This is a genomic window from Plantactinospora sp. GCM10030261 (assembly GCF_042666615.1).
Taxonomy (GTDB): Bacteria; Actinomycetota; Actinomycetes; order Mycobacteriales; family Micromonosporaceae; genus KBS50.
In genome coordinates, this window is the sequence record NZ_JBHTDD010000024.1 from 1 (window position 1) to 55,379 (window position 55,379).

At 71.9% G+C, this 55,379-nt stretch carries 54 protein-coding genes and 1 tRNA gene (1 of these 55 running past the window's edge); 33 read left to right on the forward strand and 22 right to left on the reverse strand.

Annotated features, from left to right (window positions below; genetic code table 11):
• The 4 genes from ACFQUZ_RS24180 to ACFQUZ_RS24195 form a co-directional block, all read left to right on the forward strand.
• Positions 1 to 1,102 (forward strand): RecB family exonuclease (locus ACFQUZ_RS24180; RefSeq protein WP_377446109.1); only part of this gene is annotated, 1,102 nt, incomplete at its 5' end.
• Positions 1,099 to 4,611 carry an ATP-dependent helicase gene (locus tag ACFQUZ_RS24185; protein WP_377446110.1) on the forward strand — a complete coding sequence of 1,171 codons (3,513 nt, stop codon included), beginning with the start codon at positions 1,099 to 1,101 and terminating at the stop codon, positions 4,609 to 4,611. The genes ACFQUZ_RS24180 and ACFQUZ_RS24185, both read left to right, overlap by 4 nt.
• Positions 4,612 to 4,917: 306 nt before the next feature.
• A complete protein-coding gene (locus ACFQUZ_RS24190) occupies positions 4,918 to 5,121 on the forward strand; it encodes a cold-shock protein (protein WP_377446112.1) in 204 nt (67 codons plus the stop codon).
• Between the two features lie 190 nt (positions 5,122 to 5,311).
• Complete coding sequence (locus tag ACFQUZ_RS24195; protein ID WP_377446113.1) at positions 5,312 to 6,709, forward strand: DEAD/DEAH box helicase; 1,398 nt, start codon at positions 5,312 to 5,314, stop codon at positions 6,707 to 6,709.
• A 3-nt stretch (positions 6,710 to 6,712) separates the two neighbouring features.
• Here the strand turns inward: ACFQUZ_RS24195 and ACFQUZ_RS24200 are convergent, their stop codons facing one another.
• Positions 6,713 to 7,120 carry a pilus assembly protein CpaE gene (locus ACFQUZ_RS24200; protein WP_377446114.1) on the reverse strand — a complete coding sequence of 136 codons (408 nt, stop codon included), beginning with the start codon at positions 7,118 to 7,120 and terminating at the stop codon, positions 6,713 to 6,715.
• Between the two features lie 217 nt (positions 7,121 to 7,337).
• Here ACFQUZ_RS24200 and ACFQUZ_RS24205 point away from each other — a divergent pair, with 217 nt between their 5' ends.
• Genes ACFQUZ_RS24205 through nudC form a run of 5 tightly spaced genes read left to right on the forward strand, consistent with a single transcriptional unit; the run spans position 7,338 to position 12,143 of the window.
• Complete coding sequence (locus ACFQUZ_RS24205) at positions 7,338 to 7,526, forward strand: hypothetical protein (protein WP_377446115.1); 189 nt, start codon at positions 7,338 to 7,340, stop codon at positions 7,524 to 7,526.
• 42 nt (positions 7,527 to 7,568) lie between these two features.
• Positions 7,569 to 8,489 (forward strand): hypothetical protein, encoded by a 921-nt coding sequence (locus tag ACFQUZ_RS24210; RefSeq protein WP_377446116.1) that lies wholly within the window; start codon positions 7,569 to 7,571, stop codon positions 8,487 to 8,489.
• Positions 8,490 to 8,527: 38 nt separating this feature from the next.
• Positions 8,528 to 9,838, forward strand: coding sequence for a M16 family metallopeptidase (locus tag ACFQUZ_RS24215; protein ID WP_377446117.1), 1,311 nt, complete (start codon positions 8,528 to 8,530; stop codon positions 9,836 to 9,838).
• Positions 9,835 to 11,157, forward strand: coding sequence for a M16 family metallopeptidase (locus ACFQUZ_RS24220; protein WP_377446118.1), 1,323 nt, complete (start codon positions 9,835 to 9,837; stop codon positions 11,155 to 11,157). Before ACFQUZ_RS24215 ends, ACFQUZ_RS24220 begins: the two co-directional genes overlap by 4 nt.
• A complete protein-coding gene (nudC, locus tag ACFQUZ_RS24225; protein ID WP_377446253.1) occupies positions 11,157 to 12,143 on the forward strand; it encodes an NAD(+) diphosphatase in 987 nt (328 codons plus the stop codon). The genes ACFQUZ_RS24220 and nudC overlap by 1 nt, the downstream gene beginning before the upstream one ends.
• A 116-nt stretch (positions 12,144 to 12,259) precedes the next feature.
• Here nudC and ACFQUZ_RS24230 read toward each other — a convergent pair whose 3' ends face one another.
• From ACFQUZ_RS24230 to ACFQUZ_RS24245, 4 genes are all read right to left on the reverse strand, one after another.
• The gene (locus ACFQUZ_RS24230) at positions 12,260 to 12,541 is read right to left on the reverse strand and encodes a hypothetical protein (RefSeq protein WP_377446119.1); all 282 of its coding nucleotides are present in this window, start codon (positions 12,539 to 12,541) and stop codon (positions 12,260 to 12,262) included.
• Between the two features lie 323 nt (positions 12,542 to 12,864).
• Positions 12,865 to 13,110 carry a DUF397 domain-containing protein gene (locus ACFQUZ_RS24235; RefSeq protein ID WP_377446120.1) on the reverse strand — a complete coding sequence of 82 codons (246 nt, stop codon included), beginning with the start codon at positions 13,108 to 13,110 and terminating at the stop codon, positions 12,865 to 12,867.
• 76 nt (positions 13,111 to 13,186) lie between these two features.
• Positions 13,187 to 14,146 carry a helix-turn-helix domain-containing protein gene (locus ACFQUZ_RS24240; RefSeq protein ID WP_377446122.1) on the reverse strand — a complete coding sequence of 320 codons (960 nt, stop codon included), beginning with the start codon at positions 14,144 to 14,146 and terminating at the stop codon, positions 13,187 to 13,189.
• A gap of 254 nt (positions 14,147 to 14,400) precedes the next feature.
• On the reverse strand, positions 14,401 to 14,643 hold the full coding sequence (locus ACFQUZ_RS24245; protein ID WP_377446124.1) for a mycoredoxin: 243 nt from the start codon (positions 14,641 to 14,643) through the stop codon (positions 14,401 to 14,403).
• Positions 14,644 to 14,719: 76 nt separating this feature from the next.
• Here ACFQUZ_RS24245 and ACFQUZ_RS24250 point away from each other — a divergent pair, with 76 nt between their 5' ends.
• The 3 genes from ACFQUZ_RS24250 (at position 14,720) to ACFQUZ_RS24260 (ending at position 17,837) form a co-directional block, all read left to right on the forward strand.
• Positions 14,720 to 16,963, forward strand: a complete 2,244-nt coding sequence (locus ACFQUZ_RS24250; protein ID WP_377446126.1) for an ATP-dependent DNA helicase UvrD2 — start codon at positions 14,720 to 14,722, stop codon at positions 16,961 to 16,963.
• Positions 16,964 to 17,097: 134 nt separating this feature from the next.
• Positions 17,098 to 17,346, forward strand: coding sequence for a hypothetical protein (locus ACFQUZ_RS24255; RefSeq protein ID WP_377446255.1), 249 nt, complete (start codon positions 17,098 to 17,100; stop codon positions 17,344 to 17,346).
• Positions 17,347 to 17,471: 125 nt separating this feature from the next.
• Positions 17,472 to 17,837, forward strand: a complete 366-nt coding sequence (locus ACFQUZ_RS24260) for a WhiB family transcriptional regulator (protein ID WP_377446128.1) — start codon at positions 17,472 to 17,474, stop codon at positions 17,835 to 17,837.
• 316 nt (positions 17,838 to 18,153) lie between these two features.
• Here the strand turns inward: ACFQUZ_RS24260 and ACFQUZ_RS24265 are convergent, their stop codons facing one another.
• From ACFQUZ_RS24265 to ACFQUZ_RS24275, 3 genes are all read right to left on the reverse strand, one after another.
• On the reverse strand, positions 18,154 to 19,509 hold the full coding sequence (locus tag ACFQUZ_RS24265; protein ID WP_377446129.1) for an ABC1 kinase family protein: 1,356 nt from the start codon (positions 19,507 to 19,509) through the stop codon (positions 18,154 to 18,156).
• Positions 19,510 to 19,513: 4 nt separating this feature from the next.
• The gene (locus ACFQUZ_RS24270) at positions 19,514 to 20,617 is read right to left on the reverse strand and encodes a hypothetical protein (protein WP_377446130.1); all 1,104 of its coding nucleotides are present in this window, start codon (positions 20,615 to 20,617) and stop codon (positions 19,514 to 19,516) included.
• Between the two features lie 395 nt (positions 20,618 to 21,012).
• Positions 21,013 to 21,180, reverse strand: coding sequence for a DUF5679 domain-containing protein (locus ACFQUZ_RS24275; RefSeq protein ID WP_199736319.1), 168 nt, complete (start codon positions 21,178 to 21,180; stop codon positions 21,013 to 21,015).
• A gap of 579 nt (positions 21,181 to 21,759) precedes the next feature.
• On the opposite strand from ACFQUZ_RS24275, the gene ACFQUZ_RS24280 reads away from it, so the two are divergent.
• Positions 21,760 to 22,290 carry a M48 family metallopeptidase gene (locus ACFQUZ_RS24280; RefSeq protein ID WP_377446132.1) on the forward strand — a complete coding sequence of 177 codons (531 nt, stop codon included), beginning with the start codon at positions 21,760 to 21,762 and terminating at the stop codon, positions 22,288 to 22,290.
• 101 nt (positions 22,291 to 22,391) lie between these two features.
• Positions 22,392 to 22,997 (forward strand): hypothetical protein, encoded by a 606-nt coding sequence (locus ACFQUZ_RS24285; protein ID WP_377446134.1) that lies wholly within the window; start codon positions 22,392 to 22,394, stop codon positions 22,995 to 22,997.
• Positions 22,998 to 23,137: 140 nt separating this feature from the next.
• Here the strand turns inward: ACFQUZ_RS24285 and ACFQUZ_RS24290 are convergent, their stop codons facing one another.
• Together ACFQUZ_RS24290 and ACFQUZ_RS24295 are read right to left on the reverse strand one after the other, a co-directional pair.
• On the reverse strand, positions 23,138 to 23,536 hold the full coding sequence (locus tag ACFQUZ_RS24290; protein WP_377446136.1) for a hypothetical protein: 399 nt from the start codon (positions 23,534 to 23,536) through the stop codon (positions 23,138 to 23,140).
• Between the two features lie 219 nt (positions 23,537 to 23,755).
• Entirely contained in the window at positions 23,756 to 25,177 is a 1,422-nt protein-coding gene (locus tag ACFQUZ_RS24295) for a zinc-dependent metalloprotease (RefSeq protein WP_377446138.1), read from the reverse strand.
• A 109-nt stretch (positions 25,178 to 25,286) separates the two neighbouring features.
• On the opposite strand from ACFQUZ_RS24295, the gene ACFQUZ_RS24300 reads away from it, so the two are divergent.
• The 4 genes from ACFQUZ_RS24300 to ACFQUZ_RS24315 all read left to right on the forward strand — a co-directional run bounded on the left by ACFQUZ_RS24300 (position 25,287) and on the right by ACFQUZ_RS24315 (position 30,363).
• Positions 25,287 to 26,330: a PDZ domain-containing protein gene (locus ACFQUZ_RS24300; protein WP_377446140.1), complete on the forward strand. Its 1,044-nt coding sequence runs from the start codon at positions 25,287 to 25,289 to the stop codon at positions 26,328 to 26,330.
• A 133-nt stretch (positions 26,331 to 26,463) separates the two neighbouring features.
• Positions 26,464 to 29,436 (forward strand): UPF0182 family protein, encoded by a 2,973-nt coding sequence (locus ACFQUZ_RS24305; RefSeq protein WP_377446142.1) that lies wholly within the window; start codon positions 26,464 to 26,466, stop codon positions 29,434 to 29,436.
• A 455-nt stretch (positions 29,437 to 29,891) separates the two neighbouring features.
• A tRNA-Met gene (locus ACFQUZ_RS24310) sits at positions 29,892 to 29,965 on the forward strand.
• A gap of 152 nt (positions 29,966 to 30,117) precedes the next feature.
• Complete coding sequence (locus ACFQUZ_RS24315; RefSeq protein ID WP_377446144.1) at positions 30,118 to 30,363, forward strand: hypothetical protein; 246 nt, start codon at positions 30,118 to 30,120, stop codon at positions 30,361 to 30,363.
• Here the strand turns inward: ACFQUZ_RS24315 and ACFQUZ_RS24320 are convergent, their stop codons facing one another.
• A complete protein-coding gene (locus ACFQUZ_RS24320; protein ID WP_377446146.1) occupies positions 30,364 to 31,668 on the reverse strand; it encodes an ABC transporter substrate-binding protein in 1,305 nt (434 codons plus the stop codon). It abuts the gene before it with no gap.
• 130 nt (positions 31,669 to 31,798) lie between these two features.
• Between ACFQUZ_RS24320 and ACFQUZ_RS24325 the strand changes: the two genes are divergently transcribed.
• Positions 31,799 to 32,632, forward strand: coding sequence for a phosphoribosylaminoimidazolesuccinocarboxamide synthase (locus ACFQUZ_RS24325; RefSeq protein ID WP_377446148.1), 834 nt, complete (start codon positions 31,799 to 31,801; stop codon positions 32,630 to 32,632).
• A 1-nt stretch (position 32,633) separates the two neighbouring features.
• Here the strand turns inward: ACFQUZ_RS24325 and glpK are convergent, their stop codons facing one another.
• Entirely contained in the window at positions 32,634 to 34,121 is a 1,488-nt protein-coding gene (gene glpK / locus ACFQUZ_RS24330) for a glycerol kinase GlpK (protein WP_377446150.1), read from the reverse strand.
• A gap of 41 nt (positions 34,122 to 34,162) precedes the next feature.
• On the opposite strand from glpK, the gene ACFQUZ_RS24335 reads away from it, so the two are divergent.
• Positions 34,163 to 35,101, forward strand: coding sequence for a ribose-phosphate diphosphokinase (locus ACFQUZ_RS24335; protein ID WP_377446152.1), 939 nt, complete (start codon positions 34,163 to 34,165; stop codon positions 35,099 to 35,101).
• A gap of 45 nt (positions 35,102 to 35,146) precedes the next feature.
• Here the strand turns inward: ACFQUZ_RS24335 and ACFQUZ_RS24340 are convergent, their stop codons facing one another.
• On the reverse strand, positions 35,147 to 35,602 hold the full coding sequence (locus ACFQUZ_RS24340; RefSeq protein ID WP_377446154.1) for an ATP-binding protein: 456 nt from the start codon (positions 35,600 to 35,602) through the stop codon (positions 35,147 to 35,149).
• Positions 35,603 to 35,712: 110 nt separating this feature from the next.
• Between ACFQUZ_RS24340 and macS the strand changes: the two genes are divergently transcribed.
• Positions 35,713 to 36,864, forward strand: coding sequence for a MacS family sensor histidine kinase (macS, locus tag ACFQUZ_RS24345; RefSeq protein ID WP_377446156.1), 1,152 nt, complete (start codon positions 35,713 to 35,715; stop codon positions 36,862 to 36,864).
• Between the two features lie 107 nt (positions 36,865 to 36,971).
• A complete protein-coding gene (locus tag ACFQUZ_RS24350) occupies positions 36,972 to 37,637 on the forward strand; it encodes a response regulator (RefSeq protein WP_377446158.1) in 666 nt (221 codons plus the stop codon).
• A gap of 27 nt (positions 37,638 to 37,664) precedes the next feature.
• On the opposite strand, the gene ACFQUZ_RS24355 is transcribed toward ACFQUZ_RS24350, so the two are convergent.
• Complete coding sequence (locus ACFQUZ_RS24355) at positions 37,665 to 38,243, reverse strand: DUF5709 domain-containing protein (RefSeq protein ID WP_377446160.1); 579 nt, start codon at positions 38,241 to 38,243, stop codon at positions 37,665 to 37,667.
• 271 nt (positions 38,244 to 38,514) lie between these two features.
• Between ACFQUZ_RS24355 and ACFQUZ_RS24360 the strand changes: the two genes are divergently transcribed.
• The gene (locus ACFQUZ_RS24360) at positions 38,515 to 39,654 is read left to right on the forward strand and encodes a SigB/SigF/SigG family RNA polymerase sigma factor (RefSeq protein ID WP_377446162.1); all 1,140 of its coding nucleotides are present in this window, start codon (positions 38,515 to 38,517) and stop codon (positions 39,652 to 39,654) included.
• A gap of 21 nt (positions 39,655 to 39,675) precedes the next feature.
• On the opposite strand, the gene ACFQUZ_RS24365 is transcribed toward ACFQUZ_RS24360, so the two are convergent.
• Positions 39,676 to 40,356, reverse strand: a complete 681-nt coding sequence (locus ACFQUZ_RS24365) for an ATP-binding protein (RefSeq protein ID WP_377446164.1) — start codon at positions 40,354 to 40,356, stop codon at positions 39,676 to 39,678.
• Between the two features lie 285 nt (positions 40,357 to 40,641).
• On the opposite strand from ACFQUZ_RS24365, the gene ACFQUZ_RS24370 reads away from it, so the two are divergent.
• Together ACFQUZ_RS24370 and ACFQUZ_RS24375 are read left to right on the forward strand one after the other, a co-directional pair.
• Positions 40,642 to 42,336 (forward strand): ANTAR domain-containing protein, encoded by a 1,695-nt coding sequence (locus ACFQUZ_RS24370; protein WP_377446166.1) that lies wholly within the window; start codon positions 40,642 to 40,644, stop codon positions 42,334 to 42,336.
• Positions 42,337 to 42,445: 109 nt separating this feature from the next.
• Positions 42,446 to 43,696, forward strand: coding sequence for a glycosyltransferase (locus ACFQUZ_RS24375; protein ID WP_377446168.1), 1,251 nt, complete (start codon positions 42,446 to 42,448; stop codon positions 43,694 to 43,696).
• A 9-nt stretch (positions 43,697 to 43,705) separates the two neighbouring features.
• Here ACFQUZ_RS24375 and ACFQUZ_RS24380 read toward each other — a convergent pair whose 3' ends face one another.
• The 4 genes from ACFQUZ_RS24380 to aroA all read right to left on the reverse strand — a co-directional run bounded on the left by ACFQUZ_RS24380 (position 43,706) and on the right by aroA (position 47,963).
• Positions 43,706 to 44,572, reverse strand: a complete 867-nt coding sequence (locus tag ACFQUZ_RS24380) for a hypothetical protein (RefSeq protein WP_377446257.1) — start codon at positions 44,570 to 44,572, stop codon at positions 43,706 to 43,708.
• A 187-nt stretch (positions 44,573 to 44,759) separates the two neighbouring features.
• Positions 44,760 to 45,569 (reverse strand): histidinol-phosphatase, encoded by an 810-nt coding sequence (gene hisN / locus ACFQUZ_RS24385; protein WP_377446170.1) that lies wholly within the window; start codon positions 45,567 to 45,569, stop codon positions 44,760 to 44,762.
• Positions 45,570 to 45,592: 23 nt separating this feature from the next.
• Positions 45,593 to 46,543: a ribosome small subunit-dependent GTPase A gene (rsgA, locus tag ACFQUZ_RS24390; RefSeq protein ID WP_377446258.1), complete on the reverse strand. Its 951-nt coding sequence runs from the start codon at positions 46,541 to 46,543 to the stop codon at positions 45,593 to 45,595.
• 88 nt (positions 46,544 to 46,631) lie between these two features.
• On the reverse strand, positions 46,632 to 47,963 hold the full coding sequence (gene aroA / locus ACFQUZ_RS24395; RefSeq protein WP_377446172.1) for a 3-phosphoshikimate 1-carboxyvinyltransferase: 1,332 nt from the start codon (positions 47,961 to 47,963) through the stop codon (positions 46,632 to 46,634).
• A gap of 93 nt (positions 47,964 to 48,056) precedes the next feature.
• Here aroA and ACFQUZ_RS24400 point away from each other — a divergent pair, with 93 nt between their 5' ends.
• The 5 genes from ACFQUZ_RS24400 to rsrA all read left to right on the forward strand — a co-directional run bounded on the left by ACFQUZ_RS24400 (position 48,057) and on the right by rsrA (position 51,724).
• Entirely contained in the window at positions 48,057 to 48,800 is a 744-nt protein-coding gene (locus tag ACFQUZ_RS24400; RefSeq protein ID WP_377446173.1) for an SOS response-associated peptidase, read from the forward strand.
• 315 nt (positions 48,801 to 49,115) lie between these two features.
• Entirely contained in the window at positions 49,116 to 49,511 is a 396-nt protein-coding gene (locus ACFQUZ_RS24405; RefSeq protein WP_377446175.1) for a WhiB family transcriptional regulator, read from the forward strand.
• A 119-nt stretch (positions 49,512 to 49,630) separates the two neighbouring features.
• The gene (locus ACFQUZ_RS24410) at positions 49,631 to 50,200 is read left to right on the forward strand and encodes an alpha/beta family hydrolase (protein WP_377446259.1); all 570 of its coding nucleotides are present in this window, start codon (positions 49,631 to 49,633) and stop codon (positions 50,198 to 50,200) included.
• Positions 50,201 to 50,550: 350 nt separating this feature from the next.
• Positions 50,551 to 51,438 carry a sigma-70 family RNA polymerase sigma factor gene (locus ACFQUZ_RS24415; protein WP_377446176.1) on the forward strand — a complete coding sequence of 296 codons (888 nt, stop codon included), beginning with the start codon at positions 50,551 to 50,553 and terminating at the stop codon, positions 51,436 to 51,438.
• Between the two features lies 1 nt (position 51,439).
• On the forward strand, positions 51,440 to 51,724 hold the full coding sequence (rsrA, locus tag ACFQUZ_RS24420; protein WP_377446178.1) for a mycothiol system anti-sigma-R factor: 285 nt from the start codon (positions 51,440 to 51,442) through the stop codon (positions 51,722 to 51,724).
• A gap of 81 nt (positions 51,725 to 51,805) precedes the next feature.
• On the opposite strand, the gene ACFQUZ_RS24425 is transcribed toward rsrA, so the two are convergent.
• Positions 51,806 to 51,880: a 50S ribosomal protein bL37 gene (locus tag ACFQUZ_RS24425; protein WP_370461611.1), complete on the reverse strand. Its 75-nt coding sequence runs from the start codon at positions 51,878 to 51,880 to the stop codon at positions 51,806 to 51,808.
• Between the two features lie 150 nt (positions 51,881 to 52,030).
• Between ACFQUZ_RS24425 and ACFQUZ_RS24430 the strand changes: the two genes are divergently transcribed.
• Together ACFQUZ_RS24430 and ACFQUZ_RS24435 are read left to right on the forward strand one after the other, a co-directional pair.
• On the forward strand, positions 52,031 to 52,252 hold the full coding sequence (locus tag ACFQUZ_RS24430; RefSeq protein ID WP_377446180.1) for a biotin/lipoyl-binding carrier protein: 222 nt from the start codon (positions 52,031 to 52,033) through the stop codon (positions 52,250 to 52,252).
• On the forward strand, positions 52,249 to 52,770 hold the full coding sequence (locus ACFQUZ_RS24435) for a GNAT family N-acetyltransferase (RefSeq protein WP_377446182.1): 522 nt from the start codon (positions 52,249 to 52,251) through the stop codon (positions 52,768 to 52,770). The genes ACFQUZ_RS24430 and ACFQUZ_RS24435 overlap by 4 nt, the downstream gene beginning before the upstream one ends.
• Positions 52,771 to 52,779: 9 nt before the next feature.
• On the opposite strand, the gene ACFQUZ_RS24440 is transcribed toward ACFQUZ_RS24435, so the two are convergent.
• Positions 52,780 to 53,340 (reverse strand): TetR/AcrR family transcriptional regulator, encoded by a 561-nt coding sequence (locus tag ACFQUZ_RS24440; protein WP_377446184.1) that lies wholly within the window; start codon positions 53,338 to 53,340, stop codon positions 52,780 to 52,782.
• Between the two features lie 121 nt (positions 53,341 to 53,461).
• Here ACFQUZ_RS24440 and ACFQUZ_RS24445 point away from each other — a divergent pair, with 121 nt between their 5' ends.
• Positions 53,462 to 55,060: an MDR family MFS transporter gene (locus tag ACFQUZ_RS24445; RefSeq protein WP_377446185.1), complete on the forward strand. Its 1,599-nt coding sequence runs from the start codon at positions 53,462 to 53,464 to the stop codon at positions 55,058 to 55,060.
• Between the two features lie 6 nt (positions 55,061 to 55,066).
• Here the strand turns inward: ACFQUZ_RS24445 and ACFQUZ_RS24450 are convergent, their stop codons facing one another.
• On the reverse strand, positions 55,067 to 55,379 hold the 3' end of the coding sequence (locus tag ACFQUZ_RS24450) for a tetratricopeptide repeat protein (protein ID WP_377446262.1). 1,571 nt of this gene lie beyond the right edge of the window; the window shows 313 of its 1,884 coding nt (coding positions 1,572-1,884); its start codon lies beyond the right edge, outside the window — the gene reads right to left on this strand; it ends in the stop codon at positions 55,067 to 55,069.

A 55,379-nucleotide genomic window follows, 5' to 3' on the forward strand; every position in this document is an offset into this window, starting at 1 on the left:
AGGGCAGATGGTCGTGATTGGAGATCAAAACGCGACCATCTGCCTTAGATCGGCGGAGGGGGCGACGGGGGCGGAGGGGGCGGAGGGGGCGGGGGAGCATGGGCTGCCGGTTGGGCGGCTGCCACGAGCATTGACGCTGCCGGCGCTGGTCGCCGAGCTGCGTACCGCCGTCACCGACCCGGCTGCGGCACCGGCCCGGCGGCGCGCCGCGGCGGCCGAGCTGGCCCGACTGGCCGCGGCGGGGGTGCCCGGCGCCCACCCGGACGAGTGGTGGGGGCTGCGGCCCCTCTCCGACGACCGACCGCTGGTCGACGAGGGTGAGCCCGTGAAGGTCACCCCGTCGGCGATGGAGAGCGTGCTCCGGTGCAGCCTGCGCTGGCTGCTCGAACGGCACGGTGGCCGGGCGCCGGCCACCGCGGCCCAGGGGGTCGGCAATCTGGTGCACGCGGCGGCGATGCTCGCCGAGGACGCCACGGTGGACCGGGAGCAGCTCATCGAGTACGTGGCCGCCCGGTTCGACGCCATCGAGCTGGCCGCCCGGTGGATGGCCGGCCCGGAACGCGATCGCGCCGAGGCGATGGTGGACAAGCTGCTGCGCTGGCTGGCCGACAACCCGCGCCGGTTGCTGGCGATCGAGCAGGAGTTCGCCGTCCGGCTGGACGACCCGGTCCGGCCGATCGAGTTGACCGGGCGGGTGGATCGGCTGGAGGTGGACGCCGATGGCCGGCTCGTGGTGGTGGACCTGAAGACCGGCCGGTCCACCGCCGTCGCCGCGGCCGACCTCGCGGAACATCCGCAGCTCGCCGGCTATCAGGCCGCGGTCGAGGCGGGCGCGTTCGCCGAGCACGGTGAGACGTCCGGCGGGGCGGCGTTGGTGCAGCTCGGCACCTCCACCAAGGACGCCAGGGAGCAGAACCAACCGGCCGACGGACCCGAGGCCGGCTGGGCGCGGGACCTGGTGCGGCGCACGGCGGAGACCATGGCGGCGGCGACGTTCGCGGCGGTAGCCAACTCGAAGTGCCGGGTCTGCCCGGTGCGGGTGAGCTGCCCGGTGTCCGGTCAGGGCCGGCAGGTTGTCGAGCCACCGGGCGGCACGGAATGACCCAGCCCTCCCTGTTCGCCGGGGCGCCGCCCCAGCGGACGGCCGACGCCGGCCCCCGGTACACCCCGGTGGAGCTGGCCCGCCTGCTCCGGCTGCACGCGCCCACCCGGGAGCAGGCCGCGATCGTGGCCGCGCCGGTGGAGCCGCTGCTGGTGGTGGCCGGCGCCGGTTCCGGAAAGACCGAGACGATGGCCGCCCGGGTGGTCTGGTTGGTGGCCAATGGGTACGCCCGACCGGAGCAGATCCTCGGGCTGACCTTCACCCGCAAGGCGGCCGGCGAGCTGGCGCACCGGGTGCGGACCCGACTCGGTCAGCTCGTCCGGCGGCTCGGCCGGGACTACCGCGACCCACCCGGCGATCTGCTCAGCGGCGAGCCGACGGTGGCCACCTACCACTCGTACGCGGCCCGGATCGTCACCGAGCACGGCCTGCGCTCCGGGTACGAGCCGGCCACCCGGCTGCTCACCGAGGCGGCGCGGTGGCAGATCGTCGACTGGTTGGTGCGCACCTACGACGGGGACATGTCCGGCGTGGACCGGACCCCGGCAACCGTCACCGACGCGGTGCTGGCGCTCGCCGCGGAGCTGGCCGAGCACCTCGTCGAGCCCGGCGACCTGGCGGCCTGGACCGGTCGGTTCTTCGCCGAGGTGCAGTCCCGGCCCGGCCGGGTCTACGCCGACGTGCGCAAGGTGCTCACCATCCAGCAGGTCCGGCTCCGGCTGCTGCCCCTCGTCCGGGCGTTCCAGCAGCGTAAGGACGACTTCGAGGCGATGGACTTCGGTGACCAGTTGGCCCGTGCCGCCCGGGTCTCCCGCGACCATCCGGAGGTCGGTGAGATCGAACGTGAGCGGTACCGGGTGGTGTTGCTCGACGAGTACCAGGACACCAGCCACGCCCAGGTGGTCCTGCTGCGCTCGCTGTTCGGCGGCGGCCATCCGGTGACCGCGGTCGGCGACCCGTGCCAGTCCATCTACGGCTGGCGGGGTGCCAGCGCGGGCACCCTGGACCGGTTTCCCGGCGACTTCACCAGGGCCGACGGCGAACCGGCCCGGACCCTCACCCTCACCACGAGCTGGCGCAACCGGCCGGAGATCCTCGCTGTCGCGAACGCCCTGTCCACCCCGCTGCGCGCCGCCGGGGCGCAGGTGGCCGAGCTGGTCCCCGCGTTCAGCGTGGCCGATCCGATTCCGGGCCGCACCGCCCGGGGCAACTCGCCCACCACGGTGAACTGCGCGCTGCTGCCGACGTACGCGGACGAGGCCGGCTGGATCGCGGACAGCGTGCTGGCGGCCTGGCGGGGGGCGGCCCGCAGCACCGCGCTGCCCGAGCAGATCCCGATGGACCGGCGTCCGACCACCGCGGTGCTGGTGCGGGTACGCAGCCAGATCCCGGCGATCGAGGCGGCGTTGCGCTCCCGGGGGCTGCCGGTCGAGGTGGTCGGCCTGGGCGGGTTGCTGGACACTCCCGAGGTGCGTGACGTGGTGTGCACGCTGCGGGTGCTGGCCGACCCGACCGACGGGGCCGCCCTGCTGCGGCTGCTCACCGGGGCCCGGTGGCGGATCGGGCCGCGCGACCTGGTGGCGTTGCACCGGCGGGCGCGGGCCATCGCCCGGGCACGTCGCGAACTGCCCCGGTTGGCCGGCGGTGGCGACGAGGCCGGAGCCGTCGACCCGGAGATCGTGACAGACCACCTCGACGAGGCCACCCTGGTCGAGGCGCTCGCCGACCTGGGGCCGGCGCAGCTCTACTCGGCCGAGGGATATGCCCGCCTGCGCGCGTACGGCCGGGAGTTGGCCCTGCTGCGGCAGCGGATGGACCAGGCGCTGCCCGATCTCGTAGCGGACATCGAGCGGACCACGGGGTTGGACGTCGAGGTGGCGGTGCGGGCTGGGCTGGGCGGGTCCGGCGGGGACGCCGGTCTCGCCCGCGGCCACCTGGACGCGCTCGGCGACGTGGCGGCCCGGTTCACCGCCGACTCGGCGGGCGCGCCGCTGTCGGCGTTCCTCGCCTTCCTGGCCGCCGCCGAGGACGAGGAGCGCGGGTTGACCCCGGGCGAGGTGGAGGTCGTCGAGGGGGCGGTGCAGGTGCTCACCGCGCACGCCGCCAAGGGGCTGGAATGGGACGTGGTGGCGGTGGCCGGACTGAGTCGGGGGGTGTGGCCGGGCGCCGTCCGCGGCTCCGACCACTACCTGTACGGGCTGGGTGTGCTCCCGTTCCCGTTGCGTGGGGACGCCGCGGGGCTGCCCGCGTTCCCGGTGGACGAGGCGGCCGACCAGAAGGGTGTCGCGGCGGCGCTGTCGTCGTTCACCGAGCAGTGGTGGGCGCATGACGAACGGGAGGAGCGGCGGCTGGCGTACGTGGCGGTCACCCGACCGCGGCGGTTGCTGCTCTGCTCGGGCTACTGGTGGGGGGACGGAACGAAGAAGCCCCGGGGCCCGTCGCGCTTCCTCACCGAGATCCGGGACCAGTGTCTGGCCGGCGCTGGCACGGTGGACGAGTGGGCGGTCGAGCCAGCACCCGACGCGACAAACCCGACGGCCCAGGTGATCGCCACGGCGGAATGGCCGGCGGACCCGCTGGGCGCCCGGCGGCCGGCGGTGGCCGAGGCGGCGGCGCTGGTCCGCCGCTTCCTGGCCGACCCGGTGAGCGGTTCCGCCGAGGGCGTCACCGGGGACGACGCCGCCCCGGCCGCCGCCACCCGGGACGCCGGCGCGGCGGATGCCGTTACCCCGGCCGCCACCCCAGCGACCGCCGTCACCCGGGACGCCGGCAAAGAGGATGCCGCCACCCGGGAGGCCGTCAGCGAGGACGCCGTCGCGGCGGCCCGCTGGCGGCGCGAGGCCGCGTTGTTGCTCGCCGAGCGGGAGCGTACGGTCCGCCGGGACGGACCGGTCGAGGTGGTGCTGCCGGAGCAACTGACCGTTTCCCAGCTCGTCACGCTGCACCGGGACCCGCAGGAACTGGCCCGGACGCTGCGCCGCCCGATGCCCTCCCGGCCGGACCCGCACGCCCGCCGGGGGACCGCCTTCCACGCCTGGCTGGAGCAGCGGTTCGGAGTGGGCCGGTTGCTGGACGTGGACGAGCTGCCGGGCTCGGCCGACGAGGGCGCCGCGCCGGACGACGAGCTGCGCGAGTTGCAGGAGCGCTTCCTGGCCAGCGAGTGGGCGGACCGGGTGCCGTTCGAGGTGGAGGTGCCGTTCGCCACGGTGGTGGCCGGGTTGGTGCTGCGGGGGCGGATGGACGCGGTGTTCACCGCCCCGGGCGGCCGGTTCGAAGTGATCGACTGGAAGACCGGGCGACGGCCCGTCGGTGCGGCCGGTCGGGCCGCGGCGGTGCAGTTGGCCGCGTACCGGCTGGCTTGGGCGGAGCTGGCGGGCCTGCCGGTGGACGAGGTGCGGGCGGGGTTCCACTACGTGCGGGAGGGGGTCACCGTGCGTCCGGCCGACCTGTTGGATGCCGCCGGTCTGGCCGCATTGATCACCGGCCTGCCGGTGGCGGAGCCGCGCTGACATGGTCCGGTCGGGGGCCGCTGTGCTGAGGATCAGCCACTCGGCCTGCGGCGTCGCCAGAACGTGCTAGGCTCGTCCCGTTGCAGTTTTGGTTCCCAGAAGCTCAGTTCTGGTCGTTGTGTCAGTTCCGCTTCTCACAAGCTCAGTTGGCGTCTGGTGCGACCATGGCCCAGGCGCCATTCGCAGTGTCCGGCGTTTCCGGGCGGGGTTACCAACGCGACGACGATCCGCGCGCATTTCGGCGGCGGACGACTCATCCGGCCCGCACCTCGCGGGTCGATCGTTGGCGTCAAGGAGACGTAGACAATGGCAGTTGGCACGGTGAAGTGGTTCAACGCGGACAAGGGCTTCGGCTTCATCACCCCGGACGGTGGCGGCGCTGACGTGTTCGCCCACTTCTCGGCGATCCAGTCCTCCGGTTACCGCAGCCTGGACGAGAACCAGCGCGTGGAGTTCGAGATCACCCAGGGCCAGAAGGGCCCGCAGGCGGAGAACATCCGCCCCCTCTGAGTAGTTCACCCATCGCGCCCAGCGGCGTGGTGGGGCGCCGGCCCGCGTGGCGACACGCGGGCCGGCGCCACCCAGATCACAGGTTCGTGCTTGCGACGACCGGTCCGTTCGATGGCCTACGGCCCCGGACCGGCACCAGCGCCCATGGCGCCTTCCTCGACACGTGCCGCATCGAGGAAGGCCATCCGTCATGACTGCGCGTGCCGTCACGGCATCGTCCGTGCCCCCCATCACATCTTTCGCCGACGCCCCGCTCGCGCGGGGCCTGTCCGCCGCGTTGGCGGCGAACGGCATCACCGACCCGTTCCCCATCCAGTCCGCCACCCTGGGCGACCTGCTGAACGGACGCGACGTCCTGGGCCGCGGTCGCACGGGTTCGGGTAAGACCCTCGCCTTCGGCCTGCCGTTGCTGTCCCGCACCGCAGGCCGCCGGGCCCGTCCCCGGTCCCCCCTGGCCCTCGTACTGGTGCCGACCCGCGAGTTGGCGCAGCAGGTGACAGCGGCATTGGCGCCGTACGCCGGGGCGGTCGGTCTGCGTTGCGCCACCGTCGTGGGCGGGTTGTCGCTGGTCCGGCAGGCCGAGGCGTTGCGGGTCGGCGCCGAGGTGGTCATCGCCACCCCCGGCAGGCTGCACGACCTGATCGAGCGGGGCGACTGCCGGCTCGACCAGGTCGCGGTCACGGTGCTCGACGAGGCCGACCAGATGGCCGACATGGGCTTCCTGCCCCAGGTGACGAAGCTGCTGGAGCAGGTCCGGGCCGACGGCCAGCGGATGCTGTTCTCCGCCACCCTGGACCGCGGGGTGGACCGGCTGGTCCGCCGGTTCCTGACCGACCCGGTGTCGCACTCGGTGGATCCGGGAACCGCCACCGTCACCGAGATGACCCATCACCTGCTGCACGTCGATGCTGTCGACAAGGTGGACACCGCGGCCGAGATCGGGGCGCGGGACGGCCGCGTGATCATGTTCATGGGTACGAAGCACCGAGCCGACCGGTTGGCCCGACAACTGCTGTCCCGGGGCGTCCGGGCGGCGGCCCTGCACGGCGGCAAGTCACAACCCCAACGCACCCGGATCCTGGAGCAGTTCCGCTCCGGTCAGGTGACCGCCCTGATCGCCACCGACGTGGCGGCCCGGGGCATCCACGTCGACGGGCTGGATCTGGTGGTGAACGTGGACCCGCCGAACGAGGCGAAGGACTACCTGCACCGTGGTGGCCGCACCGCGCGGGCCGGTGAGTCCGGCACGGTGGTGACGCTGGTGCTGCCCGAGCAGCGGGCCGAGGCGGCCCGGTTGATGACGGCGGCCGGGATCCGGCCGGCGTCGGCCCGGGTGCGCCCGGGTGATCGGGCTCTGGCCCAGGTGACCGGAGCGCGGACGCCGTCCGGCGTACCGGTCAGCCCGGCTCAGGGTGGTGCGGGTAACAACGGTGCCGGTCGCGGTGGCGCGGGTCGCGGTGGCGGGGGTCATGGTGGCGCGGGTCGCGGAGGCGCGGGTAACAGCGGTGCGGTCGGTCATGGCGGTTCCGGTCACGGTGGTTCCGGCGGAGCCAGGCGCCGGCGTCCGCGGCGGCCGGCTCGGGCCTGACGGTCAACGCGTACCAGCCTCGATCAGCCGGAGCAGCGCCTCGCCGTAGGCCTGCTCCGGCTCGGCGGCGGACACCGAGGCGGGGCCGTCCGGGAGCACCAGCTCGATCCGGTAGCCCTCGCCGGCGCGTTCCAGGCGGTGGAACGTCCCGCCGAGCAAATCCCGTAGCTGGTCCTCTCGCGGCAGCCAGAGCGCCTCGTCCTGCTCGATGTCGTCGAGGGCCCATTCGGTGGTGCCGTTGAAACCGAGCACCGGCCCGTCCGGCATCTGGTGCACCTCGATGGTCATGTCGCTGAGCACGAACGTCTGATCGTCGAGATCGCGGTCCGGGATCACGAAGCGATCCCCGGCCGCTGGTCGCCAGGCCAGGCCGGCGGCCCGCAACCGAGCGGCCAACTCAACGGAGATCACCGGTCCATGGTGCCACCCGCCGAACCGGCGGGGGGTCGGTAGCCGCGCGGCCGGTTTGGAGGGGTCGGCAGCCGCGCGGCCGGTGCGGGCCGGGCCGAATCGACCCGGGCGAGGTTGCGTCCGATGGGCGACTGCCGGCGCGGACCACTTCCGCAATCCTGTCCATCTGGGAGGGTCCAGCGCCGCGCGGGGGAGCGTCGGGCCACGGGAGAGGGCGGTGGTGGACGTGCGAGGTGACCCGGAAGCGCTCCGGGAGATCGGAATGGTGCTGGCGGTCGCGTTGGCCGGAGTCCTGCTCGCCGGGATCGCCGCCTTCACACCCTGGTACGAGCAACCGCGGACGGCGGTGGTTGACCTGCGATCCGCCGACACCAGTCCGGCAGCGGAGCCGGTCACCGCCGGGTGAGTGGACCCCACACGCCATCGCGAATGGTGTTCACTGGAGCTGATGAGCAGTGCCCCGCCCCCCGACGCCGGACCGGCACGTCCGGCCGGTGACCGGTGGCCGGCGGGACCGGTCACCAGGTTGGGGACCGCCGCGTCGGCGGCCGGGACAGCCGGCAGCCCCGCGCCGGGCGACCGTTTCCCGACACCTGGCGGGCCGTCGGGCGGCGCGGGAGCGCGCCGACCGATCTGGTGGTTCGCCGGCGCGGCGGGGGCGATCCTGATCGTCGGGCTGGTCCTGGTGCTGGTGAACGGTCTGGGCGAGGGTGTGGGGCGACCATCCCGGAAGGGTCCACCCGCCGACAGCCGCCCGCCGTTGGCCCGGGCCTGCCCTCCGCCGACCGCCCCGCCCGCGTCCGCGGAACCCGAACCGGCGCCGACCGCCGTACCGGCGCCACCCACGGGAGCCCGCACCGTGGACGAGGAGGCCGGGATCTCGTACGCCGCCTTCGGCGCCCCCTGGGAGTCGTGGTCAACGGTGTGGCGGGCGGGTACGTTGCGGGTGCCGTACAAGGTGGGTCAGCACTTCGTCACCGAAGCCGCGTACAACGGGGTCAGCGACTACCACGCGTCGATCCTCTCCGCGGCGGTCCCGGCGGCCGACAACGACGCGCTCGCGCTGAATCTCGAATGCGTCGGCCGGCGGGTGGCGGCCGATGTCCGGACCGAGTACTACCCGCAGCCGAACACCGTGGAGATGGTCCGGGACGGGGAGCGGACACTGGGTGGCCGGCGGGCCTGGGTGAGCGTGTTCCGGCTGCGCTTCAGCCAGCCGGGCCTGCGCGCCACCGACGAACTGGCGGCCGTGGCCTGTATAGATGTGGGCCGCCCGACAGCCGCGGTGCTGTACGTGTCGATCCCCGGCACGCACCGGCACCTCGACTGGGTGGTCGACGCGGCGCTGGACTCGGTCCGGCCCGTCTGACGGGTCCGAACGCGGGCCGGACGCGCTAGGGTCTTGACGTGGCGACCCGGAGATCGACTATCCCAGCGACGAAGTATCCGGTCGAGCGGTTCACCCTCGACAACGGCCTACGGGTCGTGCTCAATCCGGACCGCAGCGCGCCGGTGGTCGGGGTGGCGGTGGTGTACGACGTGGGTATCCGGTCGGAACCCGAGGGGCGCACCGGTTTCGCGCATCTCTTCGAGCACCTGATGTTCCAGGGCTCGGAGAATCTCGAGAAGCTCGCACATTTCCGGCACGTCCAGGGCGCCGGTGGGACATTCAACGGCTCCACCCACCTGGACTACACCGACTACTTCGAGACCCTGCCGTCCAACGCGCTGGAGCGGGCGCTGTTCCTCGAGGCGGATCGGATGCGCGGACCTCGGCTCACCGAGGAGAACCTGCGTAACCAGGTGGACGTGGTCAAGGAGGAGATCCGGGTCAACGTGCTGAACCGGCCGTACGGTGGTTTCCCCTGGCTGAAGCTGCCGCCGGTCATGTTCGACACCTTCCCGAACGCGCACGACGGGTACGGTTCGTTCGCCGACCTGGAGAGCGCCACCGTGGCCGACGCCGAGGACTTCTTCGCCCGGTACTACGCGTGTGGCAACGCGGTCCTGTCGATCTCCGGGGACCTGGACGTGACCGAGGCGACCGAGCTGGTGCGCCGGCACTTCGCGGACGTGCCGGCCCGCCCGGCGCCTGAGCGTCCCGACTTCGCCGAGCCGGACCTGACCGGTGAGCGGCGCGAGTCGTACACCGATCCGCAGGCGCCGCTGCCGGCGGTGGCCAGCGCGTGGCGGGTACCCGACCCGATCACCGACTTCGCCAACTACCTCCCGTACGTGGTGCTGGCCGAGGTGCTCACCGACGGAGACGCGTCCCGCCTGGTCCAGCGGCTCGTGCTGCGCGACCGGACCGTCACCGCGGTGAGTGGCTACCTCGGGTTCATGGGTGACCCGTTCGACGTACGCGATCCCACCGCGCTGTTGTTGCAGGCTCACCTGCCGCCGGGGGGTTCGGTCGACAAGGTGCTGCGCACCTTCGACGAGGAACTTGACAGGTTGGCCAGCGACGGGCTGGCCGAGGACGAGTTGGGGCGGGTCCAGGCGCGGATGGCCACCCACCTGCTCCGGGAGACCGACGCGGTGCTCGGGCGGGCGCTCACCATGGCGGTCCTGGAACAGCAACGGGGCGAGCCAGGGCTACTCAACGAGTTGCCCTCGCGGATCGGCGCCGTGACTGCCGACCAGGTGCGGGCGGCCGCCGCCACCCTTCGGCCTGAACGTCGGGCCTCGATCGATGTCATCGCCGGAGGTGCGAAGTGACCCGGACGCTGCCGGCGCTCGGCCCGACCCGCCCGCTCACGCTTCCCGACGAGGCCGAGCGGACCCTGGACAACGGACTGACGGTGCTCGCGCTGCACCGCCCCGCCGTGCCGCTGGTGGAGGTGCGGCTGTGGGTCCCGTTCGGCGGCGCGCACCTGGCCCGCGCGGTGCTGCTGTCCCAGACACTGCTCTCCGGCACTGGCGAACGGTCCAACGTGGAACTCGCCGCCGAGTTGCAGACGGTCGGCGGCGGCCTCTCCGCCGGCATAGATCCCGACCGCCTGATGGTCTCCGGTAACGGGTTGGTGACCGGCCTGGACCGGATCCTGGATCTGATGGCCGAGGTGCTCGGCGGCGCGGCGTACCCGGCTGACGAGGCGGCCACCGAGCGGGACCGGCTGATCGACCGGATCCAGCTGGCCGGCAGCCAGCCGGCACACCTGGCCCGGGTGGCGCTGCTCAAGCGGATGTACGGCAGTCACCCGTACGCGGTGCAGACGCCGGACGCCGACGACGTCCGGGCGGTGCGGCCGGACGACCTGCGGGCGCTGCACGCGCAGCGGGTGCAGCCGGCCGGGGCGGTCCTGGTGCTGGTCGGCGACGTGCCGCCGGAACGGGCGCTGGACGCCGCGGAGCGGGCCCTCGGGGGCTGGTCCGGCGCCGGCGCGTCGGTGGAACTGCCGCCCACACCACCGCTGGAACCGGGTCCGGTGCTGCTGGTGGACCGGCCCGGCTCGGTGCAGTCGTCGCTGCGGATGGCGCTGCCGGCGGTGCCCCGAACCCACCCCGACCATGCCGCCCTGCAACTGGCGAACCTCATCTTCGGCGGCTACTTCTCGTCCCGGTGGGTGGAGAACATCCGCGAGGACAAGGGCTACACCTACGGCCCCCATTCGCTGGTGGACCATTCGGTGGCCGGGTCCGCGCTCGTCGTCTCGGCCGAGGTGGCCACTGCCGTGACGGGGCCGGCGCTGCTGGAGACGGTCTACGAACTCGGCCGGCTGGCCTCGCTGCCGCCGGACGAGGACGAGCTGGCACAGGCCCGCCAGTATGCCCTCGGCACACTCCAGCTGGGCGTTTCGACCCAGGCCGGCCTGGCCGCCCTGGCGAGTGCGTACGCCGGAGCCGGCCTGCGGCTGCCGTTCCTCGCCGAGCACGCCGCCCGCTTGGCCAAGGCCACCCGGGAGGACGTCGCCGCCGCGGCCGCCGCGTACCTCGCGCCGGCCCGGGCGGTGACCGTGGTGCTGGGTGACGCCGAGCTGATCGCCGACCAGGTGGGTGTGCTGTCGCCGACCGTCCGCGAGGCCGCACCGTCGTGATCGGGTCGGCGGCGCCGTGGTCGGGGCCGCCGCTGGCCCGGGCGACGGTGGACCGGGCGGCGTACCGGCGTCGGGACCCGCGCTGGCTCGCGGCGGCCTGGCAGCGCGGCCGGGTGCTGCTTGTGGATCTCGCCGGGGGCGGCCGGGTGCTGGTGACCGCCGACGGTGGTCGTCCGGAGCTGCTGCTGCTGGCCGCCGCCGAGGTCGGCGAGCATGACCCAGCCGACCGGTTGTTCCTCGGTGTGGAGGAGCGCGGCACCCCGTTGTTCGCCCTGGTCGCCGGGCTGCCCGAGCGGTCCGGCGCGGAGCGGACCGACCTGCGGCGGATCGGTCATCTGCTTTCCAGCCGGGATGCGGGGCTGCTCACCACGGCCGTGGCGCTGGCCAACTGGCACGCCTCGCACACCTTCTCGGCTCGTACCGGTCGGCCCACCGTCGCCGACGAGGGCGGGTGGTCGCGCGTCGCGGCCGACGGTGACCACATGTGGCCGCGTACCGACCCGGCGATGATCGTCCTGGTGCACGACGGCGTGGCCGGGCCCGGCGGGCACTGCCTGCTCGGGCACAACGTGGCCTGGGGAGCCTCCGCGGAGTCCCGCCGTTTCTCATGCCTCGCGGGGTTCGTCGAGCCGGGCGAGTCGGCCGAGGCGGCGGTGGCCCGCGAGGTCGGCGAGGAGGTGGGCCTGGCGGTCAGCGGCATCGCGTACGGGGGCAGCCAGTCCTGGCCATTTCCCGGTTCCCTGATGCTGGGCTTCTTCGCCCTGGCGGATCCCACGATGCCGATCCGGCTGGATCCCACCGAGATCGCCGCGGCCCGGTGGTTCGTCCGGACCGAGATCGAGGCGGCGTTGGCGGGGCGGATGGTCGACACCGGTGACGGGTCCCGGCTGAAGCTGCCCCCGCCGTCGTCCATCGCGCTGTACCTGATCGAGCGCTGGCTCGCTGGCAAGGAAGGGCCCAGTACCAACGCCGCTGCGGGTTGGTAAGGGCCCTTCTTGCCGTGACCGCCGTTGCCGCGGCGGTCGCGGTCCGGGGATCCGAGGACCGTTGCCGCCGGCGTGGCAGGTGCTGACGGGGGACACGCCGGTCCGGCAACGGTGGCTCAACCGGGCCCGGCGTTGGCCAGTCGGTCCGAACGTCGGGGCGGTTCGGGTTCCCCGAGGGGGACGACCTTTACCCGCTGCCGTCCCGCCCGGACCGCACCGACCGAGGCGAGCGCGCGGGCAAGTCCCAGCGCCGCCTCCCGGTCGTCGGCCCGCACCGTCTGGCGGCGAGGCTCGGGGCTGGTGCGTTCGTCACGGATGAGCTGGCCGTTGGCCAAGGCGGCGGCGAGGTCATCGGCCGCCGCGGCGCGGATGTCCGTCCGTACGATCAGAAACCGCATGGGTGTCTCCGGAGAAACCGGGGGAGTAACTCGTGGAACTTCCACGAACCCCGCGGACAATCGTCACGCAGTCACCAGCGGTGAGCAAGTGAAACACCTCGATCACCTGCGTTGATACCCGTTCGGGTGATGTTCTGGGGGTCGGCGCTGGCTCTCGGCCGCGTCCTCGACCGTCTATGCGGTGACCGTGACCGTGACCGTGCCCGTGAACGGGCGTGACCGTGCCCGTGAACGGGCGTGACCGTGCCCGTGAATGGGCGTGACCGTGCCCGTGAACGGGCCGCCGGTCCAGGTGAGGACCGGCGGCCCGTTCACGCCCGCGGTCAGTTCAGGTCGAACTCACCGTTCTTGGTGCCGGCGATGAAGTCCAGCCACTGGGTACGGCCGAACACGAGGACCGGTCCACCGCGGTCCTTGCTGTCTCGGAGGGCGACCGGGTCGGTGCCGCCGCCCAGCGGAGCGACCTCCACGCAGTTGGAGGTCTGGCTGCGGGTGCTGGTCCGCCACGGGGCGTGCGTCAACGGGTCGTCCCCATGCGCGGGCGGCATCGGCGTCCGGACATTGTTCATTGCTTACTCCTGTTTGTTCCGCATGCTGTACCGGGGCGAGTGGCGGTCCCGCCGACCCCCTCCGGACACCACGAACTCACGGCTCTGTGAGCCGTCCGGCGTGTGGGGTGCGTTGGGTCGGCGGCATGGCGGCGCCCCGTATCGCTGATGCGGCGGGTGATCCGCCGGATGCCTGTTCCGCCGCGTCGGCGAGCCACGTCAGTGTGGACTCCTCCGACAGTGCCGCTTCCTCCAACCACTCGAACATCACCTTATAGCCATGTAGCTCATTTTTCTCGGAAATCATCAGGTTTCGGGAGAGTCCTTCTATCGCTGCGGTTTCTCCATCGCGCGGATCGGCGAACCGGTACAGCGAGAACCCGGTGTGTGGCAGGTAGAACCCGCGCAGCTTGGTGTGCCGGCGCAGCATCCGGATCGTCACATGCCGCAGGCCGGCCATCTTGATCAGATGATTGAGCTGGGCCTGGATCACCTCGGGCGGACCCGCCGGCCCGCTCAGCGCGTCCTCCTCCAGGATGGCCGTGTAGCTGGGCGGCTCGTACGCCGTACCCTCCAGGATGGACTGGCGCTCCACCCTGGCCTCGACCTCGGTGTCCGGGTCCTGGATGTCGTCCTTCTCGCGGTCATGCGGATCGGACAGCGGCAGCGATGACACGAAGCGCACCCGGGCGTACTCCCGGGTCTGCAGCAGGCCCGGGATGATCACGGGGCTGTACTCGCGGATCTCCGAGCAGCCGGCCTCCAGTTCGGCATACTTCCGCTGGCGGGGCGTCAGATTGGGAAACTGCCGGAGCCAGTTCCGCATGTCGCCGGCGCCCTTGGTGATCTCCATGATGTCGCGGCGAACGATCTCGGACACTTCGTAAATGTCCAATAGATCGAGGATGTCCCGTACCTCGGGACGGCTCTTGCCGTTCTCCAACCGGGACAGCTTGGACGCGGACGCCCAACCGGCCCGCTCGATAACCTGATCGCCGGTGAGCCCGGCGAGTTCCCGATACTTGCGCAACTCGGTGCCGAGGAGCCGGCGCCGCATTATCGGGCTGTGTGGGTGAGGCATGGGATCTCTCTTCCGATCGATCGTGTCGAACCCCCGGCGTCCGTTCGGGTTGATCACCCAACGGAACGCGTTCCCCACGGTAAGTATGCGGCCGGCGGATACGTGACATCTGAGCGCCGCGTCCGCGTGTCCTGCCGAAAGAAGTCTTCAAAACCGAACCGCCACCGACCCGGACGGGTCGGTGGCGGTGGCGGTGTGGACTCCAGTCACGGTCCGAACGGTCGGCTCCGTCAACCGGCGAGGGTGGACAGCCGTTCCTTCACCTGCGTGATGGACGGGTTGGTCAGTGCGGTCCCGTCGGCGAACTGAATCGTCGGCACCGTCTGGTTGCCGCCGTTGACGCTCATCACGTACTCGGCCGCGGCCGGATCGCGCTCGATGTCGACCACCCGGTAGCCGATGCCCTCGCGGTCGAACTGCGACTTCAGTCGGTGGCAGTAACCGCACCAGGTCGTCGAGTACATGGTGAGCATGATCAGGTCCTCCGGTGTCGGGCTTCGGACAGGCTATTCGCTGCAACGCTCGCCGGGGCTGCCATGATTCCTAGCTGTGGCGGTTGACTCAGCAGTGGCACGGGTGCTGGCGGGCCTGGATCCAGAGCAGCGTACGGCGGTCACCGCGCCGGCCGGGCCGGTCTGCGTCCTGGCTGGCGCGGGGACGGGCAAGACCCGGGCAATCACCCACCGGATCGCCTATCGGGCACTGTCCGGCGAGATCGCCGGTCGGCATGTGCTCGCCGTCACGTTTACCGCCCGGGCCGCTGCCGAGATGCGCGCCCGGCTGACCGGCCTCGGTGTGGCCGGGGTTCAGGCCCGGACCTTCCACGCCGCCGCGCTGCGCCAGGTGCGCTACTTCGCGCCGCGGCTGCTCGCGGGCCGGGCGATGCCGGAACTGCTGGACAGTAAGGTGCGGCTGGTCACACTTGCCGCGGGTCGGGCCGGGTTGCGGGCCGACCGGACCGCCGCCCGGGACCTGGCCGGGGAAATCGAGTGGGCGAAGTCCTCGCTTATCGAGCCCGCCGAGTACGCGGTGGCCGCGGCCAAGGCGGCCCGGGACACCCCGTACGAGCCGGCCAAGGTGGGTGAGGTCTTCACCGCCTACGAGCAGCTCAAGCGCGGAAACGGGGTGATCGACTTCGAGGACATGCTGCGCGCGGCGGTGTGGGGGATCGAGGAGCACCCCGACGTGGCCGAGCAGATCAGGGCGCAGTACCGGCACTTCGTGGTGGACGAGTACCAGGACGTCAACCCGCTCCAGCAGCGGCTGCTGGAGGCCTGGCTGGGCGGGCGGGACGACGTCACGGTCGTGGGCGACGCCAGCCAGACGATCTATTCGTTCACCGGGGCCACCTCCGGCTATTTGGTTGACTTCGGGCGAACCTTCCGGGACGCGGTGCTGGTCCGACTGGTCCGCGACTACCGGTCCACGCCGCAGGTGGTCGGCCTGGCCAACGCCGTGATCCAGCAGGCTCGGGGGACCGAGGCGCGGCTGCGCCTGAAGCTACTCGGGCAGCGACCCCCGGGGCCTGAGCCGGACGTCCGGATCTTCACGGACGAGCCGGCCGAGGCCGCCGCCGTCGCCGCCCGGTGCCGGCAGCTGATCGAGACAGGCACGCCGGCGCGGGAGATCGCGGTGCTGTTCCGCACCAACGCCCAGTCCGAGGCGTACGAGAAGGCGCTGGCCGAGGCCGAGGTCCCGTACGTCGTCCAGGGAGCCGAACGGTTCTTCGAGCGGGCCGAGATCCGGCAGGCGATGGTGGCGCTACGGTCCGCGGTGCGGGCCACCCCGGCGGACACGCCACTGGTCACGGCGGTCGTCGAGGCGCTCGCCGCGGTGGGCTGGGCACCGGACGCTCCGCCACCCGGCGGCGCGGCACGGGAGCGTTGGGAGGCGCTGGCCGCCCTGGTCAAGCTCGCCGAGGAGGTCGCCGCGGGCGCGGGACCGGTCGACGCGGCGGTCGCGGGCGGCTCCGGCTCCGATGCCCGCGCCGCACCAACTCGTCCTTCGACGGCCGACCCCGGCTCCGGAACCGACCCCGGCTCCGGAACCGAGGCCGGCGGATCCGCCCTGGCCGACTTCTGCGCCGAGTTGCAGCATCGGGCGACCCAGCAGCACGCTCCGACGGTCGAGGGCGTGACGCTCGCCTCATTCCACTCGGCGAAGGGACTCGAGTGGGACGCGGTCTTCCTGGTCGGCCTCGCCGATGGGACCCTGCCCACGTCGTACGCCCGGACGCCGGACCAGATCGAGGAGGAGCGCCGGCTGCTCTACGTCGGAGTGACCCGGGCCCGGGAGTGGTTGTGGCTGTCCTACGCGGCGGCCCGCTCACCCGGTGGTCGCCTTCGCCGGCCGTGCCGGTTCCTGCCCCAACTGGACCGGTCCGGCGGCGAGCGAAGGGGGGCGGCCGGGAGCGCCGGACGAGGCGGTGAGCGGCGGCGGACCCAGGTGGTCTCCTGCCGGATCTGCGGCGCCACCCTGCTCGCCGGCACCGACCGCAAGCTGGGCCGGTGTGCCACCTGCCCGTCCGACCTGGACGAGGAGCTGTACCAGCGGTTGCGCGAGTGGCGCAGCCGGGTGGCGGCGGAGCAGCACGTGCCCGCGTACGTGGTGTTCACCGACGCCACGTTGACCGCGCTGGCCGAGCGGCGTCCGGAACGCTCCGAGGAGTTGCTGGCGATCGCCGGCATCGGGCCGCGCAAGATCGGCCTTTACGGCGGCGCGGTGATCGCTCTGGTGGGTGGCGCATCGGTCGAAGAGCTGACACCGAAAAAAACTTTCCCAGAAGAGCCGTAAATTCGTTTGCCCTCGCCGGCAGGGCAGGCATAGCCTCATGGCACACCTCACCGCGCGGCGTCATTCGCGCTGCGTGCGAGGGGTGTCGGGCCACGTTGACGACGAGCGAAGGACAGGAGGTGGCCCCCGTGAAGATGTATCTCCACACCGAACCGGTGGCGCTGCCCGCTGCCCTCGTTCCGGGGTCGGCTGCCGGGATCATCCCGGCCGCTGGCGTCCCGTCGGCTCCGCAGGCGCACCAGGTCTCCGCTCGGCGTGAGCGGCTCCTGGTCGACCCGGCCAGCGGAGTGCAAGGGACCAATGGGTTCGCGGCTCTGGACGTCCCGGCCAGCAAGCAGGGCACGGATGTCCGCGGTGTTCCACCTCGAGGTAGACCGGTCTAGATCAGACCTCCGGCTCACCTCGAGGCCGCGGAACCCGCATACCGGGATCCGCGGCCTCAGTTTTTTGCACGGCACGAACGTGACAAACGATCTACGAGATCGACCGAAAGAGAGGTGACCGGGCGATGAGTCTGGCGTTGGCCCCCCTCGACCACGAGATCGAGCTGGAGGCGAACCTGCCCTGCCGGAAGTTCGACCCCGACCTGTGGTTCTCCGACTCGCCCGCCGAGCTGGAACTCGCCAAGTCGCTCTGCGGGGACTGCCCGCTGCGGCAGGAGTGCCTGACCGGTGCGGTCGAGCGGGCCGAGCCGTGGGGCGTCTGGGGTGGCGAGATCTTCGAGCGCGGCGCGGTGGTTCCGCGTAAGCGGCCCCGTGGCCGTCCGCGTAAGGAGGACGTCGCCCGCGACGCCGCCCTGCGGGTCGAGACCGAGGCGCGGCTGGCGGCCACTCAGGTCGTCGCGTCGCGGAACAGCGTCCGGCTGGCGGCCTGACATGCATCCGATCAGCATCCCGACCGGCGGTACGCCGGTCCCGACCCCCGAAATGATCAACGTGAACGCGAATCGAACCGGAGAAACCGCGATGCATCTCATCCACGAAGCGTTGTCCCGAGCACGAATGCGACGGCCTCAGGCCGGTCGTACCACGAGCACTGAGGCAATTCGATCCGCCCGCACCATCGCCATGGAGGCCCGCCGGGCCGCCGCTCGCGAACTGGGCAACAACTACTGATCTGGCACTAGACCGAACGAAGGGTCCCTCGTCGACGCGGAGCGTCGACGAGGGACCCTTCGTTCGCTCCATGGATCACCCGACCGGAGCGAAGCCGGGCAGCCAGCGTTCGAGGATCGCCCGGTACGGCGCCCGGGCCTCCAGCTGACAGAGCACGCCGATCGACCCGAGGGTGACGCGGTGGATCAAGAGGTACGACGGAGGCAGGTTGAGCTGGCGTCCCAACTGATGGGCGGGAGACTTCGGATTCGCCAGCCGGGCCGCCTCCCGGCGCAGCCAGGCGCGGGTGAACTGGAACTCGTCCGCCTGGAGCGGATCCATCAGCGGCAGCAGGAAATCGAGCACCGCCTGGGCGTCGATCGGCTCGGTCGGTCTGATGAATCCCTCGGCGCGCAGACCCTCCACCACGGCGTCCGCGTCCCGGTCCAGGGCCAGTCGCGCGAGCCGGCCGATCGGCTCAGGGGTGCCCTCGGGGAGCCGGGCGACCGCGCCGAAGTCCAGGACGCCCAACCGGCCGTCCCGCAGCAGCCGGAAGTTGCCCGGGTGGGGGTCGGCATGCAGCAGGTGGGCCCGCATCGGCGCGGAAAGGTGCAGCGTCGCCATCAGCTCGCCGGCACGGTCCCGTTGTTCGGTCGAACCGCTGGCGATGATCTCGGCGAGGGGAGTGCCCTCCACCCAGCCGGTCACCAGCACCCGCGGTGCCGCGGCCAGTACCTCGGGCACGAAAATGTCCGGATCGTCGGCGTAGGCGGCGGCGAACGCTCGCTGCGACTCCGCCTCCAGCCCGTAGTCCAGCTCCTCGGTGATCCGCTCACGCAGCTCGGCGAGCAGCGGCTTGATGTCCAGCCCCGGCTGTACGACCCGGAACATCGCGCCGAGACGGGAGAGTTGCTTGAGGTCGGCGAGAAGGGCGTCTCCGGCCCCCGGGTACTGCACCTTGACGGCCACCGGCCGCGCCGCCCGCCGGCCGCGCCGCCCGCTCGCGCCGATCGCCGGGCCGTGCCAGACCGCCCGGTGCACCTGGCCGATGCTGGCGGCGGCGGCGGGGGTGTCGTCGAACTCCACGAAGTGGCTCCGCCAGTCGGAACCGAGCTGTTCCGCCAGGACCCGGTGCACGCTGCCGACCGGCAGCGGCGGGGCGGCCTCCTGGAGCTTCGTCAACGCCTGCCGGTAGGGCGCCGCCATCTCCTCGGGCAACGCCGCCTCGAAGATCGACAGCGCCTGCCCGAACTTCATGGCTCCGCCCTTGAGCTGGCCCAGCACGCTGAACAACTGCTCGGCGGTGCGCTGCTGGATCTCGGCGGAGACGACCTCTGACGCCAGGCCGGTGACTCGCTTGCCCATGCCCAGGACGGTGCGTCCGGCGAAGCCGAGGGGCAGGGCGGCGAGTTTGGCGGTCCGGGACACCGCCCGGCGCGGGATGTCGGTCACCAGATCATTGTGACCGACCGGGCCGACCGGCGACTGCCATGCCGGTGCTCCGGGCCGGACCGGACCGCCCGCGCCGGCAGCCGCACCGTGGATGCGGTGGCCAGGCTCGATGCCGGATCCGACCTGGGGCGGGGATCTCCGCGGCGCCGCCCACCGTTTCCGGGGTGCCACCGTCCACATGCCGCAGGATCTCCGCGGCGGCGTAGCCGGTGGCCGCCAGCAGCGTGGGGGTGGCGCACGGCTGCATCCCCGGGACCATCAGCTGGGCGGCCAGGCCGGGCCAGCCGGGATCGCGGTCCTGCCGGTGCAGTTCGCGACAATTGAGGCAGGGGGTGCCGATGGCGGGCACGAACGGGCCGACCACCGCGACCCCGTCACGTAACTCCAGCATCAGGTGTGGCTGGCGGCGCTGGGCATACCCGGCGGCGACGAGCGGAGCGGGACGATCCATCCCGACCTGCACGACAAGGGTCGCCCGGCCGCCGCGGGCCGACCTCACCTGAGTGCCCGGGGCGGTCCGGGCGAGGGCGTCGGCCACCGCCTCGGTCCGTTGCCGGCCGGTGTCGTCCGGCAGGAGGCCGGTGCCGGGGGTTTCGGTCGGCTGCACCCGACCGGACAGGTCCAGTGTGATACCGCCCACACCGGCCTGGGCGACGGCGATGGCGACCGGTGCGGCGAGCCGGCCGGGTCCGGTGATCACGATCCGGGCAACCGATCGGCGGCGCAGGATCCGGGCCGGATTCGTCGCCGGATCGGCGCCGTGCAACGCGAGTGCCACCGCCTCGCCGATGAGCCGTCGTCGGACGGGCTCCGGCAGTTGGGTCGGCAGCAGGGCCTGTCCACCGACCAGCAGGCCGGCGGCACGCAGTCGGTCCAGCAGCACCCGACCGTCCTCCCGGGGCACGCCCAACTGGACGGCCCGGTCGAGCACGGCGCGCTCGCTGTGTGTGCCGTCGAGCAGGTCGAGCAACCGGACAAGGAGTGGGTTGGTGACCTCAAGCAGGATCGCCCGGGCGGGGTCCAGACCCAGTTGCAGCGTGTGCCGATCCCGCCAGAGCCGGGCCAGGCCGGGCAGCAGGGTGGGACGCAGGAGCGGAGCATGCGACATGAGTGACAGGGTGTCACCGTTGCCCGACGCTCCGCCGATCGTTATCCACAGGCTCGGTCGGATGGGCCGCGGGTTATCCACAGGTGCGATCTGGTTGTCCACAGGCGGAACGCGCGATGGGCGGTCCGGGGACTACCTGGCGTGTCGGCCGCGTCCGGTCCTGGCCGTCGGCGTGGTGCCGCGAGATCGGGCCCGGTCTTGTCCGTCGGCCCGGTCCCGCGAGATCGGGCGCGGTCCGGTCGCCGACCTGAGCGCTCTCCGCGACGCCGGGCGGCCGCACCGGGCCCGCGGTCGCACCCGGCGCTGTCCGCCGGCTGGACGCGGGCCGCTGGGGACGGATGCGGGGAGGCGGCCGTCCGGCCGCCTCCCCGCATGACTGGTTCTCCGGATTCCGGTCAGACCTTCGCCTTGCCCAGGATCCGGTTGACTGTTGTGCCACAGACCGGGCACTTGCCCTTGGCCATGTTCATGCCCGTCTTCGAGACCTCCACGTTGCCCTCGAAGTCGCGCTTCTCCTTGCACTTGACGCAGTACCCGTTGTAGGTCTGGGCCTTGTCGGCCACGGCGCTCCTCCTAGTCTTGATCGCCGGAACGATGCCCGGCGCTCCCACAGTCGATCCGTGCGGGGCGACCGTTGGGATATTTCCGCGGTCATCCGAGTGACCACTGGTCCGCGGACCCTACCCGGGTGGGGGCGGTTCCATGTCTGCGAATCGTGAACACTGTGAGTTAGTTGACGGTCAGAGTGTGCATGCCGGAATAGGTCGGATAAGTCAGTTTCGGAGTGACACGCCGGATGAAGCACCCCAGAGGCCACGGATCGCGGCCCCGGTGTCGCCCGAACGGAGAAGATCGCTTACGGTGTTCGGACTGGAGGGGCGGCGGGTCGGGACGTACGGCACTGATCCGCCCGGCATGATCCGGACGGCCGGCAGCCGACTCCGCCCGGGACGGCCGGCAGCCGACCCGCCCGGCGAGGTCGATGCGCCGGCACGGCAGCGACGCGACCAAATTTTTTCAGGACAGATCCCCGTGAACCGGAACTTTCTTGACCGGTGTCATCAATCTGACTCTTGCGGGGTGCTGGCCCGTACCCATTAGCGTGCCTTCGTGGAACCAATCCGGGGCTGCGCGGGTCGGTAATGGCCGCGGTCCGTAAACCCGTCGTCGAGGTCCGGCGCAGTCAGCGCCGGCGCCGGACGGTGTCCGCCTATCGGGACGGCGAGCGGGTGGTCGTGTTGATCCCCGACCAGTTCTCCCGAGCCGAGGAGTCGGAGTGGGTGGACCGCATGCTCGCCAGGCTCGCCGCCCGCGAGGAGCGACTCGCCTGCTCCGACGATGATCTGCTGGTGCGCGCCCGTCGACTGATCGATCGCTACCTCAACGAGCACGGCGGGGCCGCCGTGCCGGCCAGTGTCCGCTGGGTCACCAACCAGAACGGTCGCTGGGGCTCGTGCACGCCGGCCGATCGCACCATCCGCATCTCCCACCGGATCCAGGACATGCCGGACTGGGTGATCGACTATGTGCTGCTGCACGAGCTGGCGCACCTCGTGGTGCCGAGTCACAACTCCAGGTTCTGGGCGCTCGTCGGCCGCTATCCGAAGGCAGAGCGGGCGCGGGGCTATCTCGAGGGAATCGCCGCCGCGAGCGCCACCGACCTCGCCGGCTGACCGCAGCGAGCCAGGACACCCTTGCCGGCACCGTGCGGTAACAGGCGTGCGTCAGGGCCCTCGGTGGGACGGCGGCGGGGCCCGTCGTAGGGTCGACGGCGATGGTACGCAGACTCGTGGTGGCCCTGTTGAATTCCGTCGACTGGGCGCCGCCCAGCATCGACCCGCGTCGGTGGCGTGCCGCGCTCGCCGAGGATGTCGTCGACCTGCTCGCCCTGCTCGTCGAGGCGGAGCCGGCCATCGCCGCGACTCCGGCCGACCGGTCCCTGGCCGAGTCGGTCGCCTGGCCGGGGACCCGGATCTACGAGGTGCCCGACGGATCGGTCGCCGGCACCCTCGCCGCCGTCACCGGGGACGGCTACGACCAGGTCGCGGTCATCGCGGCGGACGTGCCGGACCTGCCGGGTCTCGTCCTCGGCAAGTTGCTGCGCCCGCTGTCCAGCCGCCCGGTCGCCATCGCACCGGCCGGACCGGACCGGCCGGGCCTGCTCGGGATCGCGGTACGGCTGCCCGCTCCGGCCTGGCTGCCGACGGTGGACCTGGACCGCGCCCTACCGTCGCAGCTCCGGGCTGCGGCGCCGCGACCCGGTCAGGTGGCGGTGACGCCTGGCTGGCGCCGGCTGCGTACCACCGCCGACCTGGGCACCCTCGACCCCGCCGTGCCGGGCTGGGAGCGTACCCGCGCGCTACTCGCCGGCACAGGCTAGCCGTGCCCACAGGCCGTCCGAGGCCCGAAACCGTTGTTGCCCGTGGGCAAGAGGCCGGGGCGTCCGCGTGGACGAAGCGGCAGTTTATGACGGACATCGAGGGCACCATGCGGCCAGGGGGCTCGGAGATACCACTCGTCCTACAGTTGGTCCCCCCTGCGGGCTGGTTCCGGAGGATGTATCCCGCCACCGTCCTTCACGTCCCGCTCGCAGGTGGGCCGGTCGAAGGACTGGTCATTGGGGATAAGTAGCACTCCGGCAACCTGCTCAGGATGCTCGACGACGAGCCACTCGTCGAACTGCTCGGGCCACCCTCCGGATGAATAGACCGTTTGACACCCCAAGGCCACACGGTTCCTGTCGACCGCGCAAACATCCACAGCTGGGCGAGACACCTCGTCGGCGCCGTCGAAGCGGTAGTGGACGTGGACCCGGTCATCTTCGGTGGGCACCTGCGGGTGGGGCTCAAGGCGCCAGTCAACGACCTCGGCGGTGACGCCGAGAAGCTGCCCAGAGGTGTTCTCGACCTCCACCTTCACGCCTGCCTCCCCGCGCTCCGCCGTCGTATCGGTGCAGCCCCAGAGGGAGGAGCAGCCGGACAGGGCAAGGATCACCAGAGCCAACGGGGCACCGGCCCGTAGCCGTGCGGGCAGCACGAAGGTGACCTCCAATCGGAGCAGGTCGAACGGCGCAGTCGGAACCTGGCGTCCGTCGTCGCGGCACCGAGACTCAGGAGACAGCGTGGCGGGGAGCGCGCCCTACCGCCGGTCCGGTCCGCGGTCGTCGGGGTTCCCGTCCGACCGCCGGTCCGCCGAACCGCCGGGCTCGTCCGGTCCGCGGTCGCCGTCCGTCCGGTCCACCGGACCCTGGGGCTCGTCCGGTCCGCGTTCGCCGTCCGTCCGGTCCACCGGTCCGCCGGTGACATTTCCGGGCGTGGTCTCGGTTGGCGCGTCCTCGGCCGGGCCGAAATCGAAGTCGCTCAGGTCGCCGAGGTCGAGCTGCGCCCGGGCGAAGGACTGCGGGTCGGCGAAGTCGTCGCTGCCGGGCAACAGGTCGGGATGCCCCCACAGGGCGTCCCGGCCGTCGCTGCCCCGGTGCTCGGTGAGCGCCGCCCACAGCGCGGCAGCCTCACGCAGCCGTCGGGGCCGCAGCTCCAGTCCGACCAGGGCGGCGAACGTCTGCTCGGCCGGCCCGCCGGCCGCCCGACGGCGGCGGAAGGCCTCGCCGAGGCGTACCGCGTTGGGGAGCCGGTCGCCCACGGCGTTGTCCACCACGTGGCAGACCCAGCCCTCGATCAGCGCGAGCGCGGTCTCCAGCCGGGCCAGTGCCGCCTGCTGGGCGGGCGTGTCGGCCGGGGTGAAGATCCCCTCCAGGGCGATGGTCTGCATCGACTCGGGGTTGGTCGGGTCGACGCGGCTCATCGCCTCCTCGATCGCCTCCCGGTCCACCGAGATGCCGGAGGCGTATGCCTCGACGGCAGCCAGCACGTGCCCGCGCAGCCACGGCACGTGGCCGAACAGGCGCTGGTGGGCAGCCTCTCGCAGGGCGACGTAGAGGCGGACCTCGTCCTCGGGTAGCTCCAGGCCGGATCCGTACGCCCGGATGTTGGCCGGGATGAGCGCGGCCGTACCGGCCGGGCCGAGTGGCAGTCCGATGTCGCCGGCCGAGAGCACCTCGCTGGCGAGCGAGCCCAGCGCCTGCCCGAGTTGCCCGCCGAACAGGGCGCCGCCGAGCGTGGTGATCATCGACTGCATCGGTCCGAGCTGGGCCCGTGCCTCCGGCGGCACCAGGTCACCCATCGCGCCGACCATGCGGGCCGCGACCGGGTCGCAGAGCTTGCGCCAGACGTCGAGCGTCCGATAGATCCATTCGTTCCGGTTCCAGGCGGCCGACGTCGAGATCCCCGACGGGAGCGCGGAGACCGGCTCCAACCACAGGTCGGCCAGTCGCATGGCCTCCTCGACGGCGTGCCGCTCGAACGGGGTGGGCGCCGGGTCCCCGGCCGAGGTGAGCTGGCTGGCCGCCACCTGACGGGCCAGATCCCAGTTCACCGGCCCACCGCCGCCCGGTGCGGCGAGCAGCTGGTGCAACTGGGTCATGAACTGCTGCATCTGCTGCGGATCATTGGGGTCGGGGGGCTGACCACCTGGAAGCGCGAAGCCGAACGGAATATCAGGCACGCCCCCAACGGTACGCGTGCCGGCCACCGGCATGCTCGCACCGGCGTTGCGCTCAGCGCGAAGTCGGGACCGGACAACCGGACCCACAGCGCTCGGTACGCTCAGCGGCATGAGACGTCGCGGTGTCACGGTCCTCCTCGGCGCGGTGATCACCGCTTTGCTCAGCGTCGGTGTGCTCACCGCGCCGATCCCGTACGTGGTGCTCGGGCCCGGACCAACGGTGAACACTCTCGGTTCCGCCGACGACAAGCAGGTGATCGAGGTCGACGGCCGGCAGACCTCCACCTCCGCCGGGCAACTCCGGCTGACCACCGTCGGAGTGCAACCGGAGGTGAAGCTGCTCGGCGCGGTCGCCGGCTGGTTCTCGCCGGACGAGGCGGTGGTGCCACGAGAGTTGATCTATCCGCCGGGGCAGAGCCGGGAGCAGGTCGACGAGCGCAACAAGGAGGACTTCGTGGCCTCCCAGAGCAGCGCCGAGACGGCCGCGCTGCGGGAACTCGGCTACCCGGTCCAGGTCGTGGTGAAGGCGGTGACACCGGGCGGGCCGTCCGCCGACCAGCTTCGACCGGGTGACCAGATCACCGCGGTGGACGGGCAGCCGGTGTCGACCGCCAGAGGGCTCACCGAGCTGATCCGGGCGAAGCCGGCGGGCACCCGGTTCGTGATCAACTATCTGCGTGGCGACGGCACCGGATCCGCGACCGGTTCGGGTGCCCCGCGGACGGCCGAGGTGACCACCCGGGCGGAGCCGGGCGAGCCGCCCCGGATCGGTGTGGAGATCGAGCAGAAGCAGCCGCACCCGTTCCAACTGAAGATCAACCTGGCGGACATCGGCGGACCGAGTGCCGGGCTGATGTTCGCCCTCGGCATCATCGACAAGCTGGAGCCGGAGGATCTGACCGGCGGTCAGGTCATCGCCGGCACCGGCACCATCGACGACGAGGGCAAGGTCGGCCCGATCGGCGGGATCCCGCAGAAACTCGTGGGTGCCAAGCGGGCCGGGGCGAAGGTGTTCCTGGTGCCGGCCGACAACTGCGCCGAGGCCACGGCGAACCCCCAGTCGGGGCTGGCGCTACTCAGGATCGGAACCCTGGACGAGGCGTTGGACGCGCTGGAGACCCTGCGCGCGGGCGGTCAGCCCACCCGGTGCTGATCTTCATGTCGCCGTCGGTCGAGGCGTCACCGCCCGCATTCAGAAACACCCCGTACGCTAGGTGGCCAGCAGATCGCCAGAACCGAGCGGGCGGAGCCGACACGTGGTAATGCGAAGCACCCCCCTTCCCAGAATGAGCCGGCGCGGCCGCGTCACGGTCGGCGTCCTGCTGGGGGTTTTCCTGCTCTTCACCCTGCTGGGGTGGGGAGTCAACGCGTGGACCGACTGGCTCTGGTTCGACGAGGTCGACTTCACCCAGGTCTTCACCGGTGTGCTGGTCACCCGGCTGGTGCTGTTCGCGGTGGTCGGTGTCGGGATGGCACTCATCCTCGGCGGCAACCTCTGGCTGGCGTACCGGCTCCGGCCGGCGCTGCGGCCGCACTCGCCGGAACAGGCGGCGCTGGAGCGCTACCGGATGCTGCTCGGTCCCCGGATCCTGCGGTGGATCGCGGCGGTGGCGGTACTTGTCGGCATTTTCGCCGGACTCTCCGCGCAGAACCGGTGGGGCCAGTGGATGTTGTTCCGCAATGGCGGGAACTTCGGCGTGACGGACCCGGAGTTCGGCATCGACATCGGGTTCTACGTCTTCCAGTTGCCGTTCTGGCGGTACCTGCTCGGCGTCGGGTTCACCGTCGTGGTGCTGTCGGTGCTCGGTTCGCTGGCGATGCACTACATCTTCGGCGGGGTTCGGCTGCAGGGCGTCGGTGACCGGATGACAAATGGCGCCCGGGCCCACCTGACCAGCCTGGTCGCGGCGTTCGTCCTGCTCAAAGCAGTCGCGTACGTGCTGGACCGGCGGACCATGCTGCTGGAGTACAACGAGAGCGCCAAGCTCTACGGAGCCGGCTTCGCCGACATCAACGCACTGCTACCGGCCAAGGAGATACTGGCCTACATCTCGATCGTGGTGGCCATCGCGATCATCGTCTTCTCCAACGCGATGATGCGCAACCTGGTCTGGCCAGGGATCTCGCTCGCCCTGCTGGGCCTCGCCGCGGTGGCCATCGGCGGCATCTACCCATGGTCGGTGCAGACGTTCGAGGTGAAGCCGAGCGCCAAGGTCAAGGAGGCGCCGTACATCGAGCGGAGCATCGAGGCGACCCGGGCGGCGTTCGGGTTGACCGAGACCCAGGTGACTCCGTACGGGGCCGGTAACCTCGTGCCACCGGCCAGCCTGGCCACCGACACCGCGGTGGTGCCGAACATCCGGCTCCTCGACCCGCAACTCGTCTCCGAGACCTACACGCAGCGGCAGCAGGTCCGCCGGTTCTACGACTTCGGGCCGAAACTGGATGTCGACCGGTACTCGGTGCAGGACAAGACCCAGGACTACGTGGTCGGCGTCCGCGAGATCAGCTACCGGCAGCTCAGCGACCAGCAGAACAACTGGATCAACCGGCACACGGTATTCACCCACGGGTACGGGCTGGTGGCCGCGCCGGCCAACCAGGTGGCCTGCGGCGGTCAGCCGTACTTCGTGAGCGGCTTCCTCGGCGAGCGCGAGCAGCTCTGCTCCTCTGCCACCGAGCAGATCGTCGCCGAGCAACCCCGGATCTACTACGGCGAGCGGATGGGGCCGGACGACTACGCCGTCGTCGGCCAGGCCACCGCCGACCGCGATGTCGAGTTCGACCGGCCGATCGGCGGCGACTCCGAGCAGAACTACACGTACGACGGCGCGGGCGGGGTGTCGATCGGCTCGTTCGGCCGCCAGCTGCTCTACGCGATCAAGGAGCAGGAGGCCAACTTCCTGCTCTCCGAGGCGGTAAACGACAACTCGAAGCTGCTCTACGTCCGCAACCCGCGGGACCGGGTGGAGAAGGTGGCGCCGTTCCTCACCCTGGACGGCGACCCGTACCCGGCGGTGATCGGCGGGCGGATCCAGTGGATCATCGACGGCTACACCACCGCGGCGACCTACCCGTACGCCGAACGGATCAACCTGCAGACCGAGACCACGGACGAGTTGACCAACCAGGGGACGTTCCAGCTGGCCCGGGAGAACGTCAACTACATGCGGAACTCGGTGAAAGCAACCGTCGACGCGTACGACGGCACCGTCAAGTTGTACGAGTTCGACGAGCAGGATCCCGTGCTGCGGGCCTGGAACAAGGCGTTCGGCGGCGACCTGGTGATCCCCAAGGCGGAGATCCCGGACGACCTGGCGGCCCACCTCCGCTATCCGGCCGACCTGTTCAAGGTGCAGCGCAACCTGCTCACCCGATTCCACGTCACGGACCCGGGGGAGTTCTACTCCGAGCAGGATTTCTGGCAGGTGCCGAACGTGCCGGACAACCCGGACGGCGGGCGCAAGATGCCGCCGTACTACCTCTACACCAAGCTGCCCGAGCAGGACGCGCCGCGGTTCCAGCTCACCTCGGCGGTAACGCCGAACGGTCGGCAGAACCTGGCCGCGCTCATCTCCGGCTCGTACGTGGACGGGCAGCCCAGGTTGGAGATGCTGGAGCTGCCGGACGAGACCCGGATCTCGGGTCCGGTCCAGGTGCACCAGCAGATGACAAGCAACGGGACGATCCGGCAGCAACTGGCCACCCTGACCGCGGACCAGAAGGCCGAGGTGCAGTACGGCAACCTGCTGTCGTTGCCGTTCGGTGACGGGATGCTCTACGTCGAACCGGTGTACGTGAAGAGCAACCAGCAGAACGCCCCGCCGCTGCTGCAGAAGATCCTGGTGTCGTACGGCGACGGCGGCACGTATGTGGCGCTGGCGAACTCGCTCGCCGAGGGTATCGAGCAACTCGTCAAGCAGGGCTCGGACGCGTCCGGCACCGCCAACCCACCGTCAGAGGACCCGCCGCCGTCCGACGACCCGCCCCCGGCCGGCGGGCAGTCGCCGCCACCGGCGCTCACCGGTGAGTTGGCCGCGGCGGCGCAGAAGGTGCAGGACGCGATCACCGAGGTGAAGGCCGCGCAGACGTCCGGCGACTTCGAGCGCTACGGCCGGGCGTTGAAGGCCCTGGACCAGGCGATGAACGAGTTCGCCAGCCTGTCCCGCAATGCCGCTACCCCGGGCGCCGCCCCGTCCGGCTCACCGAGCCCGGGTGGCACCCCGTCTGGTAGCGCGCCGCCGACACCCAGCGGCTGACCGGATCACGACGCCACCCGACGCCCGCGTCAGACAGGAGGTACCGCGAACAGGACGGTGGCCGACGCACGACTGCCGCGGCCACCTGGCGGGTCGGGGCGCGATGTAGTCCCGGCAGTCCTGTTCGCGGAACCTCGACCCGACGGCGCCCGGTGCGACCCCGCGCGGGCGCCGTCGTGTTGACGGGGCACGCCTGGCGGTCAGGCCATGCGGTCGGTCTCCCTGTTCGCAGAGGCCCCCTCGCGCCCGTGCCCGTGCCCGCACCGTGCCAGCGTCGGCGCCCGCGCCAAGATCAAAACGGTTTCGGAGATATTGGGGTGTCGCGGCCGATTCAACCCCGCAACCTCCCCGACCTTGTGTTCGTCGGTAGGCGGGGTGGGCGGGGTGCGGGTTCCTGGCGGCGCCCACCCCGTTTTGCGGGCCTGCCCACCGATGCGCTACTGTTTACAAGTCGCCGCGGGGTGGAGCAGCTCGGTAGCTCGCTGGGCTCATAACCCAGAGGTCGCAGGTTCAAATCCTGTCCCCGCTACTACGACGAAACGCCCCCGAGAGAACTCGGGGGCGTTTCGCTTGCCAAGGCCGCCACCATGGCCGGCGCCCAGGCGCGCCCCCGGCGCCATGTCCTGCGTCATGCGGCCCGGCGGGCGGCCGGATGTTGCTTCGCTGCGGCAGGATGTGTGCATGAATCTTCTGCGTACGACATGGGCCCGGCTCGGTGCGCTGGCGACCGCGGTGTTCGTCGCCGTCCTGATCCCGTCGGCCGCCTGGGCTGCCTCCGACACCGGCTCCATGGTGATCGAGGCCGCGCGGCGCCGGCGGGGGACCGGGTTCGGCCTCATCGGCCTGCTGTGCTGCCTCGTGGTGGTGGGCGGGATAGTGCTGGCGGTGCTGCTCATCATGCGTGGCCGTCGCGGCGGCCGCCGCTGATCAGCCCGCCAGGGCGGCGTTGGCGCGCCGGACGAAGTCCTCGGCCGCGGTGCGGCTGGTGCGCCGGCCGGACTGGACATCCTCGGCCGCCTCGACCAGGAGCGCCCGGATCCGGTCGTGCCCACGCGGCGGGGGTGGCGGTGCCGGCCCGAACCGCCGGCTCATGTCGGTCTCGAACTCGGCGGCCAGCTTGGCGCCCGGCTCGGTGAGCGCCGGTCCGACCAGCCGTCGAACGTCCAGGTTGGCGCTCAGCCCCCGGTCGTTGCCCAGAATCCGCCCGGCGTCGGGGTCGTTGGTGAGAAAGTTGATCACGTCGGCCACGGTTTCCGGGTGCCGGGTGCCCCGGTAGCCCGCCCAGTACATGGACGCGCGTGCCCACTGGGCCTCCGGGTCGCCCGGGTAGGCCGCGATGCCGAGCGTGTCCCGGCTCTGCCGCTGGAGTTCCGGGAGTTGGTGTGACCAGACGAAGGACGTGGCCGCCCGGCCGGTCACCACGAGTTGCCGTCGGAGGTCGTCCGAGTGGGCGCCCTGCACCACGGCCGCTGACGGGGTCGCTCGGCTGGCCCGGGCACGCTGCCACAGCTCGAACCACCGGGCCACCTCTGTCGCGGTGCAGGCCAGGCGGGGTCCCTGGTACAGCTCCCGGCCACTGGCACGCAACCACACCCAGAAGGCCCGGATGTCCGCCGACGCGTCCATGGTGCCGGCCACCCGGCCGCCGCCGCTGTCGGTCACTCGTCGCGCCCAGTCCAGGAAATCGTCGTACGACATGCCGGTGAACGGCTCGGGCAGCCCGAGCCGGCGCAGCAGGTCGCGGTTGTAGACGATCGCCGGGGTGTTCTCCGCCGCCGCGACGGCCATCAGCCGGCCCGCCACGGTGCCGTACTGCACCAGACCCGGTGACAGTCGGCTCAGGTCGAGCCGCCGGCTGTCGACCGAGCTGGTGAGATCCAGGACGATGTCCCGCTGCGCGTACTCGGTCAGGTAACTGTCGTCGAGCTGGAACAGATCCGGTGGGTTTCCGCCGCCGGCCTGGGTGGCGAGCCGTTCGTAGTAGCCGCCGGGGCCCTGCCAGGTGACCCGGAAGGTGACCTCCGGGTGGCGTTGCGTGTAGACCTGCAACGCCCGCTCGGTCCGGGTGGCCCGTTCCTGCCCGCCCCACCAGAAGACGGAGAGCTGGACCGGCCCGTCCGCGGACGCTGAGCCGGCGTCGTCGCGGCAGGCGGCGATCCCGCCGGTCAGCAGCAGGACGACGGCCAGCCAGGCGGCGCGGCGGAGACCCGCCACGATGGTGCGAGGGAACACCGGATCTCCTGTCCTCGCCGACTCCTCGCGGCGGCCGGGACCATTTACACAGGGTGGCGGGGGATGTGTCAACGTGGGACGGCGGGCGGGGGCGCGACCGGCGGGTCGGCCCCATGATGTACTGACGATCGTGGAACGTGTGTATACCGGGAAGGTGCGCGATCTCTACGCCGACGGTGACGACCTGATCCTGGTCGCCTCGGACCGGATCTCGGTCTATGACCAGGTGCTGCCGACACCGATCCCCGACAAGGGGAAGTTGCTCACCGCTCTCTCCCTCTGGTGGTTCGAGCAGCTCACCGACATCGTGCCCAACCATGTCGTGTCGGCCACCGAGGTGCCCGCGGAGTTCGCCGGCCGGGCTATCCGGGTCAGGCGGCTGGAGATGGTGCCGATCGAGTGCATTGCCCGCGGCTATCTGACCGGCTCAGGGCTCAAGGAGTACCAGGCCAGCGGCGCGATCTCCGGCGTGCAGCTGCCGCCCGGCCTGGTCGACTCGTCGATCCTGCCGGAGCCGATCTTCACCCCGACCACCAAGGCCGCCGTCGGCGAGCATGACGAGTTCATCACGTACGACGACGTGGTGGCCAAGGTCGGCGCGGAGACCGCCGAGCGGCTGCGCGAGATCACCCTGGCCGTGTACCGGCGGGGGGCCGAGCTGGCCGCCGACCGGGGCGTCATCATCGCCGACACCAAGGTCGAGTTGGGTTGGACCACGGACGGCGTGCTGACCCTCGGCGACGAGGTGCTCACCTCGGACTCGTCCCGGTTCTGGCCGGCCGAGTCCTACCAGCCGGGCCGGGGCCAGTTCTCCCTCGACAAGCAGTACGTCCGGGACTGGGTGGCGAGCACCGGCTGGGATCGGAAGTCGCCGGCCCCGGAGTTGCCACCGGAGATCGTCGACGTCACGCGGGCCCGGTACGTGGACGTGTACGAGAAGCTGACCGGCCGCACCTGGGGATAGGTCAGTCCGCCCAGTCCAGGGTGCGCCGCACGGCCTTGTGCCAGTTGGCCAGCTCGCGGTCGCGGTGTGCCGGATCCATCGCCGGCAGCCACTGCGCGTCCTCGCGCCACTGCCGGCGCAGTGTCGCCAGATCGGGCCAGAAGCCCACGGCGAGCCCGGCCGCGTACGCGGCGCCCAGGCAGGTGGTCTCGGTGATCGTGGGACGTACCACCGGCACGTCCAGCACGTCGGCGAGGAACTGCATGAGCAGCTCGTTCTCGGTCATGCCGCCGTCCACCCGCAGCCGGCGCAGCGCCACGTCCGAGTCGGCGTCCATCGCGTCGACCACCTCACGGGTCTGCCACGCGCTGGCCTCCAGCACCGCCCGGGCCAGGTGGCCCTTGGTGATGTAGCCGGTGAGACCGGCGATCACGCCCCGCGCGTCGCTGCGCCAGTGCGGGGCGAACAACCCGGAGAAGGCCGGCACGATGTAGCAGCCGCCGTTGTCCTCGACCGTACGGGCCAGTTCCTCGACCTCCGGCGCGGACGAGATCAGACCGAGGTTGTCGCGCAGCCACTGCACCAGCGAACCGGTGACCGCAATGGCGCCTTCCAGGGCGTACGCCGGCGGCTCGGCGCCGATCCGGTAGCCGACCGTGGTGAGCAGGCCGTGCCGCGACTCCACCGGGGTGGCGCCGGTGTTGAGCAGCAGGAAGCTGCCGGTGCCGTAGGTGCATTTGCCCTCGCCGGGCTGGAAGCAGGTCTGCCCGAACAGCGCGGCCTGCTGGTCGCCCAGGGCGCTGGCCACCGGTGTCCCGGCCAGCACGCCGCCCTCGGCGGTGCCGTAGATCTCGGCCGACGAGCGGATCTCCGGCAGCATCGCCGCGGGGATTTCCAGCGCGTCCAGCAGTTCCGGATCCCAGCGCAGCGTGCGCAGGTCCATCAGCAGGGTGCGGCTGGCGTTTGTCACGTCGGTGACGTGCCGGCCGGTCAGCTTCCAGATCAGCCAGGAGTCGACGGTGCCGAACAGCACCTCACCGCGTTCCGCCCGGTCGCGCAGGCCGTCGACGTTGTCCAGCAGCCAGCGCAGCTTCGGCCCGGCGAAGTAGGTGGCCAGCGGGAGCCCGGTCCGGGACCGGAACCAGTCCTCGCCGTACGCCTCGTCGAGCCGGCGCAGCAGCGGACCGGTCCGGGTGTCCTGCCACACGATGGCGTTGTGCACCGGTCGGCCGGTCGCCCGGTCCCACACCACTGTGGTCTCCCGCTGGTTGGTGATGCCGATCGCGGCGACCCGGTCGGAGTCGACTCCGGCGTCCGCGAGCGCGTCCCGGAGCACCACCTGGACGTTCGTCCAGATCTCCTCCGCGTCGTGTTCCACCCAGCCGGGTCGGGGGAAGATCTGCCGGTGTTCCCGGCGGGCCACCGTGACGATGGTCCCGTCCGAGTCGAAGACGATGCACCGGGACGAGGTGGTGCCCTGGTCGATGGCCGCGACGTACCGCTCGGTCATCGGAGCACCGTACCGTCCGATCCGCCTCCTATCATGTCTGCGTGCCAGAGATCGCCGTGTTCAGCGGGTCCGCCCATCCCGACCTCGCCGCTGAGATGTGTGCCCAGCTCGGTGTCCCGTTGCAGCCGGTCCGCGTCTCTCGGTTCGCCAACGACTGTCTTGAGGTGCAGTTGCAGGGCAACTGCCGGGAACGGGACGTGTTCCTGATCCAGCCGCTCTCACCCCCGGTGCAGGAGCATCTGGTCGAGCTGCTGCTGATGATCGATGCTGCCCGGGGAGCGTCGGCTCGGCGGATCACCGTGGTGCTGCCGCACTACGCGTACGCCCGGTCCGACAAGAAGGACGAGCCTCGCATCTCGATCGGTGGCCGGCTGGTGGCCGACCTGCTGGTCTCCGCCGGTGCCGATCGGGTGCTCACGATGACCCTGCACTCGCCCCAGGTGCACGGCTTCTTCAGCGTCCCGGTGGATCACCTGCACGCCCTGCGCGAACTGGCCGCGCATTTCCGCCGGTACGACCTGAGTCAGGCGGTGGTCGTCTCCCCGGACCTGGGCTACGCCAAGGAGGCCGCGCACTTCGCCCGGATCCTCGGCACGCCGGTGGCGGCCGGCGCCAAGCAGCGGTTCAGCGACGACCGGGTGCGCATCAGCGCGGTGATCGGCGAGATCGCGGGCAGGGACGTCATCGTGCTCGACGACGAGATCGCGCGGGGCACCACGCTGCTGGAGCTGATGGACCGGTTGCGTGAGCTGAAGGCGGCGTCGGTCCGGTTGGCCTGCACGCACGGACTGTTCGCGGCCCACGCGCTGGACCGGTTGGGCGCCCAGGACGACATTCTGGAGATCGTCTGCACCAACACGGTGCCGATCGCACCCGAGAAGCGGGTGCCCAAGCTGGTCGTGCTCTCGGTGGCGCCGGCCCTGGCGGAGGCGGTCCGCCGGATCCACAACGGTGAGTCGGTGAGCGCCCTGTTCGGCTGACCACCCCCGCCCCCCTGCCCTAGATCGACGGGAAAGGGGGCGGGGTCAGCCGACGACCGGAGTGGTGTCGTCGAGGCTGGTCACGATCCGTACCGTGGTCCCGGTCTCCGAGGTGTGCACCACCATCTCGTCGGTGAGCTGCCGGGCCAGCCAGAGGCCCCAGCCGCCGGCGACGTCCGGTGCGGGCCGCGGCTGTTCGCCGAGCAGGTCGACCGGGATGCCCTCGCCGCTGTCGGAGACCTCGCAGATCACCGCCCGGCGTTCGCACCACAGCCGCAACCAGCCCTGGCCGCCGCCGTGCCGGACCGCGTTGGTGAGCAACTCGTTGACGGCGAGGATGAAATCCTCCAGTCGTTGCCCGGACAGCCCGGAGCCGCCCGCGAACGAGGTGACCGTGTGTCGAAGGTCGGTCACCTCGGCGGGCCCGAAGGTCTCGGTGAGCAGCAACGAGGATTCGATGGGGAATACCGTACGCGGTGATCCCCGGTGGGCGTCGGTCATGGTCGGCTCTCCGCCAGCTGAGCGCGGTTATTCGCGGCTTTTGGACCGTACGTCCGGATCTGGCGTCGGTCTGTCGCTGGTCCCGCCCCGGTGGTGTGGGATCGTCGGGCGTGCCCCTCGACCAGCCGGCACCGGCCGGACCGGACAGCCCGGACCGGCCCGGGAGCCTCCAGACGCCACTCTGGCGGTCGATCGCGGTGTTCCGCGTCGCCGCGCTGGCTTACGTCGCCGTCCTGGTGGCCAGCAACCTTCGCGACTACGCACGGGGCTGGGCGGCCGTCATGGCCCTCGGCGTGATGGCGGTGTGGACCGCGTACACCGCGTACGCGTACGCCCGACCTGACCGGCGGCGTCGGTCCCTGCTCGCCGCCGACCTGCTGCTCGCCGCGACGCTGCTGCTGGCCAGCCCGTGGGTGGTCGGCCGGGCGGCACTCGACGCCGGCGTGCCCACCCTCACCGTGGCCTGGTTGGCCGGCCCGGTGTTGGCCTGGGCGGTCGCGGGCGGCCGTCGGCTGGGCGTCGTGGCGGCGCTGGTCCTGGGCGCCGCCGACCTCTTCGTCCGGGCCCGGATCAACCAGTCGTCGCTCACCGGCGCGACGCTGTTGCTGCTGGCCGGGGTGGCGGTTGGGCACGTGGCGCGGCTCGCGGTGATCGCCGAGGAACGGCTGCAACGGGCCGTCGAACTGGAGGCGGCGACCCGGGAACGGGAACGGCTGGCCCGAGGCATCCATGATTCGGTCCTCCAGGTGCTCGCCCTGGTCCAGCGGCGGGGCGCCCGGTTGGACGGCGAGGCCGGCGAACTGGCCAGGCTGGCTGGTGAGCAGGAGGCGGCCCTGCGGTCGCTGATCGCCAGCCGGGCGCCGGAGGCACCGACCGACAAGCGGGCGGACCTGAACGCCGTGCTGGCCGGCTACGCCTCGGACCGGGTGTCGATCGCCGGTCCGGCCACGCCGGTGTGGATTGGGGCCCGACCAGCCACGGAGGTGGAGGCGGCGACCCGGGCGGCGCTCGACAACGTCGCCCGGCACGGCGGCGGCCGGGCGTGGGTGCTGATCGAGGAGACCGCCGACGAGGTGACCGTGTCGATCCGGGACGAGGGCCCGGGGATCCCGCCCGGCCGGTTGGCAGAGGCGGCGGACCAGGGTCGGCTCGGCGTCGCCCAGTCGATCCGTGGCCGGATCGCCGAGGTCGGCGGCACGGTGGAGATCACCTCCGCTGCCGGGCAGGGAACCGATGTCGAATTCCGGATCCCGCGGGACTGATCGGGCGTTCCGGCTGGGCTGGGCGTCCCCGACCACAGCCACCGGCCCCTCGGCTGGCCCCCTGCCGGCCGGACGAGGGCGTTGACACAGGTCCTACAGTGCGACGCATGACTGGGCAGGCTGAGCCGCCGATCCGGGTGATGGTCGTCGACGACCATCCCATGTGGCGTGAGGGGGTGGCCCGAGACCTCGGCGAGGCGGGCCACGAGGTGGTGGCGACCACCGGCGAGGGTCGGCAGGCGGTACGGATCGCCGGCGCCGCCCGACCCGATGTGGTGGTGCTCGACCTGCAACTGCCCGACATCTCCGGGGTGGAGGTGATCCGCGGCCTCGCCGCGGCGCTGCCCGGGGTCCGGGTGCTCATGCTGTCGGCCAGCGGCGAGCAGCAGAGCGTGCTGGACGCCGTGAAGGCCGGTGCCACCGGCTACCTGGTGAAGTCGGCGGCGCCGGCCGAGTTCCTGGACGCCGTGCGGCGCACCGCGGCCGGTGAGGCCGTGTTCACCCCCGGCCTGGCCGGTCTGGTGCTCGGCGAGTACCGCCGGCTGGCCACCGCCCCCGAACCAGCCGGAGAACCAGGCGCCCCGCGGCTCACCGATCGGGAGACCGAGGTGCTCCGGCTGGTGGCCAAGGGTTTGTCGTACAAGCAGATCGCGGAGCGGCTGGGGCTGTCGCACCGGACGGTGCAGAACCACGTCCAGAACACGCTCGGCAAGCTGCACCTGCACAACCGGGTGGAACTGACCCGCTACGCGATCGAGCGCGGCCTGTCCTAGGGTCAGGCCAGCGCGGGAGCCCGACCGTCAGTGCCGCTCCGGCGGCTGGGTCTCGTGTACGGCGAGTTCCTCCGCGCTGGCCCCGCCACCGGACGCGCCGACGTCCCGGGCCACCGAGTCCGGCTCCTCGTCGGTGCCGGCGCCCTCGTCCGGCTCCACCAACCGACCCACCTGGCCCTCGGCTGCCCCGCCGAGCCTGCCGTGGTCGTACAGCGAGACGGGGGAGTTCGGATCGGAGCGCGGGCCGGGATCCAGCACGTCAGCGTCGAGTTGCGCCTCGGCGGCGGCCTGCGGGCTGTCCGCCTCGGCAGCCAGGGCCGGGTCGACGGCGCCGGCGAGCGGGTCGTCGACAGGCCGTTCGAGCCGCTCCCGGCCCAGCTTGTCGTCCAGCGACTCGCCCTCCAACTGCTCCTCGGCGGTGGTGCCGAAGCGGTCCACCTCCATCGGGCCGTCCTCCCGGTCCGGTGGCAGCGGAGCCGGGTCCGGGCCGTCGGCCTCCCGGCCGGTCTCGACGTCGTCGTACGCCGTCGAGTCGTCATCGGCGGTGTCTGGCAGCCCCTGGGCCTCGGGGTCGGAGATCGGCGTCGGGAAGTCGTCGTCGCGCATGGCAGGTGACCTACCCACTGACCCCGGTCGGTAACCGGTGGAAGCGGGGCCAGCGTCGGCAGGTGACTGTGTGTCTCCTGAGAAACCGCGCGTTGGATTGTCCCTCGGCCGAACGGGCAGTAGTGTCGGCCCCCCAGAGTTGAACACGCTCAGGCGACTTCGCCGGCTGGAATCAATATCAACTCGCGAGATGCTCAAGACGCGGGCATCGGCCAGCACAGCTCGACATCGACGTGTGCCGCCCCAGGTGGCGCGCCTAGGAGGCTGCGCGATGATCCGTACCGCTGCCAGCACCACATCCAACCGCATCGACCCGGCCGCCCTCGACGCCATGGCTTCCGCGTACGCGGAACGCGCCGGCTCGCCGGACACCCGGGGCGCCGGACACCGGGACGGCCGGAACGACCTGGTGCGGGCCGCACTGCCGTTCGCCACCCGGATCGCCCGCCGGTACGCCAACCGTGGCGAGCCGCTGGATGACCTGGAACAGGTCGCCCGGCTCGGCCTCGTCAAGGCGGTGGACCGTTTCGACCCCGACCGCGGGCCGTTCACCGGCTACGCCGCCGTCACCATCACCGGCGAGCTGCGCCGGCACTTCCGCGACCGGACCTGGAGCGTGCACGTCCCCCGGCGGATGCAGGAACTCAGTCGGGAGGTCGTCCGGTTGGACGCGGACCTCACCACCGAGTTGCACCGCCGCCCCACCGTCGTCGAGCTGGCCACCAGGCTGAACCGCTCGACAGATGACATCCACACGGCCCGGGAAACGGCGGCGGCGTACGCGTCGCTGTCGCTCAACGCCCCGCGACACGACGATCCCGGCACCGAACTCGCCGATGACCTCGGCGCGGTTGACCCCCACATGGACATGGTCGAGGACCGGGTCACCGTCACCGCGCTGCTGTGCCGGTTGCCGGCCCGGGAGCGTCAGATCCTGGCGCTGCGGTTCTACGGCAACAGGACGCAGCAGGAGATCGCCGACGAACTGGGCATCTCCCAGATGCATGTGTCCCGGCTGCTCACCCGGGCGCTGGCCTGGCTGCGTCAGTGCATGCTCAGCGACCGGCCGCAGTCCTGGCACCCCGGTTCGGCCGCGCTGGACAGTCTGGTGCTCCGTCATCAGCGGGTCGGCGACGTGCTCCGGATCGAGGTGGTGGGCGAGATCGACCGGGACACCGCCGGGCGACTGCGCGACGCGCTGCTGCACGCGTCCCGGCAGCCGGTGCGGCAGGTGGAGCTGCGCCTACGCGGCGTGCCGTTCATCGACGCCGCTGGCATCTCCGCGTTGCTCGTCGGCTTCGAGGCCGCCCGCGGCGCCCACATCCGGCTCCGGCTCACGGCGGTGCAGCCGCACGTCGTCCGTACGCTCAGGATGGCCCGGCTCAGCTTCCTGCTGAACGCGCAGGAGTGACGCGACGACATCGGCCGCTGGTCAGCGGCCGGGCTCGTCCTCGGCGTACAGCACAGCCCAGATCAGCTTGCCGTCGGTGAGGGGGGTGACTCCCCACCGGCGCGCCACGCTGTCGACAAGCAGCAGACCCCGGCCGCCGGCGGAGGTGGTCGGTGCCGATCCGGTGAAGACGGGCGGCTCCGGCGAGTAGTCCCGGACCGACAGGTGCAGCGCGTCGCCACGGTACGCGAGTTGAAGCGTCATCGGGGTGTGCGCGTGCACGACCACGTTGTTGACCAGTTCGGTGGCCGCGATGCAGCCGGGGCCGATCAGGTCCGGCACGTCCCACCTCGCGCATCCCTCGGTGACGAGGCCGCGGGCCCGCCGGGCCGCGCCTACCGCCGGATCCAGCCGGGCGCTGAGCGATCGGGCGGAGGTCTCGGCCGCCCGTCGTCCGACCGTACCGGCGTCGACCGGTGTGACAAGCAACTCGCCGACCGGCCATTCGGCAGTCTCCTGGGAGACCTCGTCGAACACGGCGAGCGTCTGCGGGTCCCGGACCGACAACCCCGACACGTCCACCACGACGGGCGACGGCCGGTCCGCGAGCGCGGTGAGCAACGTCTCACGGATCACTCCGGCTGTGGGCGGCGCGAGTACGCCCACCAACCGGACCGGCGCATGAGGCTCCGTCTCCACCAGGACGCGCACGTTGGTCGGCATGACCGACTCATTGTGCACGGTCGCCCGATGCTCCGCATCCGCCGGATCAGCGGCGGACACGAGGGGGTTCCACGCACATGGTCCGGACCTCTGGCCGGGCGGCCCCGGTGACCGCGGTGGTCCGATCCCGCCCGCGGCGCCGCCAGTAATGTTCCATGACTGTGCCCGTACCCCGGCCGGACACCCCCCATGCGGCAATGGTTTGCCGTAATCCGGTCGGCGGGTAACTGCGGCCACAGTGGCGTGTGCACCGACACGCTCCGCATCTGACCACTGGAGCGACCGATGAGCGATGCCGACGCCGCCGGCCGGCACGACGCTGAGCCGCTCGCCTCGCTCGTCAGCCAGCTCCGCCGGGAGCGGGACGGGCTGCGGGAGGCGATGCGTACCCGGGCCCTGATCGAGCAGGCCAAGGGCGTGCTGATGGCGCGCCACCGGATCGACGCCGACGCCGCCTTCGATCGGCTGAGCCGGACTTCACAGGAGCGGAACGTCCGCCTCGCGGAACTCGCGGCCGCCGTGGTCGCCCAGGTGAGCCCGCCGCCCGGCAGCGCGGCCCGCCCGCAACCACGCCCGGCGCGGGGGTCGGCCGGCCGGGCCGTACCGGTCCGGGTCGGCGAGCCGGGACGACTGGCATCGCCAACCCTCGCCCCGCCCGCGACCGAGGACCTGCCGCGGGTGGGACACCTCCTGCTGGCTTCCCGGTTGGCGGCGGCGCCGGACCGGGACGCCATCGTCGCCGCGTTGGCGGAGCCGGCGACGGCGTGGCCACCGCCGGCCAGCGTGGTACTCACCCGGTGCGAGCCGGACGGTGCGCTGCGGGTGGTGGCGGCGGTCGGTCTGTCTCCCGAGATGGCGAGCCAATGGGCCCGCATCCCGCCGCAGGTGGAGGTGCCGCTCACCACGAGCGCGCGGACCGGGGAGCCGGTCTGGCTGGCCGACCGCGAGCAGGTCGACGACGCGTACCCGCTGATGTCCCGGTTGGCGCACGTCGCCGCCGGTGTGACGCTGCCGGTGACGTACCGCGGCCGGATGCTGGGGGTCCTCGGCCTGGCCTGGCGCGACGCGCTCGATCTCGACGACGCCCTGCGCGCCTACCTGACGGCAGCGGCCGACCTCGTCGGCCAGGCGTGGGCCCGGATAGCCAGTGGCGGTGCGCCGGAGCCGACCCCGGACGACGTCGCCGACGAGCCGTGGATCCAGTCGCTGCTGGATGGCGCGCTCACGCCGGCGGCGCTGCTCGCCCCGCGGTCCGAGGGCGGGACCGTGACCGACTTCATCGTGGTACGAGCCAATCCGGCGGCCGTTTCCGACGCGCAGCGCCAGGGGGTCCGACTGGTCGGCGCCACCCTCTTGACGGTCGTGCCGGAGGCGGGACCACGGACGCTGCTGCCCCTGTGCCGGGCGGTGCTGGCCGATGGACGTTCCCGGCAGCTCGACGACGTCTATCTCTCGGGCCTCACCGAGGACGCGTCGGGGCACTACACCGTTCGGGTGGTGCGGCTCGGCGACCGCCTCCAGGTGACCTGGCGGGCCTGGTCGGCGGCGGAGTTGACGCACGAGGATCTGGTGGCGGCGGGACGGGCCGTCGGGGTGGCGGCCTTCCGCTGGCGCCTCGGCACCCGGGAGTTGCGCGGTACGGCCAACCTGAGGCAGTTGCTGGACTGGCCGAGCGGTCGCGCGCTGGCCCCGGACACCGTGGGAGAGGTGGTGGATCCGGGCGGGTGGTTGGAGGTCCGCCGGGCGGTGGTCCACACGCTGCGTACCGGTGCGCCACTACGCCGCACGATCCGGCTCCGGACCGGCAACCGGTGGTTGCAGGTGGTGGCCGAGCGACTCGCCGACGAAGCCGGGCGGCCGGTTGCGCTGCGTGGCCATCTTCGGGACGTCTCGCGCCTGCCCGTTGTCCGGATACCGCCGCCGATGTCCGGACAACGCCGGGAGCTGAGTGATCCACCCGGAGCCGGTTGGCCGATATGACGCCTTTGTCCGCCTCCGAATAGCACGTTTGGGCTCCGGCGGGCACGGATAATGGGAGCCTCTGATCGGGAGGGCAGTCGCCCCTTGCACATCCGACGGAGGTGGTCCCATGCGCGTTGGCCTGGTCTGCGCCCACGCCGGCACAGCGAGCCGGAATGCGGGTGCGTCGTTCAGCACCCATCAACACGTCGCTCGGATCGCCACCGAACTGGCGGGTAAGGGCCACGACGTACGTGTCTACGAACGGCGGGACGACTCCGACCTTCCGGAGACCGAAGACGCGACGGGCTACCGCGTCGAGCGGGTGCCGGTCGGTCCGGTCGCACCGATACCCACCGCCGAACTGGTCGCGCACGTGCCCGCCTTCGGGCGCTGGTTGGCCGACCGTTGGTCGGACGACTGGCGGCCGGACGTCGTGCACGGTCACTTCTGGGTCGGTGGACTGGTCGCCGCCAGCGCCGTCCGGGAAACCGATATCCCGATCGTGCAGACGTTCCACTCGCTCGGCACCGAGCAACTGCGCCACCTCGGTGGCGCCTACCCCGGGCCCGACCAGCGGATCCCGCTGGAGCGGGCGTTGACCCGGGCGGTGGACCTCGCGGTGGCCCAGTCCAGCGACGAGGTGGACGAGCTGACCCGGATGGGACTGCAACGCACCGCGGTCGCGGTGGTGCCGAACGGCGTGGACACGGAAACCTTCCAGCCGGACGGCGAGGCGGTGCCACGGGACCGCCGGTCCCGGATCCTGGCGGTCGGTGGCCTCGGACCGGGCAGCGGACTGGATGACCTGATCCGGGCCATGCGGCTGGTCGGAGACGCCGAACTGGTGATCGCCGGAGGACCGCCCGAGCCGGAACTGACCGGGCACGCCGAGGCGCGCCGACTCCGCGAGCTGGCCGAGAGCGCCGGCGTCGGCGAGCAGGTACGGCTGATCGGTTCCGTCCCGCACGACCACCTCCCCGCCTGGTACCGCTCCGCCGACGTGGTCGCCTGCACGGCGCGTTACGCCTCCGCCGGCCGGGTGCCGTTGGAGGCGATGGCGTGCGGCGTACCGGTGGTGGGCTATGCGCGGGGCGGGGTGGCCGACACCGTCGTTGACGAGGTCACCGGTCAGCTCGTGCCACCGGGAGACGTCCGTGGCCTTGGAGTGACGTTGCGTCGCCTGCTGGCCGACGACGCTCAGCGGTTCGCGTTCGGGCACGCCGCGGTTGACCGGGTGCGGTGCAGCTACACGTGGGAGCGGACGGTGGGCACGCTGGAGCGGCTGTACGAGCGGGTGGTGCGCCGGCGCCCGGTGGAACCGACGGTCGCCGAGGTGAACCTCGAACCGGAGCCGGCGCAGCAGCCGGTGACGGCCTGACATGGTGTTTCACGAAGGGTCCCGGCCTACCCGCAAAGCGACAGGAAGGGGCCGTTCCCTGCGGTCGGCGACCTCGTGGTGGTGCTGCGGTTCGGCGTACCGGGTCAATCCGATGACGGCGATCAGGGTGACCAGGAAGCCGGTGCCGGCCAGCCATTCCCGGCCCGGCCAGACGCGGTCCCCGAGCAGCAGCAGCCCGACGATCGCCGCCGGCACCGCCCCCGCGGCGTCCATCGCCGCCACCGCGGCGGTCGTCGAGCCCCGCTGCATGGCCAGCCCCAGCAGTAGTTGCCCGACGATGGAGTGGGCGACCAGCAGGTAGAGCAGCGGGTCGGTGACAAGCGTCGCCACCGACCCCGCCGAGGCCAGCGGACGCGCCGCGACGGCTGCCGCGGAGAAGGACATCCCGGCCAGCGAGCCGAGGACCACCGACCCGAGCGCGCCGTGCAGGCGTACCGCGAAAACGCCGCCGACGGCGACCAGCGCGAGCACCGCGACCAGAACGACCTGGGCGCTGGTGCCGAGCGGCCGGGCCGGAGCCGGCTGGGCGGCCAGCACCAGCGCGGCGATCCCGGCGAAGAGCAGCACCAACAGGACGACCTCCGCGCCCGGTAGCCGCCAGTTCAGCAGCAGCACCCCGAGCACCGCGGTCACCCCAAGCCCGGCCGCCACGCTGGCCTGGACGAGGAACAGCGGCAGGTCACGCCGAGCCAGGAAGGCGAGCGCGAAGCCGGCGACCTGGCAGCCCAGGCCGAGCAGGTACGTCCGGTGCCCGGCCAGCCGGATCAACAGTCCCGGGTCGAAGGTGTGGTGCACCGTGGTCCGTGCCGCGGCCACCGACTGCAACAGGTTGGCGACGCCGTAACTGACGATCATCGCCGCCAGGAAGCACCAACCGGTTGACACCACCCGGCGAGGATAGAGGGTGCCGCGGGGATCCGCTCCGTCGCCTCGCGGCGGATCCCGTGCGTCCGGGCGCCGTCGGGGCATCCGCCCTGACGGGTGCCGCTCGGTCCCGTCGGCGTCGGCCGGGCGGGCGGCCCGGGGTGCCGCCGGATCGCGATCAGACGCCGAGCCGACCCAGCAGGTCGGCGTGCAACGGGCCGTTGGTGGCCAGCGCGCTGCCGCCCGCCGGACCCGGCCGGCCGGTGAGGTCGGTGAACGTCCCCCCGGCCTCGGTGACGACCGGAATCAACGCCGCGAGGTCCCACAGCGACAGCTCGGGCTCCGCCATGGCGTCCACCGCTCCCTCGGCGACGAGCATGTATCCGTAGAAGTCGCCGTATGCCCGGCTGCGCCAGCTCTCCCGGAGCACGTCCAGCATCGCGTCCAGTCGCCCGGCGGTCTCCCAACCGGTAAGCGACGAGTAGCAGACGCTGGCGTCGGCGAGCCGGTGCACTGTGGACACGCTGATCGGGCTGGCGGCCGCCTGGTGCCGGCCGGCGAACGCGCCGTGCCCACTGGCCGCCCACCAGCGGCGGCCGAGCGCCGGGGCGGAGACCAGTCCGACCACCGGCTCGCCGGCGTCCAGCAGCGCGATCAGGGTGGCCCAGATCGGCACCCCCCGCACGAAGTTCTTGGTGCCGTCGATCGGATCGATCACCCACTGCCGGTCGCCGTGACCACCCCGCGACCCGAACTCCTCGCCGAGCACGCCGTCGCGCGGGCGGCTCCGGGCGAGGGTGGCCCGGATGGCGCGTTCCACGGCGGTGTCCGCGTCGCTGACCGGGGTCAGGTCGGGCTTGGCCGACACCTGGAGGTCGAGCGCCCGGAACCGGGCGATCGAGATCGCGTCGGCGGCGTCCGCCAGCACGTGGGCCAGGGACAGGTCGTCGGCGTAGCGGGTCCGGACAGGATCGGCGAAGCTGGGCATGGCGGAAACGTAGCCCACCGCCGTCATTCGGTCTCGCCGGCACGCGAGGCCAGCAGCCGGCGGTACGAGGCGAGCCGGCGCTGATCCGCGTTGCCGGCGGCCACCCAGGCGTCCAGCGCGCACTCCGGTTCGGCCTCGGTGTGTTCGCAGTTGGGCGGGCAGTCGGCGGTGCCCGGCGCCAGGTCAGCGAAGCCGTGCAGCAGACTGTCCGCGCTGACGTGGGCCAGCCCGAAGCTGCGGATGCCCGGCGTGTCGATGATCCAGCCGGCGGAGTCGGCCGCGCCGGCCCGGTCCGGCAGCCGCAGCGCCACGGCGCTTGTCGAGGTGTGCCGGCCCCGACCGATCGCGCTGACCCGGCCCACCGCCCGGTCGGCCGCCGGGACCAGCCGGTTCACCAGGGTCGACTTGCCGACCCCGGAGTGCCCGACCAGCACCGAGACCAGGCCGGCCAGCGCGGCGCGCATGTCGTCGAGGTCGCAGTCGGGGCGGACCAGCAGGTGCGGCAGATCCAGTTCGGCGTAGTAGTCGAGCACCGCCGCCGGACCGGACAGGTCGGCCTTGGTCAGGCAGAGCAGCGGCTGGATGCCGGCGTCGTACGCCGCGACCAGGCAGCGGTCGATGAATCCGGTACGCGGAGGTGGGTCGGCGAGCGAACTGACGATCACCAACTGGTCGGCGTTCGCCACCACCACCCGCTCCAGCCGTCCCTCGGCGGTGGTGTCGTCGTCGTCGGCGGTGCGTCGCAGGACGGATCGGCGGTCCGCGATCCGCACGATCCGGGCCAGCGCCCCGGCGTCCCCCGAGGTGTCTCCGACCAGGGAGACCCGGTCACCGACCACCACCGAGCGGCGGCCCAGCTCCCGGGCCCGCATCGCGGTGACGGTGCGTTCCGGATCGCCGAGCACGCAGGTGTACCGACCGCGGTCGACGGCGGTCACGAAGCCGTCGACCGCGTCGCTGTGCCGAGGGCGGATCCGGGTACGCGGACGCGACGAGCGGCCGGGTCGGACCCGGACGTCCTCCTCGTCGTACTCCCGCCGCCTGCCCGTCAGGGCCGCCCCCTCACGTCACCGGATGGCTGCCCGGACGTCGATCGTCCTTGCCGGCCACCATCGTCGACCATAGTGCCGGGAACTCCGGCATGGTCTTGGAGGTGCATGCCACGTCGGACAGTTCGATGCCCGGCACGACCAGGCCGATGAGCGAGGCGGCGTGTGCCATCCGGTGATCGTCGTACGTGTCGAACGTGCCTCCGCGCAGCGGGCGGGGCCTGATCTCCAGGCCGTCGAGCGACTCGGTGATGTCGGCGCCCAGCGCGGTCAGTTCGCGCGCCAGGGCCGCCACCCGGTCCGTCTCGTGTGCCCGGATGTGCGCCACCCCACGCAGCCGGGACGGGGAGTCGGCGATGGTGGCCAGCGCGGCGAGCACCGGGGTCAGCTCCCCGACATCGGACAGGTCCGCGTCCAACCCGTGCACCACGCCGCTGCCGCGGACGGTCAGCCCGTTGGTGCCGAGCGCCACCTCGCCACCCATCTCGGACAGCAGGGCACGCAGCCGGTCGACCGGCTGGTTGCTGCCGCGGGGCCAGCCGAGCAGTGTCACCTCACCGCCGGTGACCAGCGCCGCGGCGAAGAACGGCACGGCGCCGGACAGGTCCGGCTCGATGTCCCAGCCACGGCCGGTGAGCCGTCCGGGTTCGACCACCCACACGTCCGGGGTGCTGTCGTCCACCCCGGCGCCGGCTGCCCGCAGCATCTGCACGGTCATCCGCAGGTGCGGGGCGGACGGGACCGGCGGGCCGACGTGCCGGACCACCACCCCGTGATCGAACCGGGGGGCGGCCAGCAGCAGACCCGAGACGAACTGGCTGGAGGCCGAGGCGTCGATCAGGACGTCGCCACCGGTGACCCGCCCGGTCCCTCGGACGGTCAACGGCAGCGTGCCGCCGGGTGCCGCGTCAATGCGGACCTGGAGTGATCGCAACGCCTCCACCAGCGGGCCCAGGGGACGGCGCCGGGCGTACGGGTCGCCGTCGAAGGTCACCGGGCCGGTGGCCAGACCGGCCACCGGCGGTGCGAACCGCATGATCGTGCCGGCCAACCCGACGTCGATGTGTGCCGGTCCCTGCAACGGTCGTGGCCGGACCAGCCAGCGCTCGTCGTCCGTCACCGAGACATGGGTGCCCAGCGCGCGCAGCCCGGCCGCCATCAACTCGGTGTCCCGGGCCCGCAGCGGCCGGCGCAGGGTGGACGAGCCGCCGGCCAGGGCGCTGAGCACGAGGGCGCGGGCGGTCATCGACTTGGACCCGGGCAGTCGCAGGGTCTCCTCGACCGGGCCGGCCGCGGTCGGGGCGGTCCACGGTTGGGGTGGCCGCAGCGCCGTCAGGTTGGTCACGAATACATTCTGCCGCCTGGGCCCGACGCGGCGTGATCAAGGCGAGGACGTTCCGGCACTCGGGACGTCGCCGCCGCCGGTACCGTGTACGCCATGTGCGGCAGGTACGCGACCACCCGCGGCGCCACCGAGCTGGGCGCCCTGTTCGACGCCGACGACGACACCGGCGGCGGCCTGGTCGCCGACTACAACGTGGCGCCGACCGACCGGGTGCCGATCGTCCGGCTGCCGCGTTCCGGCGGACGGCTGCTGAGCACCGCCCGGTGGGGCCTCGTGCCGCACTGGGCTCGGGACACCCGGGGGGCCGCCCGCATGATCAACGCGCGGGCCGAGACGGTGGCGACCAGCAACGCGTTCGCCCGCTCGTTCGCCGGACGGCGGTGCCTGGTGCCGGCCGACGGCTGGTACGAGTGGGTGCGTCGGGAGGACGGCGGCAAGCAGCCCTACTACCTGACCCCGCGGGATGGTTCGGTGCTCGCGTTCGCCGGTGTGTGGTCGCTCTGGTCGGACCGGACGGCTGCCGGCGCGGAGCCGGCCGCTGACCTGCTGACCTGCTCGATCGTCACCATGGCGGCGGCCGGGGACCTGGCCGATGTGCATGATCGGATGCCGTTGATGTTGCCGCCGGAGCGGTGGCCGGGGTGGCTGGCCGGTGGTGGCGACGCCGCGGCGTTGTTGGCGCCGCCGAGCGCCGAGGCGATCGCCGGAATCGAGATCCGACCCGTCGGTCGGGCGGTGGGCGATGTCCGTAACGACGGCCCGGAACTGGTCCGGCGGGTGGCGGCGCCGCCGCCGCGGACGGCACCCGAGGAACCGGTCCCGCTCCCGCTCTTCTGAGCCGCCGCGGCCCGCCGCGACGAGTGCGACGGTCGCGCCCGTGGCGCTTCCGCCAGGGGCGCCTCCGTGCCGCGCCCCGGGTGCTGCGCTGGGCGCGCTCCCATCGCTCGACCGGGTGCCGTTGCGGCGCGCCTTCGGTGCGATTTGCCCCTAGTTACGGCTAACGTCGCTCGATCGTTCAGACAGGGTTTCGGCTATCCCCTTGTCTCCTCCCGCACGAGTGCGATAGAACACAGCGCCGGCAGTGGGTGTCGATTTTCGCACGGGGCGACGGACTCCCACCGATCATGCCGGCCCCACGGGGGAGGTGGGTGAATGACTCGGGCGCGGATGCCACGCCCGCACGAGGTGGCCGCTGCACAGCAGGATCCGCGGTTGCAGCGAGCCGTAAGGGAACGGCAAACGGACGACGCCTGGCGCACCCGAGGTGCCTGTCAGAGCGTCGACCCGGAAACCTTTTTTCCAGCACCCAACGAGCCGGCGGACGCCGCGGTCGCGCTCTGCCGCACCTGTTCGGTGCAGGGCGCCTGTCTCGCCTGGGCGCTGGAGGTAGGTGACTGTCACGGCGTGTGGGGTGGCACCACCCCGCGCGAGCGGCGGGCGATGCTGCTGGCCTGGCGGGGGCAGGTCGAGCGGGATCCGGACGCGGTGGACGAGGCCGGTCCGCCGGTCCGCGACCGGCTGCTCACCCTGATGCCGCTGAGCCGCTGAGCCGCTGGCTCGCTCAGCGGCGGGTAGCGGTCGCCGGGTCGATTCCGGTTCCACGCACCGCGGTGGACAATTGCCGGGTGCCGGACGACGGGCGGATCGATACGCCGCGCGGCCCCGCGATGGTGGTCGTGGATCGACCCGCGGGGCCGCCGCGCAGCCTGCTCGTGCTCGGGCACGGTGCGGGTGGCGACGTGACCGCACCTGACCTGGTGGCGGTGCGGGACGCCGTGCTGGCTCGGGACGTTCTGGTGGCCCGGGTGACCCAGCCGTACCGGGTGGCCGGCCGGCGGGCTCCAGCCCCCGCGAACCACCTCGACGAGGCGTTCGGCGCGGTGGTGGCGGACCTGCTCGGGCGCTGGGCGCCGATGCCGCTGCTGGTCGGCGGCCGGTCGAGCGGTGCCCGGGTGGCCTGCCGGACCGCCCGGGCGGTCGGGGCGGTGGGGGTGCTGGCGTTGGCCTTTCCGCTGCACCCACCCGGGCGGCCGGACCGGTCCCGGGACGGTGAGCTGGACACCGGGCTCCCCACCCTGGTGGTGAACGGCGCGGCTGACGCGTTCGGCGTGCCACCCGCACGCCCCGGGGTTCGGGTCATGGTCCGCCCGGGGGAGCGGCATGACCTGCGCCGGGATCCGGTGGGTACGGCGGCGGTCGTGGTGGAGTGGCTGCGCGGGCACGGCTGGGCGGCGTGACCGGCGACAACTGACCGCGGACTCATGACGGGCGACGAGCGACCCCGGTGGCGCGACGACGGCACACATGGCGTTCGTCCGGTTACGCCCGTTTCTCCCTCTGGCCGGAGGTCGTTGCTCCGGATGGCGGCGGCACCGAACCCGGCGCCGGCGCCATCCTCCCAGGCTCCTCCTGGTCCCAGCCGTGGTCGACATCACGGCTGGGACCAGGGAAGCGAGCATCCGGAATGTCGAGCGGTCGGCCGGTTGTTACATCTCGCGGAAGCAAGAGCCCCGCGGGTATGGCGACGGTGCTGGACAGGGTCCGCCGTTCCGACGCCGCGCCGGCTCGCCATCGAGTGAGGGAGTCGATGCCGGTGTCCACCGGAACACGGAGTCCGGAGCGCGCGGATCACGAGGCGCGGTTGCGAAGCCTGCTGCGCGGTCCCGACTGGTCGGCCCCAGCTACGGCCGCGCCGCCAGCGGCGGCGAGCACACCGGCCGAACCGTCGGCGATGGCGAGCGCACCCGCCGCCGTGGTGGCGGCGGGCACACTCGCCGGAACCGAATCTGCCGGCATGGCATTGCGCGTATCCTCGGCGGGACGGTCGCCCTTCCCGGAGGCGGCCGGGGAGCGAGGGGACGTTCGGTTGACACGACCGGAACAGGCGGGTGAGCGTCGGGCGCGATTCGAGCGTGACGCGATGCCCTTCGTCGATCAGCTCTACGCCGCCGCGATGCGGATGACCCGCAATCCAGCCGACGCCGAGGACCTGGTCCAGGAGACGTACATGAAGGCGTTCGCCGCCTTCCACCAGTTCGAAGAGGGCACCAACCTCAAGGCGTGGCTGTACCGGATCCTGACCAACACCTACATCAACTCGTATCGGAAGCGGCAGCGGCAACCGGTGCAGGCGCCCACGGAGGAGATCACCGACTGGCAGCTCGCCGAGGCGGAGTCGCACACCTCCAGCGGTCTGCGGTCGGCCGAGACCGAGGCGCTGGACCGGCTCCCGGACAGCGACGTCAAGGAGGCGTTGCAGCAGCTTCCCGAGGAGTTCCGGCTGGCGGTCTACCTCACCGATGTGGAGGGCTTCTCCTACAAGGAGGTCGCCGACATCATGGGCACGCCGATCGGCACCGTGATGTCGCGGCTGCACCGTGGTCGCCGCAACCTGCGCAAGACGCTGGAGCGGTACGCCGCCGACCGGGGGATCAACGCGTCGCCCCGGCCCGCTACCGCCACCCGGGAGGTGTGACGTGGCCTGCGAGGAGTCCCCGGGGACCGATTGCCGTGAGGTGCTCGCCGAGGTCTATCTCTACCTGGACCTGGAGTGCGGGGACGAGCGGCGCACGTTGATCCGGCACCATCTCGACGGCTGCTCGCCGTGCCTCCGCGAGTACGGCATCGAGCGGGAGGTGAAGGAGCTGGTCGCCCGCTGCTGCGGCAACGAGACGGCCCCGGCGGAGCTGCGCGAGCGGCTGCGGATCCGGCTTGCCGAGCTGGTCATCGAGACCGACGCCAGGGAGTACCTGCCGGAGTAGTCCAGCCCGGAGCGGCGCCGCGTCGAAAGCGTTCCTTTCGGCACGGCGCCGCTTCGCGTGTACCGCACGGGTACGGGCTTCTCAGGAGTTGGGGCGCTTGCCGTGGTTGGCGGCGCTCTTCTTGCGGGCCTTCTTCTTCCGGGCCTTCTTGGCCATCTGGACCTTCCTTCCATCAGGGCTCGCGACCTGCCGATGCTAGCGCCTGCCGCCGTGCGCACCACGCCGGTGCCGTGCCCGGTCGTGCGGCATGGATCACCCCCGCATGATTGGATACCGTTCGCAGGCAGACCGCCGAGAGAGAGGGCCGTGACAATGGCCGAGGAGATCCGCGCCGAGATGGTGGCGAACGTGTGGAAGGTCGTCGCGGCCGCTGGCGACACCGTCTCCGAGGGTGACACGCTTGTCATCCTCGAATCCATGAAGATGGAGATCCCGGTGGTGGCGGAGTCCGACGGCGTGCTGCGCGAGCTCGCGGTGAACGAGGGCGACGTGGTGCAGGACGGCGATCTCATCGCCGTCATCGAATGACCCGGGTGCTCATCCGGCCGGCCGAGCCGGCCGACCACCAGGCCATCGCGGAGTTGACCGTCGCGGCGTACGCGGCCGATGGCCAGCTCGACGGCGAGCACGGCTACGAGCGGACGCTCGCCGATGTGCCGGCTCGGGCCGCCGAGGGAACGGTGCTGGTCGCCGTGGACGAGGCGACCGGTGGCGTGCTCGGCTCGGTCACCGTCGTGGCGCCCGGCTCGCCGTACGCGGAGCTGTCCCGGCCCGGCGAGTCGGAGTTCCGGATGCTCGCGGTGCATCCGGCGGCGCAGGGGCGCGGGGTGGGCCGGGCGCTGGTGCTGGCGTGCCTGGACCGGGCGGCCGAGGCCGGCTGCTCGGCGGTGCTGATCTGCGTCCGCAGTTTCTCCGTCCCGGCCCAGCGGCTCTACGCCAGCATGGGCTTCGTCCGGGTGCCGGATCTCGACTGGTCGCCGACGGCCGGGGTCGAGCTGCTCGCCCTGCGGCGAGACGTGGCCGTGGTGGCGTCCACGGACCGGTAGCCCGGCCGTTCAGTCCTCGGCGTCGATCCGGTCCAGCAGCTCGTAGGCGACGGTCAGCGCTACCCGCCGCCGTTCCTCGTTGTCGAGGTCCCGCAGCGTCAACCAGGTGCTGTGCACGGCGAACAACGCCAGGGTGGCGCGAACCCGGGCGGTGGGGGACGGGTCCGGGCCGGCGAGCAGGTCGGCCAGCCGGATCATGCGGTCCCGTATCAGCTTTCCCGCGGCCAGGCTCTTGAGGGCCGTCTGGTTCTGCTCGAAGAACCGCATGATGGGCTGGCTGTGCCCCAGGAACTCGTCGGCGTAGGCGTCGAGCAGCTTCCGCCGGCCGGCCGGGTCGTCGACCCGCTGGGCGGCGTCGTCCGCCATCCGGTCCAGTCGCTCGATCCGGTCCTCGACGACGCTGCCGACGATGTCGTCCTTGCTCTTGAAGTGGTAGTACAGGGCCGCCTTGGTGACGTCGAGTCGCTCCGCGATCTCGCGTAGCGAGGTTTTCTCGTACCCCTGCTCGGCGAAGAGTTCCAGCGCGACCGCCTGGATGCGGGCTCGCGTGCTGCCGGCCTTCTCGTTCACCGCATGTTCCCTATCCGCTTGACGACGCTGTGCGAGCCAGCTTACCGTACGGCAAGTAAGTGCTAGCCGGCCGGCAAGTAAGCGGCGGCTGGGTAACCGTCGGATTCCTCGGGGGAGATTCATGACCACCGCCACGCAGCCCGCTCCGGCGCCACCGAACGTCCGGGTCATCCTTGGCGGGCTCATGATCGCGATGATGCTGGCGATGCTGGACAATATGATCGTCAGCACCGCACTGCCCAGGATCATCGGTGAGTTCGGTGCGCTGGAGCACTTCACCTGGGTGGTCACCGCCTACGTGCTCGGGACCACCGTGTCCACCCCGATCTGGGGCAAGCTCGGTGACCTGTACGGCCGCAAGAACATCTTCCTCACCTCCATCATGATCTTCCTGGTCGGCTCGGCGTTGTGCGGCATGGCCGGCTCGTCGATCCTGGGCGGCCCCGCCGACGGGATGACGGAGCTGATCATGTTCCGCGCGGTGCAAGGGCTCGGTGCCGGCGGCCTGATGGTCGGCGTGATGGCGATCATCGGTGACCTGGTCCCGCCCCGCGAGCGCGGTCGCTACCAGGGCATGTTCGCCGGCATCATGGCGATCGCGATGGTGGCCGGACCGCTGGTCGGCGGGTTCATCACCGACCACCTGAGCTGGCGCTGGGCGTTCTACGTGAACCTGCCGCTGGGCGGGGTCGCCCTGCTGGTCCTGGCCCTCACCATGCACCTGCCCCGCTACCGGACCGAGCACCGGATCGACTGGTGGGGCGCCGGTCTGCTGTCGGTCGGCATCACCGCCACCGTCCTGATCACCACCTGGGGCGGCAACGAGTACGCCTGGGGTTCCGTCCAGATCGTCGGGCTCGCCGTGCTGGCGGCGCTGACCCTGGCCGCCTTCGCCCTGGTGGAACGGCGGGTGGCGGAACCGATCCTGCCGCTGAGCCTGTTCGCCAACCGCAACTTCGCGTTGGTCTCGGTGATCGGCCTGCTGCTCGGCTTCTCGATGTTCGGCGCGATGAACTTCCTGCCGTTGTTCCAGCAGACCGTCCAGGGCGCGTCGGCCACCAACAGCGGACTGCTGCTGCTGCCGATGATGTTCGGGATGCTTGTGGTGTCGCTGGTGATCGGCCGGGTCATCACCAGGACGGGCCGGTACCGGGCCTTTCCGATCGTCGGCGGCGCGGTGATGGCCGTCGGGCTGGGCCTGCTCACCCGGGTCGACCTGCACACCGGCAAGCTCGAACTGTCGGTCGCCATGGTGGTGCTCGGCGCGGGGATGGGTTTCCTGATGCAGACCACCATGTTGATCGCGCAGAACAGCGTCGAGCAACGCGACCTCGGTGCGGCCAGCGGCGCGGCGACGTTCTTCCGGTCGATCGGCGGCTCGTTCGGCCTGTCGCTGTTCGGGGCGATCTTCGCCAACCGGCTGGCCGCGTCCAGCGCGGGACCGTTCCTCGGCGGTGCGAACCTCGGCGGCGAGGGCGGGGCCGGGCTGGACCCGGCCGCCCTGCGCGAGCTGGTAGGGCCGGTCCGGCAGGCCATTCTCGGGGGACTTGCCGACTCCATCGGCGTGGTCTTCGGCGCCGCACTGCTGTTCGGCGTCGCGGTGCCCGTGTTGGCCTGGTTCATCAAGGAGATCCCGCTGCGCGGGTCGACCGAACCGGCCGCCGCCGGGACGCCCGAGGAGCGGGCCGAGGCGGCGATCGCGAAGGCCCCGGTCCGGTAGCCGGTTTCAGCGCGATGACCGGGTGATCCGCCGCCAGAGCCGGCCGAGCCACCGGAACCCACCGCCGCGGCGCACTCCGACCGGCCAGCCGGGCCGGTCGGCGGCGACCATCCGCCGGGTGGCCGTCACCACCGCCGGGTCCATCGCCGGCGTGGCGAGCACGAGGCGGGCCAGCGAGCCGAGGATCGACACCGGGCGGGTCCGGGCCACGGTCACCGCGTCGGCCAGCCGTTCGGCCGCCACCCGGGCCACGTCGGACCGGACCGTCGGGTCCACCCAGGCGTACGCCACCAGGGCGAACAGCGCGGCCTCGGTGATC

Excerpts from the sequence above, each read along its gene's own strand:
- ACFQUZ_RS24185 (WP_377446110.1), top strand. The coding sequence starts at position 1,099 with ATGACCCAGCCCTCCCTGTTCGCCGGGGCGCCGCCCCAGCGGACGGCC.
- ACFQUZ_RS24190 (WP_377446112.1), top strand. The coding sequence starts at position 4,918 with ATGGCAGTTGGCACGGTGAAGTGGTTCAACGCGGACAAGGGCTTCGGC.
- ACFQUZ_RS24195 (WP_377446113.1), top strand. The coding sequence starts at position 5,312 with ATGACTGCGCGTGCCGTCACGGCATCGTCCGTGCCCCCCATCACATCT.
- ACFQUZ_RS24210 (WP_377446116.1), top strand. The coding sequence starts at position 7,569 with ATGAGCAGTGCCCCGCCCCCCGACGCCGGACCGGCACGTCCGGCCGGT.
- ACFQUZ_RS24230 (WP_377446119.1), bottom strand. The coding sequence starts at position 12,541 with ATGCGGTTTCTGATCGTACGGACGGACATCCGCGCCGCGGCGGCCGAT.
- ACFQUZ_RS24235 (WP_377446120.1), bottom strand. The coding sequence starts at position 13,110 with ATGAACAATGTCCGGACGCCGATGCCGCCCGCGCATGGGGACGACCCG.
- ACFQUZ_RS24240 (WP_377446122.1), bottom strand. The coding sequence starts at position 14,146 with ATGCGGCGCCGGCTCCTCGGCACCGAGTTGCGCAAGTATCGGGAACTC.
- ACFQUZ_RS24245 (WP_377446124.1), bottom strand. The coding sequence starts at position 14,643 with ATGCTCACCATGTACTCGACGACCTGGTGCGGTTACTGCCACCGACTG.
- ACFQUZ_RS24255 (WP_377446255.1), top strand. The coding sequence starts at position 17,098 with ATGTATCTCCACACCGAACCGGTGGCGCTGCCCGCTGCCCTCGTTCCG.
- ACFQUZ_RS24260 (WP_377446128.1), top strand. The coding sequence starts at position 17,472 with ATGAGTCTGGCGTTGGCCCCCCTCGACCACGAGATCGAGCTGGAGGCG.
- ACFQUZ_RS24270 (WP_377446130.1), bottom strand. The coding sequence starts at position 20,617 with ATGTCGCATGCTCCGCTCCTGCGTCCCACCCTGCTGCCCGGCCTGGCC.
- ACFQUZ_RS24280 (WP_377446132.1), top strand. The coding sequence starts at position 21,760 with ATGGCCGCGGTCCGTAAACCCGTCGTCGAGGTCCGGCGCAGTCAGCGC.
- ACFQUZ_RS24285 (WP_377446134.1), top strand. The coding sequence starts at position 22,392 with ATGGTACGCAGACTCGTGGTGGCCCTGTTGAATTCCGTCGACTGGGCG.
- ACFQUZ_RS24300 (WP_377446140.1), top strand. The coding sequence starts at position 25,287 with ATGAGACGTCGCGGTGTCACGGTCCTCCTCGGCGCGGTGATCACCGCT.
- ACFQUZ_RS24305 (WP_377446142.1), top strand. The coding sequence starts at position 26,464 with ATGAGCCGGCGCGGCCGCGTCACGGTCGGCGTCCTGCTGGGGGTTTTC.
- ACFQUZ_RS24315 (WP_377446144.1), top strand. The coding sequence starts at position 30,118 with ATGAATCTTCTGCGTACGACATGGGCCCGGCTCGGTGCGCTGGCGACC.
- glpK (WP_377446150.1), bottom strand. The coding sequence starts at position 34,121 with ATGACCGAGCGGTACGTCGCGGCCATCGACCAGGGCACCACCTCGTCC.
- ACFQUZ_RS24340 (WP_377446154.1), bottom strand. The coding sequence starts at position 35,602 with ATGACCGACGCCCACCGGGGATCACCGCGTACGGTATTCCCCATCGAA.
- ACFQUZ_RS24350 (WP_377446158.1), top strand. The coding sequence starts at position 36,972 with ATGACTGGGCAGGCTGAGCCGCCGATCCGGGTGATGGTCGTCGACGAC.
- ACFQUZ_RS24355 (WP_377446160.1), bottom strand. The coding sequence starts at position 38,243 with ATGCGCGACGACGACTTCCCGACGCCGATCTCCGACCCCGAGGCCCAG.
- ACFQUZ_RS24360 (WP_377446162.1), top strand. The coding sequence starts at position 38,515 with ATGATCCGTACCGCTGCCAGCACCACATCCAACCGCATCGACCCGGCC.
- ACFQUZ_RS24365 (WP_377446164.1), bottom strand. The coding sequence starts at position 40,356 with ATGCCGACCAACGTGCGCGTCCTGGTGGAGACGGAGCCTCATGCGCCG.
- ACFQUZ_RS24370 (WP_377446166.1), top strand. The coding sequence starts at position 40,642 with ATGAGCGATGCCGACGCCGCCGGCCGGCACGACGCTGAGCCGCTCGCC.
- ACFQUZ_RS24375 (WP_377446168.1), top strand. The coding sequence starts at position 42,446 with ATGCGCGTTGGCCTGGTCTGCGCCCACGCCGGCACAGCGAGCCGGAAT.
- ACFQUZ_RS24380 (WP_377446257.1), bottom strand. The coding sequence starts at position 44,572 with ATGATCGTCAGTTACGGCGTCGCCAACCTGTTGCAGTCGGTGGCCGCG.
- hisN (WP_377446170.1), bottom strand. The coding sequence starts at position 45,569 with ATGCCCAGCTTCGCCGATCCTGTCCGGACCCGCTACGCCGACGACCTG.
- ACFQUZ_RS24400 (WP_377446173.1), top strand. The coding sequence starts at position 48,057 with ATGTGCGGCAGGTACGCGACCACCCGCGGCGCCACCGAGCTGGGCGCC.
- ACFQUZ_RS24405 (WP_377446175.1), top strand. The coding sequence starts at position 49,116 with ATGACTCGGGCGCGGATGCCACGCCCGCACGAGGTGGCCGCTGCACAG.
- ACFQUZ_RS24410 (WP_377446259.1), top strand. The coding sequence starts at position 49,631 with ATGGTGGTCGTGGATCGACCCGCGGGGCCGCCGCGCAGCCTGCTCGTG.
- ACFQUZ_RS24415 (WP_377446176.1), top strand. The coding sequence starts at position 50,551 with ATGCCGGTGTCCACCGGAACACGGAGTCCGGAGCGCGCGGATCACGAG.
- ACFQUZ_RS24435 (WP_377446182.1), top strand. The coding sequence starts at position 52,249 with ATGACCCGGGTGCTCATCCGGCCGGCCGAGCCGGCCGACCACCAGGCC.
- ACFQUZ_RS24445 (WP_377446185.1), top strand. The coding sequence starts at position 53,462 with ATGACCACCGCCACGCAGCCCGCTCCGGCGCCACCGAACGTCCGGGTC.